55 protein-coding genes, 1 tRNA gene and 1 riboswitch (2 of these 57 running past the window's edge) are annotated in these 56,152 nt (G+C 70.1%); of the genes, 41 read left to right on the top strand and 15 right to left on the bottom strand.

The features are described 5' to 3' along the window. The 7 genes from ACWEOW_RS09410 to ACWEOW_RS09380 all read left to right on the top strand — a co-directional run. A protein-coding gene (locus ACWEOW_RS09410) for an ATP-dependent Clp protease proteolytic subunit (protein ID WP_452268922.1) crosses the window boundary here: on the top strand, positions 1–566 show its 3' portion. The gene continues 70 nt to the left of window position 1, outside the view; only the last 566 of its 636 coding nucleotides appear in the window; the start codon falls outside the window, past its left edge; the stop codon is at positions 564–566. Positions 567–602: 36 nt separating this feature from the next. Beyond that, positions 603–1,256: an ATP-dependent Clp protease proteolytic subunit gene (locus tag ACWEOW_RS09405; protein ID WP_452268921.1), complete on the top strand. Its 654-nt coding sequence runs from the start codon at positions 603–605 to the stop codon at positions 1,254–1,256. An 81-nt stretch (positions 1,257–1,337) separates the two neighbouring features. After that, positions 1,338–1,592 carry an acyl-CoA-binding protein gene (locus ACWEOW_RS09400; RefSeq protein WP_452268920.1) on the top strand — a complete coding sequence of 85 codons (255 nt, stop codon included), beginning with the start codon at positions 1,338–1,340 and terminating at the stop codon, positions 1,590–1,592. A gap of 145 nt (positions 1,593–1,737) precedes the next feature. Then, on the top strand, positions 1,738–2,694 hold the full coding sequence (locus tag ACWEOW_RS09395) for a hypothetical protein (protein ID WP_452268919.1): 957 nt from the start codon (positions 1,738–1,740) through the stop codon (positions 2,692–2,694). 106 nt (positions 2,695–2,800) lie between these two features. Beyond that, entirely contained in the window at positions 2,801–2,980 is a 180-nt protein-coding gene (locus tag ACWEOW_RS09390) for a hypothetical protein (RefSeq protein ID WP_452268918.1), read from the top strand. 176 nt (positions 2,981–3,156) lie between these two features. After that, positions 3,157–4,434, top strand: coding sequence for an ATP-dependent Clp protease ATP-binding subunit ClpX (gene clpX, locus ACWEOW_RS09385; RefSeq protein ID WP_452268917.1), 1,278 nt, complete (start codon positions 3,157–3,159; stop codon positions 4,432–4,434). A 34-nt stretch (positions 4,435–4,468) separates the two neighbouring features. Next, positions 4,469–5,107, top strand: a complete 639-nt coding sequence (locus ACWEOW_RS09380) for a hypothetical protein (RefSeq protein ID WP_452268916.1) — start codon at positions 4,469–4,471, stop codon at positions 5,105–5,107. Positions 5,108–5,184: 77 nt separating this feature from the next. Here ACWEOW_RS09380 and ACWEOW_RS09375 read toward each other — a convergent pair whose 3' ends face one another. The 6 genes from ACWEOW_RS09375 to valS all read right to left on the bottom strand — a co-directional run bounded on the left by ACWEOW_RS09375 (position 5,185) and on the right by valS (position 12,104). Then, a complete protein-coding gene (locus tag ACWEOW_RS09375) occupies positions 5,185–5,751 on the bottom strand; it encodes a hypothetical protein (RefSeq protein ID WP_452268915.1) in 567 nt (188 codons plus the stop codon). A gap of 4 nt (positions 5,752–5,755) precedes the next feature. Beyond that, complete coding sequence (locus tag ACWEOW_RS09370) at positions 5,756–7,066, bottom strand: DUF58 domain-containing protein (protein WP_452268914.1); 1,311 nt, start codon at positions 7,064–7,066, stop codon at positions 5,756–5,758. A 6-nt stretch (positions 7,067–7,072) separates the two neighbouring features. Beyond that, positions 7,073–8,050: an AAA family ATPase gene (locus ACWEOW_RS09365; protein WP_452268913.1), complete on the bottom strand. Its 978-nt coding sequence runs from the start codon at positions 8,048–8,050 to the stop codon at positions 7,073–7,075. A 5-nt stretch (positions 8,051–8,055) separates the two neighbouring features. Beyond that, positions 8,056–8,586, bottom strand: a complete 531-nt coding sequence (locus tag ACWEOW_RS09360) for a hypothetical protein (protein ID WP_452268912.1) — start codon at positions 8,584–8,586, stop codon at positions 8,056–8,058. After that, on the bottom strand, positions 8,583–9,326 hold the full coding sequence (locus tag ACWEOW_RS09355) for a DUF4129 domain-containing protein (RefSeq protein WP_452268911.1): 744 nt from the start codon (positions 9,324–9,326) through the stop codon (positions 8,583–8,585). Before ACWEOW_RS09355 ends, ACWEOW_RS09360 begins: the two co-directional genes overlap by 4 nt. Positions 9,327–9,437: 111 nt before the next feature. Continuing rightward, complete coding sequence (gene valS / locus ACWEOW_RS09350; protein ID WP_452268910.1) at positions 9,438–12,104, bottom strand: valine--tRNA ligase; 2,667 nt, start codon at positions 12,102–12,104, stop codon at positions 9,438–9,440. A gap of 79 nt (positions 12,105–12,183) precedes the next feature. Here valS and ACWEOW_RS09345 point away from each other — a divergent pair, with 79 nt between their 5' ends. The 14 genes from ACWEOW_RS09345 to ACWEOW_RS09280 all read left to right on the top strand — a co-directional run bounded on the left by ACWEOW_RS09345 (position 12,184) and on the right by ACWEOW_RS09280 (position 28,383). After that, positions 12,184–12,957, top strand: coding sequence for a lysophospholipid acyltransferase family protein (locus tag ACWEOW_RS09345; protein WP_452268909.1), 774 nt, complete (start codon positions 12,184–12,186; stop codon positions 12,955–12,957). Between the two features lie 114 nt (positions 12,958–13,071). Beyond that, on the top strand, positions 13,072–13,845 hold the full coding sequence (locus ACWEOW_RS09340) for a TIGR03936 family radical SAM-associated protein (RefSeq protein WP_452268908.1): 774 nt from the start codon (positions 13,072–13,074) through the stop codon (positions 13,843–13,845). A gap of 209 nt (positions 13,846–14,054) precedes the next feature. Further along, on the top strand, positions 14,055–17,303 hold the full coding sequence (locus ACWEOW_RS09335; protein ID WP_452268907.1) for an Rne/Rng family ribonuclease: 3,249 nt from the start codon (positions 14,055–14,057) through the stop codon (positions 17,301–17,303). 123 nt (positions 17,304–17,426) lie between these two features. Then, positions 17,427–17,735 carry a 50S ribosomal protein L21 gene (gene rplU / locus ACWEOW_RS09330; protein ID WP_452268944.1) on the top strand — a complete coding sequence of 103 codons (309 nt, stop codon included), beginning with the start codon at positions 17,427–17,429 and terminating at the stop codon, positions 17,733–17,735. A gap of 48 nt (positions 17,736–17,783) precedes the next feature. Further along, on the top strand, positions 17,784–18,053 hold the full coding sequence (gene rpmA / locus ACWEOW_RS09325) for a 50S ribosomal protein L27 (protein ID WP_452268906.1): 270 nt from the start codon (positions 17,784–17,786) through the stop codon (positions 18,051–18,053). Between the two features lie 128 nt (positions 18,054–18,181). Beyond that, entirely contained in the window at positions 18,182–19,705 is a 1,524-nt protein-coding gene (gene obgE / locus ACWEOW_RS09320; RefSeq protein ID WP_452268905.1) for a GTPase ObgE, read from the top strand. Positions 19,706–19,807: 102 nt separating this feature from the next. After that, positions 19,808–21,298, top strand: coding sequence for a peptide ligase PGM1-related protein (locus tag ACWEOW_RS09315; RefSeq protein ID WP_452268904.1), 1,491 nt, complete (start codon positions 19,808–19,810; stop codon positions 21,296–21,298). Positions 21,299–22,073: 775 nt separating this feature from the next. Then, the gene (locus ACWEOW_RS09310; RefSeq protein WP_452268903.1) at positions 22,074–23,198 is read left to right on the top strand and encodes a sensor histidine kinase; all 1,125 of its coding nucleotides are present in this window, start codon (positions 22,074–22,076) and stop codon (positions 23,196–23,198) included. After that, on the top strand, positions 23,195–23,959 hold the full coding sequence (locus ACWEOW_RS09305; protein WP_452268902.1) for a LytR/AlgR family response regulator transcription factor: 765 nt from the start codon (positions 23,195–23,197) through the stop codon (positions 23,957–23,959). Before ACWEOW_RS09310 ends, ACWEOW_RS09305 begins: the two co-directional genes overlap by 4 nt. After that, on the top strand, positions 23,956–24,360 hold the full coding sequence (locus ACWEOW_RS09300) for a hypothetical protein (RefSeq protein ID WP_452268901.1): 405 nt from the start codon (positions 23,956–23,958) through the stop codon (positions 24,358–24,360). The genes ACWEOW_RS09305 and ACWEOW_RS09300 overlap by 4 nt, the downstream gene beginning before the upstream one ends. Before the next feature lie 38 nt (positions 24,361–24,398). Further along, positions 24,399–25,985 (top strand): sodium/solute symporter, encoded by a 1,587-nt coding sequence (locus ACWEOW_RS09295; protein ID WP_452268900.1) that lies wholly within the window; start codon positions 24,399–24,401, stop codon positions 25,983–25,985. Between the two features lie 241 nt (positions 25,986–26,226). Further along, on the top strand, positions 26,227–26,517 hold the full coding sequence (locus ACWEOW_RS09290; protein ID WP_452268943.1) for a DUF485 domain-containing protein: 291 nt from the start codon (positions 26,227–26,229) through the stop codon (positions 26,515–26,517). Further along, positions 26,514–28,160, top strand: coding sequence for a solute symporter family protein (locus tag ACWEOW_RS09285; protein WP_452268899.1), 1,647 nt, complete (start codon positions 26,514–26,516; stop codon positions 28,158–28,160). Before ACWEOW_RS09290 ends, ACWEOW_RS09285 begins: the two co-directional genes overlap by 4 nt. Before the next feature lie 28 nt (positions 28,161–28,188). Beyond that, positions 28,189–28,383, top strand: a complete 195-nt coding sequence (locus tag ACWEOW_RS09280; protein ID WP_452268898.1) for a hypothetical protein — start codon at positions 28,189–28,191, stop codon at positions 28,381–28,383. On the opposite strand, the gene proB is transcribed toward ACWEOW_RS09280, so the two are convergent. Beyond that, on the bottom strand, positions 28,373–29,485 hold the full coding sequence (gene proB / locus ACWEOW_RS09275; RefSeq protein WP_452268897.1) for a glutamate 5-kinase: 1,113 nt from the start codon (positions 29,483–29,485) through the stop codon (positions 28,373–28,375). The genes ACWEOW_RS09280 and proB overlap by 11 nt on opposite strands. Positions 29,486–29,712: 227 nt before the next feature. Here proB and ACWEOW_RS09270 point away from each other — a divergent pair, with 227 nt between their 5' ends. The 4 genes from ACWEOW_RS09270 (at position 29,713) to ACWEOW_RS09255 (ending at position 33,644) form a co-directional block, all read left to right on the top strand. Next, positions 29,713–30,396, top strand: a complete 684-nt coding sequence (locus ACWEOW_RS09270) for a GntR family transcriptional regulator (RefSeq protein ID WP_452268896.1) — start codon at positions 29,713–29,715, stop codon at positions 30,394–30,396. Positions 30,397–30,468: 72 nt separating this feature from the next. Continuing rightward, complete coding sequence (locus ACWEOW_RS09265) at positions 30,469–31,488, top strand: 1-aminocyclopropane-1-carboxylate deaminase (protein ID WP_452268895.1); 1,020 nt, start codon at positions 30,469–30,471, stop codon at positions 31,486–31,488. Between the two features lie 130 nt (positions 31,489–31,618). Continuing rightward, the gene (locus ACWEOW_RS09260) at positions 31,619–32,902 is read left to right on the top strand and encodes a glutamate-5-semialdehyde dehydrogenase (protein WP_452268894.1); all 1,284 of its coding nucleotides are present in this window, start codon (positions 31,619–31,621) and stop codon (positions 32,900–32,902) included. A gap of 46 nt (positions 32,903–32,948) precedes the next feature. After that, on the top strand, positions 32,949–33,644 hold the full coding sequence (locus tag ACWEOW_RS09255; protein ID WP_452268893.1) for a class I SAM-dependent methyltransferase: 696 nt from the start codon (positions 32,949–32,951) through the stop codon (positions 33,642–33,644). 98 nt (positions 33,645–33,742) lie between these two features. Here the strand turns inward: ACWEOW_RS09255 and ACWEOW_RS09250 are convergent, their stop codons facing one another. After that, a complete protein-coding gene (locus tag ACWEOW_RS09250; protein ID WP_452268892.1) occupies positions 33,743–34,945 on the bottom strand; it encodes a glycosyltransferase family 2 protein in 1,203 nt (400 codons plus the stop codon). A 76-nt stretch (positions 34,946–35,021) separates the two neighbouring features. Here ACWEOW_RS09250 and ACWEOW_RS09245 point away from each other — a divergent pair, with 76 nt between their 5' ends. The 7 genes from ACWEOW_RS09245 (at position 35,022) to ACWEOW_RS09215 (ending at position 38,349) form a co-directional block, all read left to right on the top strand. Then, positions 35,022–35,708, top strand: coding sequence for a DUF402 domain-containing protein (locus ACWEOW_RS09245; RefSeq protein ID WP_452268891.1), 687 nt, complete (start codon positions 35,022–35,024; stop codon positions 35,706–35,708). 9 nt (positions 35,709–35,717) lie between these two features. After that, positions 35,718–35,927, top strand: coding sequence for a hypothetical protein (locus ACWEOW_RS09240; protein ID WP_452268890.1), 210 nt, complete (start codon positions 35,718–35,720; stop codon positions 35,925–35,927). A 2-nt stretch (positions 35,928–35,929) separates the two neighbouring features. Next, positions 35,930–36,607: a nicotinate-nucleotide adenylyltransferase gene (gene nadD, locus ACWEOW_RS09235; protein WP_452268889.1), complete on the top strand. Its 678-nt coding sequence runs from the start codon at positions 35,930–35,932 to the stop codon at positions 36,605–36,607. Then, positions 36,604–37,011, top strand: coding sequence for a ribosome silencing factor (gene rsfS, locus ACWEOW_RS09230; RefSeq protein WP_452268888.1), 408 nt, complete (start codon positions 36,604–36,606; stop codon positions 37,009–37,011). Before nadD ends, rsfS begins: the two co-directional genes overlap by 4 nt. After that, positions 37,008–37,667, top strand: a complete 660-nt coding sequence (locus ACWEOW_RS09225; RefSeq protein ID WP_452268887.1) for a histidine phosphatase family protein — start codon at positions 37,008–37,010, stop codon at positions 37,665–37,667. Before rsfS ends, ACWEOW_RS09225 begins: the two co-directional genes overlap by 4 nt. 116 nt (positions 37,668–37,783) lie before the next feature. Next, a tRNA-Ala gene (locus tag ACWEOW_RS09220) sits at positions 37,784–37,859 on the top strand. Positions 37,860–38,025: 166 nt separating this feature from the next. Continuing rightward, positions 38,026–38,349, top strand: a complete 324-nt coding sequence (locus tag ACWEOW_RS09215) for a 2TM domain-containing protein (protein WP_452268886.1) — start codon at positions 38,026–38,028, stop codon at positions 38,347–38,349. 110 nt (positions 38,350–38,459) lie between these two features. Here ACWEOW_RS09215 and ACWEOW_RS09210 read toward each other — a convergent pair whose 3' ends face one another. The 3 genes from ACWEOW_RS09210 to ACWEOW_RS09200 all read right to left on the bottom strand — a co-directional run bounded on the left by ACWEOW_RS09210 (position 38,460) and on the right by ACWEOW_RS09200 (position 43,663). After that, positions 38,460–39,035 (bottom strand): HdeD family acid-resistance protein, encoded by a 576-nt coding sequence (locus tag ACWEOW_RS09210; RefSeq protein WP_452268885.1) that lies wholly within the window; start codon positions 39,033–39,035, stop codon positions 38,460–38,462. Between the two features lie 139 nt (positions 39,036–39,174). After that, positions 39,175–41,301, bottom strand: coding sequence for a caspase family protein (locus ACWEOW_RS09205; RefSeq protein ID WP_452268884.1), 2,127 nt, complete (start codon positions 41,299–41,301; stop codon positions 39,175–39,177). A 1-nt stretch (position 41,302) separates the two neighbouring features. Next, a complete protein-coding gene (locus ACWEOW_RS09200) occupies positions 41,303–43,663 on the bottom strand; it encodes a CHAT domain-containing protein (protein WP_452268883.1) in 2,361 nt (786 codons plus the stop codon). A 105-nt stretch (positions 43,664–43,768) separates the two neighbouring features. Further along, positions 43,769–43,832, top strand: a riboswitch (guanidine-III (ykkC-III) riboswitch). A gap of 10 nt (positions 43,833–43,842) precedes the next feature. Between ACWEOW_RS09200 and ACWEOW_RS09195 the strand changes: the two genes are divergently transcribed. From ACWEOW_RS09195 to ACWEOW_RS09175, 5 genes are all read left to right on the top strand, one after another. Further along, positions 43,843–44,157 carry a DMT family transporter gene (locus ACWEOW_RS09195; protein ID WP_452268882.1) on the top strand — a complete coding sequence of 105 codons (315 nt, stop codon included), beginning with the start codon at positions 43,843–43,845 and terminating at the stop codon, positions 44,155–44,157. Then, the gene (locus tag ACWEOW_RS09190; protein WP_452268942.1) at positions 44,157–44,510 is read left to right on the top strand and encodes a DMT family transporter; all 354 of its coding nucleotides are present in this window, start codon (positions 44,157–44,159) and stop codon (positions 44,508–44,510) included. Before ACWEOW_RS09195 ends, ACWEOW_RS09190 begins: the two co-directional genes overlap by 1 nt. A 61-nt stretch (positions 44,511–44,571) precedes the next feature. Further along, a complete protein-coding gene (locus ACWEOW_RS09185) occupies positions 44,572–44,955 on the top strand; it encodes an ArsR/SmtB family transcription factor (protein ID WP_452268941.1) in 384 nt (127 codons plus the stop codon). Further along, a complete protein-coding gene (locus tag ACWEOW_RS09180) occupies positions 44,952–45,461 on the top strand; it encodes an SRPBCC family protein (protein WP_452268881.1) in 510 nt (169 codons plus the stop codon). The genes ACWEOW_RS09185 and ACWEOW_RS09180 overlap by 4 nt, the downstream gene beginning before the upstream one ends. 129 nt (positions 45,462–45,590) lie before the next feature. Then, complete coding sequence (locus ACWEOW_RS09175; protein ID WP_452268880.1) at positions 45,591–46,202, top strand: hypothetical protein; 612 nt, start codon at positions 45,591–45,593, stop codon at positions 46,200–46,202. Between the two features lie 84 nt (positions 46,203–46,286). Here ACWEOW_RS09175 and ACWEOW_RS09170 read toward each other — a convergent pair whose 3' ends face one another. Next, the gene (locus ACWEOW_RS09170) at positions 46,287–46,661 is read right to left on the bottom strand and encodes a thioesterase family protein (RefSeq protein ID WP_452268879.1); all 375 of its coding nucleotides are present in this window, start codon (positions 46,659–46,661) and stop codon (positions 46,287–46,289) included. A gap of 136 nt (positions 46,662–46,797) precedes the next feature. Here ACWEOW_RS09170 and ACWEOW_RS09165 point away from each other — a divergent pair, with 136 nt between their 5' ends. Continuing rightward, positions 46,798–47,445, top strand: coding sequence for a lysoplasmalogenase (locus ACWEOW_RS09165; protein WP_452268878.1), 648 nt, complete (start codon positions 46,798–46,800; stop codon positions 47,443–47,445). A 216-nt stretch (positions 47,446–47,661) separates the two neighbouring features. On the opposite strand, the gene ACWEOW_RS09160 is transcribed toward ACWEOW_RS09165, so the two are convergent. Further along, positions 47,662–48,624: a hypothetical protein gene (locus ACWEOW_RS09160; RefSeq protein WP_452268877.1), complete on the bottom strand. Its 963-nt coding sequence runs from the start codon at positions 48,622–48,624 to the stop codon at positions 47,662–47,664. A gap of 453 nt (positions 48,625–49,077) precedes the next feature. On the opposite strand from ACWEOW_RS09160, the gene ACWEOW_RS09155 reads away from it, so the two are divergent. The 3 genes from ACWEOW_RS09155 to plsY all read left to right on the top strand — a co-directional run bounded on the left by ACWEOW_RS09155 (position 49,078) and on the right by plsY (position 53,654). Then, positions 49,078–52,044, top strand: coding sequence for a leucine--tRNA ligase (locus tag ACWEOW_RS09155; RefSeq protein WP_452268876.1), 2,967 nt, complete (start codon positions 49,078–49,080; stop codon positions 52,042–52,044). A 117-nt stretch (positions 52,045–52,161) separates the two neighbouring features. Next, positions 52,162–53,049 carry a DegV family protein gene (locus ACWEOW_RS09150; RefSeq protein WP_452268875.1) on the top strand — a complete coding sequence of 296 codons (888 nt, stop codon included), beginning with the start codon at positions 52,162–52,164 and terminating at the stop codon, positions 53,047–53,049. Then, the gene (plsY, locus tag ACWEOW_RS09145) at positions 53,046–53,654 is read left to right on the top strand and encodes a glycerol-3-phosphate 1-O-acyltransferase PlsY (protein WP_452268874.1); all 609 of its coding nucleotides are present in this window, start codon (positions 53,046–53,048) and stop codon (positions 53,652–53,654) included. Before ACWEOW_RS09150 ends, plsY begins: the two co-directional genes overlap by 4 nt. Positions 53,655–53,672: 18 nt before the next feature. Here the strand turns inward: plsY and ACWEOW_RS09140 are convergent, their stop codons facing one another. Beyond that, positions 53,673–55,739: an HlyD family efflux transporter periplasmic adaptor subunit gene (locus ACWEOW_RS09140; RefSeq protein ID WP_452268873.1), complete on the bottom strand. Its 2,067-nt coding sequence runs from the start codon at positions 55,737–55,739 to the stop codon at positions 53,673–53,675. After that, positions 55,732–56,152 carry the 3' end of a DUF5666 domain-containing protein gene (locus ACWEOW_RS09135; RefSeq protein WP_452268872.1) on the bottom strand. The gene runs 569 nt beyond the window's last position, so 421 of the gene's 990 nt are visible here — the last part of the coding sequence; its start codon lies off the right edge, out of view; it ends in the stop codon at positions 55,732–55,734. The genes ACWEOW_RS09140 and ACWEOW_RS09135 overlap by 8 nt, the downstream gene beginning before the upstream one ends.

The raw sequence follows: 56,152 nt of genomic DNA, 5'->3' as shown, positions 1-56,152 counted from the left end.
TGCTCAAGGAACGGATCATCTTCCTCGGCTCCGACGTGCGTGACGACAACGCGAACGCCATCTGCGCTCAGCTGCTTCTGCTGTCCGCCGAGGACCCGGAGAAGGACATCTGGCTCTACATCAACAGCCCTGGTGGCTCGATCTCGGCCGGAATGGCGATCTACGACACCATGAACTGGATCCCCAACGATGTCGCCACGGTCGCGATGGGCATGGCTGCCTCGATGGGCCAGTTCCTCCTGTCGGCGGGCACCCAGGGCAAGCGCTACGCGACGCCTCATGCGCGCGTCATGATGCACCAGCCGTCCGGCGGCATCGGCGGCACCGCGACCGACATCAAGATCCAGGCCGAGCAGATGCTCTACGTCAAGAACCAGATGGCAGAGCTGATCGCCGAGCACACCGGCCAGTCGATCGAGCAGATCACCAAGGACTCCGACCGCGACCGCTGGTTCAGCGCCGAGGAGGCCAAGGTGTACGGCTTCGTCGACCACGTCTTCACGCGCTCCGACCAGGCGGTCGAGGGCACTGGTGTCGGCAGTGCCGACGCCAAGGGCGACAAGTGACCACGGCGGCCTGACCAGGAGTTTGGAGACCCACCCATGATGATCGAACCCACCAGCCGGCTCGCTGTCCCGCAGCCCTCGAGCCGCTACATCCTGCCTCAGTTCGAGGAGCGCACCTCCTACGGCATGAAGCGCTCGGACCCGTACAACAAGCTGTTCGAGGACCGCATCATCTTCCTCGGCGTACAGGTCGACGACGCGTCCGCCGACGACATCATCGCCCAGCTGCTCGTGCTCGAGTCGCTGGACCCCGACCGCGACATCCTCATGTACATCAACAGCCCCGGCGGCTCGTTCACGGCGATGACGGCGATCTACGACACGATGCAGTTCGTGCGCCCCGACATCCAGACGTTCTGCATCGGCCAGGCGGCGTCAGCCGCTGCCGTGCTGCTCGGTGCCGGCGCACCCGGCAAGCGCTTCGCGCTGCCGAACTCCCGCATCCTCATCCACCAGCCGGCCCTCTCCGGCGGTGACTACGGCCAGGCCTCCGACATCGAGATCCAGGCCAACGAGGTGCTGCGCATGCGCACCTGGCTCGAGGAGACCATCGCGAGCCACACCGGCCGCACGGCCGACCAGGTCCGTGAGGACATCGAGCGCGACAAGATCCTCTCGGCCGAGGACTCCAGGGAGTACGGCCTCATCGACGAGGTGCTCGCCTCGCGCAAGGCCTCGCTCGAGGTCTGAGCCACCGCAGCAGTTGCTTCGATGGAGGGTCGGGTTCCGCGGGGACCCGGCCCTCCGGCATACCGCCGCTAGGGTGTGGGCATGGCCAGCGCACAGTTCGAATCGGCGGTCGAGGCGGTCAAGGGCCTCACCGATGACCCGGGCAACGACGTCAAGCTCCGCCTGTACGCGCTCTACAAGCAGGCGACCGAGGGTGACGTCGCCGGATCGCGGCCGGGAATGATGAACCCCGTTGGGCGCGCCAAGTACGACGCCTGGGCGAAGCTGTCGGGCACGTCGACTGATGCGGCCGAGGAACAGTACGTCGCGATCGTGTCGGACCTCACCGCCGGCTGAGGTTCGCAACGACTGACTAGTTGGCCGGCTGTGGTGGCCCCCGAGCGATGCGGGCCACAACAAGGCGACAGGTGGTCGTATGTGGTGACGGCAGGGCTGTGGATAGCGACGGCGGCAACACTCTGGTGTCGGCCAGCATCGCGCCATGGTTGTTTTCAGTCCCCGCCCATTCCGCGTACAGGTCCGCGTCGACTCCACCGGACGGCGCGAGCTCGTGCCGCCCGAAGGCCTGACGCCGTGGGACCTGCGATCGAGTCGCTTCCGCCGCCTCTTCCGCGGGGTCTACATCAGCGCCGCGGCCGCAGTAACACCATTGATCAAGGCCGAAGCCGCCCTGCTCGTCGCCGGGGCGGACGCCCTCGCCTCACACCAGTCCGCGGCGCGTATCTGGGGCGGGATTGTCCCGGACGACGGGCTGGCCCATGTCACATGCGACCGGCGGATCAGGATCCAGGGCCTCAAGTCGCACCGGAGAAGGTCGGCGCAGCTCGGCACCACCCTGCGGGGTGTGAGGGTCACGACGCCGGCATCGACCTTCGTGGACCTGAGCGACGAGCTTGGTCTCGTCGACCTCGTCGTCCTCGGTGACTCGCTGGTCAAGGCCAGGCACATCACGCCCGGGCAGCTCGTGGACGCGGCTGCGGCATTCGATGGACGGTCGCGGCGCCTGGCGCGGCGAGCGGCCGATCTCGTCCGGGCCGATGTCGACTCACCGATGGAGACGCGCCTGCGCCTGCTCATGGTGCTCGCCGGGCTGCCAGAGCCATCGGTGAACCATCTGGTCAGGTGGCCGGACGGGCGGGTCCGCTACCGGTTCGACCTCTGCTTTCCCGACTGCCGGCTCGCTGTCGAGTACGACGGGCGCCAGCATGCGGAGTCGAACGTCCAGTGGGGAGTCGACATCGACCGACGTGAGTGGATGGACACCAACCGGTGGCGCCTGGTGGTCGTGCGCTCCAAGGACATCTTCCGGACGCCGGCCCGTACGCTGAGCCGCGTCACCGGAGCGATGCGCGACCAGGGCATGCGTGTCCCACGGCTGTCGGACGAGTGGCGACTGCACTTTCCGAGCCTGCCCGACGACATCGCCGTGCCGCGGTGACGCGGCCCCACCACAATCGGCCACTTGGTCGAGTGTCGTGGTGTGAGCTGGCTCAGGGCCACGACAGTTGACCGAGTGGTCGGAAGTTGCGGCTTAGGGTGGGTTTATGGATGCGGCGGTCGGCTTCGGGCCGCAGGTGTGGTCACCCGCGTGGATCGTGCTCGTCATGCTCGTCGCGCTCGTCGTGCTGGTTGTCGGAGGCCTCGCGCTGGCAGTCCTTCTGGGCCTCTGGTCCGGCCGCTCCGGCGCGCGGGACGAGCGCCAGAAGGCCCCTGACCAGCAGTGATTCGCTGGAACACGGTTCAAGTGACACCCGCGTCGTTTGTCAGCCATGAGCGGACAAACCGGCGTTGCGCGAGCGGTGGCGGGGCCGTCCGTCGTCTAATAGGAAGCGGCCCCCAGGTTGGGGCTCGAGCCGAACGCACCCCAGCGCTCGCTCGACGACGGACCAGGAGCTGATCGGTGGCACGCATCGGAGAAGGCGGAGACCTCCTCAAGTGCTCGTTCTGCGGAAAGAGCCAGAAGCAGGTCAAGAAGCTCATCGCCGGTCCGGGCGTCTACATCTGCGACGAGTGCATCGACCTGTGCAACGAGATCATCGAGGAGGAGCTCGCCGAGAGCAGCGAGCTGGGCCTTGACCACCTGCCGAAGCCGCGGGAGATCTTCGAGTTCCTCGAGAACTACGTCGTCGGGCAGGACACGGCGAAGAAGTCCCTCGCCGTCGCCGTCTACAACCACTACAAGCGCATCCAGGCGGGCGAGGGCCCCAAGCGCGACGACGAGCACGTCGACATCGCGAAGTCCAACATCCTGCTCATCGGCCCGACCGGCTCGGGCAAGACCTACCTGGCCCAGACCCTGGCGAAGATGCTCAACGTCCCGTTCGCGATCGCCGATGCGACGGCGTTGACCGAGGCAGGCTATGTCGGCGAGGACGTCGAGAACATCCTGCTGAAGCTCATCCAGGCTGCCGACTACGACGTCAAGAAGGCCGAGACCGGGATCATCTACATCGACGAGGTCGACAAGATCGCCCGCAAGAGCGAGAACCCGTCGATCACGCGTGACGTCTCCGGCGAGGGCGTGCAGCAGGCGCTGTTGAAGATCCTCGAGGGCACCACTGCGTCGGTGCCGCCACAGGGTGGGCGCAAGCACCCGCACCAGGAGTTCATCCAGATCGACACGACGAACGTCTTGTTCATCGTCGGTGGGGCGTTCGCCGGGCTCGAGAAGATCATCGAGTCACGCTCCGGGCGCAAAGGCCTCGGCTTCGGTGCCGCGCTGCACAGTCCCAAGGACCTCGCCGACACCTTCGCCGACGTCATGCCCGAGGACCTGCTGAAGTTCGGTCTGATCCCCGAGTTCATCGGCCGGCTCCCGGTCATCACGACGCTCGCCCCGCTGGACCAGCAGGCCCTGGTCAACATCCTCACGACGCCGCGCAACGCGCTCGTGAAGCAGTACCAGAAGATGTTCCAGATCGACGGCGTCGAGCTCGAGTTCACCGACGACGCCCTCGAGTCGGTGGCCGACCAGGCCCTGCTGCGTGGCACCGGTGCTCGCGGTCTGCGGGCGATCATGGAGGAGGTCCTGCTCCCCGTGATGTTCGATGTGCCGAGCGACGACGAGATCGCCCGGGTCGTGGTCACCCGCGAGGTCGTCCTCGACAACGTCAACCCCACCATCGTGCGCCGCGAGGCCGAGCCTCGTCCCAAGCGGCAGCGCAAGGAATCCGCCTGATCCAGCCAGATCCCGCCTGACGAGAGGCTGAGCCGTGGTCGCGCCCTTCGTTCTCCGGGCCGGTGACGCCGCCCCGACCCAGCAGTCCCGCACCACGTGCGGCTCAGCGTCCCTGACGATCGCCCGGATGCTCGTCAATGCGCAGTTCGCCGAGTGGATCCGTGACGGTGTGGACAAGGACGCCCGCGACGGCGACGTCCCCGATGCCGGCACCGAGACCCAGCGGTTCGCGGCATACGAGCAGGTCGTCGCTCGTCGCACCAACGGCGTCGTCGGCGCCGGCGGTCGACTCCAGCTGCCGTGGCCCCGCGCCCTCGGGACGCCCCCGTGGGGAGCCCTGCACGAGCTCGAGTTCGGCGCCGCGGACCCATCGGCCGACTACGACGTGGCGTGGTTCCGGTTCGGCTCCAGCGGCGCACTCGACGCGACGTATGCCGCCCTCCGCACCCGGGTGCGCGCCGGCCGTCCCGCACTCCTCTACATCGGCAACGCCTGGAGCCCGCGTCACGTCGTGCTGGTCATGCCCGCGACGGGTGCCCAGGAGCTGGACGTCTACGAGCCGTCGATCGGCCGCGTGGTCGACCTGCCGCACGACGCCTTCGTCGGTCGGCGCCTCCAGATGGCCGGCTGGGACGTGCCGTGGGCCGCGGTCTGGGACGGCTCTGCGGGCTGAGCCGACTGGCGGTGTGCCGCCAGGCGTTGCCGGCAGCACCGGCGCGGCCGGCCACTCGCGTGCGCTCGGCGGCCGCGCTAGTCGCCCGTCGCCGGCGGGTTCGACCTGACGAGCCACAGGCCGAGCGCCAGACCGAGCAGCCCGATGACGAAGGCGACCGGGCCGATCGCGAGGTCGCGGTCTCGCACCGCCCCGACCAGCAGCGCGACCGGTATCGCCGCGGCATACGCGATGCCCGTATGCCGTGCCCACCGCAGGAGCGCCTCGCGCGCGACCTGCCCCTCGGGCGGGGTCGTCGCGGACAGCGCGCTGGCCGCATGGCCGAGGGCGACACCGGTCGCACCGAGCAGTGACCACCACGAGAAGGCGCCGGTGGGGGACAGGTAGAACCAGATCGTCACGAGCAGACCCCAGAGCACCAGGGGCACCGCGGACCCCGCCCAGGACATCGTCAGCAGGGGGACGGCGGCGAGGGCCCAGATGATGCCGTCGAAGCCTCCCGTGGCCTGGCCCATCGCGATGAGAAACAGCACGACAGCGAGAATCTGCGCGCTGGTGAGGGCGAGCTGGCTCAGGGACCACTCGGGTCCCGCGCCGAAGTGGAAGGTCCATACGCGCCTCGGTCGGGTCGGGGTGTCACTCATCGGCTCACCGCCTCGACATTCGTGGCGCGGAGGCACGGCGCGCGATGTCACGCAGCACCTGGTCGAGCGATCCCGGGCCGCGCCACGGGACGACCGGCACTCCGCGCAGCCGCAAGCTGTTGACCTGGGCATCCCGGGACAGCAGCCGGATCCGCCAGGCGAGCGACTCGTAGAGGTTGGTCGCCGAATCCGTCAGGTGCTCAGGGAAGGTGTCCACGACGACGACGGTCATGCCGCGCGCCGCGAGTGTGTGCGCGAGCGAGACGAGTGTGGGCTCCACGAGCGGGGACAGCACGAGGCACAGGGCCATCGGGTCGACGCCGCGGATGGCGTTCTCACCCGTGTCGCGCCGCTCGGTGGCAGGCGTGATGCTCGCCAGCGTCTCGAGGACCCGTCGAAGGTGGTTCGTGCCGGAGCCCATCCCGAGTGTGGGGACGTTCGCCGCGCCGACCGTGCGCAGGGTCAGCCGGTCGTTGCTGCGCAGGAAGTGCTCGCTGATCGCACCGGCGGCCCGCACGGTCACGTCCAGGCTCGTCGGTCGCCCGTCGACGCCCTCCCGAGGGCCGAGGTCGCTGAACGCATCGACCAGCAGGAAGACGTGGGCGTCCTCGTCGGTGAACGTCGAGGTGACGTGGAGCTCGCCCGTCCGGGTCGAGACCGGCCAGTGGATCCGACGCAGCCGGTCGCCGGGGTGGAAGCGCCGGATGGTGTTGAACTCGCTGCCCGTACCCGGACGGTTGGACCGGTTGAGCCCTACGATGCCGCGCGGGTGCGGGGTCGGGGCCTTGGCGTCGAAGTAGGAAGGGACGGGCAACGTCCCGCAATCCAGGTCGGGAAGGTCTGTCGGGCCGACACGGAACGCTCCCCAGGAGCTGGTCAGCGCCACACTGATGGTGCCGATCCGACGCCGACCCCAGCGAGTGCTGCGCAGGCCGATCCCGGCCCGCCCGTCGTCGAGGCTCACGATGCCGCTCGCGGGCTTGCGCTCGATCCACGGCACGCGGGCGAGCGTCACCACCCCGTGGACCTCGTGAAGCACCGGCTCGGTGCGAACGACGACGCCCGTCGCCTCACCTTCGCGCAGGGTCGGCGTGAGCAGCTCGGCCGTCGCGCTCACGTCGGCCTTCGGTCGGCCTATGTGGCCCCACACGGCGGCAACGACGAGCGGCGCGGTGAGGACCAGCAGGTCGGGCCGGCGGCCGAGCACGGCCGCCAGTGCCGCGGCAGCGGGGAGCAGGATTGCGCGCTGGTGTGCGGCGGTGGGCTCCCAGCCGCCGAGTCGGCGGGAGCTCGTCCGGAGCGGGCCCTGAGACACGGACGCTCAGCGATCCGTGGCCTGAGGCAGGTGCTCGCGTGCCGAGGGAGTGGCCACGGTGCGCAGCAGGCTGGCCACGACGGCGGCACCGCTGATGTTGCTCATCCACAGCTCCGGCTTGACCGTGATCCGGTGCGCGAGAACGGCCTTGGCCACGGCCTTGACGTCCTCGGGGACCACGTAGTCACGGCCGTCGATGACGGCATACGCCCGGGAGCACAGCAACAGCCCGAGCGCACCCCGGGGCGACGCCCCCATGAGCACGTCTCCGTGCGTGCGGGTAGCAGCAGTCAGGGCGACGCAGTAGCGCCCGATCGACTCGTCGACCACGGTTGCCTCGATCGCCGCCTGCATCTCGAGGAGCCGCTCGGCGGTGACGATCGGGCGCAGCTGCTGCTCCTCGCGCTGCCGCGCCATCCGGTTCGACAGGATCTCCCACTCCTCGTCGAGCGTCGGGTACCCGAAGGACACCCGCATGAGGAACCGGTCGAGCTGTGCCTCCGGGAGGGGGTACGTGCCCTCGTACTCGACCGGGTTCGCGGTCGCGAGCACATGGAAGGGTCGTGGCAGCTGGAACGTGTGTCCCTCGACGGTGACCTGCTTCTCCTGCATGGCCTCGAGCAGGGCTGCCTGCGTCTTCGGCGGCGTGCGGTTGATCTCGTCGGCGAGCAGCAGGCCGGCGAACAGCGGGCCGGCGCGGAACTCGAACTCGTGGCTGCGCTGGTCGTAGACGAAGGACCCTGTGATGTCGCCGGGCAGCAGGTCGGGCGTGAACTGGGCCCGCTTGAAGTCCAGGCCGAGCGTCTGCGCGAAGCTGCGTGCGGCGAGAGTCTTGCCGAGCCCGGGAAAGTCCTCGAGCAGGACGTGGCCGCCGGCCAGGATGCCGGCGAGGACCAGCGTCAGCGCGTCCCTCTTGCCGACCACGGCGTGGTCGACCTCGTCGAGGACGGCCTGGCTGAGGTCGCTCACCTGGCGGATTTCCATATGCGTCACCACTGCTCGATTCGTCGGAGGATCGCGTCAAGTCGGTCCGGCCGGTAGAGGTCCGGAGGCGGCAGGGTCACGAGGAACTCCCAGAGCTCGGGAGGCATGGCGCGCTGCGCCCACGTCGGCTCCTCCTCGGCGAGGATGCCGTGCTTGGCGAAGAGTCGCTCGCGAATGATGACCTGCAGCTGCACCTGCAGGTCGTGCACGAGCGGCTCGCGGCCCTCGGCCCGCGTGTTGGCTGCGTCGAGCCGCACGGCCAGGTTGGCCACCCGGAAGTCGTTGCCGCGGCCACTGCGGCCGAGCTCGCCGTCGACCAGTGGCCACGTCGTGACCTGCTGCGACGCGGTGTGGTCCATGGCGTGCCAGATGAGCACGGCGCCGGCGATCAGGATCGCGAGAAGCGCCGGCACGTCGGGAGCCAGGCCCAGGGCGAAGGTCGCCCCGACCGCCGCGAGCCAGACGATGAGCAGCCATCCGAGGCGGCGGCGCCAGGGTCGCAGGGACGCCCGGAGACTGGTGGTCGGGCCGGTCATCTCGGCTGCTCCTGGTCACGCAGCGGGTCGCGGACGTGGTCGGTCGGGCCCGCGGACTGGCCGGCGGCCACCCGGTCGAGATCGGCGTGCAGGACGTGCAGGTCGGCGATCGCGCGACGTCGGTGGTCCTCGCCGAGCGGATGGAGCGAGAAGCGAGCCTCGCGATAGAGGCCGGCGAGGTCGTCGATGCGCACCCGGTCGATGTCCCACGTCGCGAGGACCCGCTCCGTGTACTCGGTCGAGGTCTCGGCGGGGTGACGGGGGAGCCCGGTGGCCGCTGCGGACGTCTCGAGGTTGAGCCAGGCGGCCACGATCGCGTTGCGGGGGTCGCCCGTCTCGAGCAGCCGAATCCGCTCCTGCGCCGAGGCGAGCAGCTCCTCGGGCACCGGCGGCACGGCGAACCCGGGCTCGTCATGATGCGAGATCTTGGGCTTGCGAACGAGAGCCAGCAGCAGCTGAGCGATCACCAGGACCACGACCACGAAGATCAGCACGAGGACGACCTGCATGAGCAGGATGATGACCGGCGAGATCTCGGCGGGGCCGCCCGTGGCGCCCGTGGTCGTGGTCGTCGTCGGCGCGCTGGTCGGCGGCAGCGTGAAGGTGGGCAGGGCCGAGAACGTCTCCTGCGACCGGGGGCGTGTCAGGATCGCGATCGGTCGTCCGGATGCGGCGACGACCAAGGCCGCCATCACGACGGCACTAGCGGCGGTGACCGCGTAGAGCCCCCGTCTCGACATGCGGCAAACCCTATGTCAGCGGTGGGCTCCGTACCCGGCGGGGGCCGCGATCGTTGCCGTCCCGATAAGAACCTCCGGACGAACCCGACAACGACCGCGGCAACCGGGAGATCAGGTCTGCGCGGGCGGCTTCTCGGCGGGCACGAGCTCGGCTTCGCGGACCTCGATGCCGTCGCCCTCTGCATAGGTCAGCTCACCGATCCGACCGCTCGCCCTGAGGTCGGCCTCGGCTGCCCGGACGTGCTCGAGCTGGCGTGCCGGACCCACGAGCGTCATGGTGCGCACCTCCGCGCGCATCCCCAGCTTGGCCTCCGACTTGACCTTGCGCACCCCGGCCAGCGCCTCGGCGACCGACGCGAGCAGCGCCGGGTCGCCGCCGGCGGGCAGGCTGTCACGTCCGGGCCACGTCTGGCGGTGGACCGAGCCGTCCCCGAACCACGACCAGACCTCCTCGGTGACGTACGGCACGAAGGGCGCCAGGAGCCGAAGCAGGGTGTCGAGGGCCAGCCGCAGGGCGGCTCGGGCGCTCGCCGCCTCGGCCTCGCCCTGGCCGCCGTAGGCACGGTCCTTGACCAGCTCGAGATAGTCGTCGCAGAAGGTCCAGAAGAAGGTCTCCGTGACCTCGAGCGAACGGGTGTAGTCCCAGGCCTCGAAGCCGTGGGTCGCCTTGTCGACGATGTCGCCGAGCGCCGAAAGCATCGACAGGTCAAGAGGATTGGTCACTGCTGCGCCAAGGTCGCCGGTCACCTCGCCGAAACCGAGTGCGAACTTCGAGGCGTTGAGGATCTTGATCGCGAGGCGGCGGCCGACCTTCATCTGTCCGGTGTCGTATGCCGCGTCCGTGCCCAGGCGACCAGACGCCGCCCAGTAGCGCACCGCGTCCGCACCGTGGCTCTTGACGACGTCCTCGGGCGTCTCCGCGTTGCCCTTGGACTTGCTCATCTTCTTGCGGTCCGGGTCGAGGATCCAGCCGCTGATGGCCGCGTGCCGCCAGGGCACGGTGCCGTGCTCGAAGTGAGCCCGGGTCACCGTCGCGAAGAGCCAGGTGCGGATGATGTCGTGGGCCTGCGGGCGCATGTCCATCGGGAAGATCGCCTCGAAGAGCTTGGCGTCGGATGCGTGCCCGGACCCGTCGGCCACCGGCCAGCCGGCAGCGATCTGGGGGGTGAGCGATGACGTCGCCCAGGTGTCCATGATGTCCGGGTCGGCCACGAAGCCGCCCGCCCGCCCGCGCTGCGACTCGTCGTAACCCTCGGGCACGTCGATCTGGGGGTCGACCGGCAGCGCCGACTCCGGGGCGAAGACCGGATGGTCGTAGTCGGTCTCGCCCTCAGCCGTGACCGGGTACCAGACCGGGAAGGGCACCCCGAAGAACCGCTGGCGGGAGATGAGCCAGTCGCCGTTGAGGCCCTCGACCCAGTTCTTGTAGCGCGAGCGCATGAAGGTCGGGTGGAAGTCGACCTCGTCGCCGCGGGCCACGAGGGCTGCGCGCAGGTCCGGCTCTCGGCCGCCGTTGCGGATGTACCACTGGCGCGACGTGACGATCTCGAGCGGCTTGTCGCCCTTCTCGTAGAAGTTCGCCTTGCGCTGGGTCTTCTGCGGCTCGCCGTCGAGGTCGCCGGACTCGCGCAGCGCGGCGACCACAGCCTCACGAGCACTGAACGTCGTCTTGGTGGCGAGCTCGCCGGCATACAGCTGCTCGCCGGGGCCACCCGCGATCCACTCGGGGGTCTCGGCCTGCAGGCGACCCGTGCGGGTGATCAGCGAGCGGATGGGCAGCCGGAGCTCACGCCACCACATGACGTCGGTCAGGTCGCCGAAGGTGCAGCACATCGCGATGCCCGCGCCCTTGTCCATCTCGGCCGCCGCATGGGCCAGCACGGGGATCTCGACATCGAACAGCGGAGAGCGCACGGTCGTGCCGAACAGCGGCTGGTAGCGCTCGTCGTCCGGGTGGGCGATCAGCGCGACCACGGACGGGATCAGCTCCGGGCGGGTCGTCTCGATGTAGACCGGCGCCGTGGTGCCCTCACCCGTCGCCCGGTGGAAGGCCACGCGATGGTAGGCGCCGGGGTAGTCACGTGCCTCGAGCTCGGCCTGGGCGACCGCCGTCTGGAACGTGACGTCCCAGAGGCCCGGCGCCTCGGACTGGTACGCCTCGCCGCGGGCGCAGTTGCGCAGGAAGGCCTGCTGCGCGACGGCGCGGGACCGCTCGTCGATGGTGCGGTAGGAGATGTCCCAGTCGAGCGAGAAGCCGAGGCGGCGGAAGAGCGACTCGAACGTCACCTCGTCCTTGACCGTGAGCACGTCACAGAGCTCGATGAAGTTCTTGCGGCTGACCGGCTGCTGGTCGGCCGGCTTGATCGCCTTGCCGTTGGCGTCGACGCCCTCGGTGAACGGGGGCACGTAACCTTCGACGTAGGGCAGCGTCGCGTCACCCCGCACGCCGTAGTAGTTCTGCACCCGGCGTTCGGTGGGGAGCCCGTTGTCGTCCCATCCGATCGGGTAGAAGACCTCGAACCCCTGCATCCGCTTGTACCGTGCCATGCAGTCGGTGTGCGTGTAGGAGAAGACGTGCCCGACGTGCAGGCTGCCGGATGCCGTGGGCGGCGGCGTGTCGATCGCGAAGACCCGCTCGCGCGGCAGGGACAGTGCCCGCTCGCGGTCGAACGCGTACGTGGTCGCGTCCTTCCATACCTGCATCCACTTCTCCTCGATACCGTCGAGCGTCGGGCGCTCGGGGATCCGAGAGTTCGCGGGTGCAGGTGCATCAGTCATGCGCCCAATCCTTCCAGACACACGCCGGTGCCCTCGACCGGCTTTCGGGCAGGAGCCACCGCAGGGCAGAGTGTCCCCCATGGAGCCCGTCTACTCGTCGGTCATCGGCTTCGCGCGGGGCGTATTCGCCATGCAGGGCCTGCGGTTCACCATCCTCGGCGACGAGAACGTCCCCCGCACAGGCGGGGCGGTCATGACGGTCAACCACACCGGCTACTTCGACTTCGCGTATGCCGGCCTGGCCGCCCAGCGATCGCAACGGCTCGTGCGCTTCATGGCCAAGGACGGCGTGTTCACCCACCCGGTCAGCGGGCCACTCATGCGGGGGATGCGGCATATCCCCGTCGACCGCACGGCGGGCGCGGCGTCGTATGCCGCCGCGGTCGAGGCGCTCAGGGCCGGCGAGATCGTCGGCGTCTTCCCGGAGGCGACGATCTCGCGGTCGTTCGAGCTCAAGGAGTTCAAGACCGGCGCCGCGCGGATGGCTGCCGAGGCCGGCGTGCCCATCCTGCCCGTCGTCATCTGGGGCTCGCAGCGGGTCTGGACCAAGGGTCTTCCCCGACGGCTCGGACGCACGAACGTGCCGATCATCCTCAACGTGGGCGAGCCGATCCCCGTCGCGCCCGACGCCGACCCCGAAGCAGTGACCGAGCACTACAAGGAGGTCATGGCGGACCTGCTCCAGGTGGCCCGAGCGGCATACGAGCCCTTGACGGGAGCGGACCTCAAGTACCTCCCGGCGAGCCTCGGAGGCACCGCACCCACCCTCGCCGAGGCCACCCGCCTGGACGACGCGGAGGCGGCTGACCGCCAGCGACGGGCTGACGAGCGCCGCGTCGGCGACGCGCGCTGACCTCAGGCGGTTCCGAGCAGGAGCTCGCGAGCCCGGCGCATCCGGACGGCGGTGGGGTCTCGGAGTCGGGTCACGCGGTCGGGTCACGGCGGGCTCGACGGTAGCCTTCCGCGCATGGCTCGACAGGCACGACAGCGCGTCCCAGAGGGACCGGCGCCGGACCCAGCGGTCCAGAAGCTGCGCATCCGTTACGCGAAGCGCGGTCGCCTCAGGTTCACCTCGAGCCGTGACTTCCAGCGGGCCCTCGAGCGTGCGCTGCGCCGCGCAGACGTGCCCATGGCGTTCTCGGCCGGCTTCCACCCGCACCCCAAGATCAGCTATGCGAACGCGGCGGCCACCGGGACTGCCAGCGAGGCCGAGTACGTCGAGATCTCTGTCACACAGCGGGTGGACCCCGAGTCTGTGCGCGTTGCTCTCGACGAGGCGCTGCCGTCCGGGATCGACGTCGTCCAGGTGGTCGAGGCCGCGCCGGGGGCGCTCGCCGACAAGCTGGAGGCCAGCGACTGGCTGCTGGAGTTCACAGGCGTCGAGCAGGAGAGGCTGGCGCACGCGGTCGAGACGGTGCTCGCCCTGGAGTCGGCCGAGGTGACTCGCATGACGAAGTCGGGTCCACGCACCTTCGACGTGCGCGGAGCCATCGTGCGCGCAGTGGTCCAGCGACCCTCCGAATTGCCTGTAGACCTCGTGTCGGCTCACGTCATCGGGCCCGACTGTGCGATACTTCGCATGGTCGTACGGCACACCACACCTGCCGTGCGCCCCGACGACATTCTGACCGCGCTGCGTGAGATTGCCGACCTGCAGCCTCCGCGTCCTCCCCTGGTGACGCGTCTGGCGCAGGGACCGCTCGACACCGCAACCGCGAGGGTGGCCGATCCGCTGGCATGACCAACCCGGCATGACAACGAAATGGCTGCCGACAAGAACGCCGACGGCATTCGATCACGGGGCCGCGCCCAGCGCGAACCGTTTTCGGGTGTAGCTCAAACGACTTCCGTCCCGCCGCACACACGGCGCGACGAATGCAACCGCACTCGTGCGGTGTTGACGGCCTCGGTCGGTGTGGGTCTGCACCGCACCTGACGGGAGGCTGCCTGATGGCAACCAACGACGAGACCGCTGCGAACAACCAGGGCGAGCAGACCCTGTTCGAGCCGGCGGACCAGCCCACCTCACCGGCGCCCGACGCCCGGGCGGACGCCACCGCGGATACCACCGCGGACGCCACCGCGGCTGCCGGCGCTGCCGGCGACGAGACCCCGGCACCGCGCAAGCGCGCCAGCAGGCGGACCGCCAAGAAGGCGGCCCCGCGGGCGGCAGCATCCGCCGACGCGACGGCAGACCCTGAGCTCGAGGCTTCGGAGCGACCCGTCCGCAAGCGGGCCACCCGCAAGAAGGCGGCCGACGCGCCGCCCGCCGCGACGGCGAGCAAGCGGGCGCGAGCTCGCAAGGCGACCTCCGCAGACGATGCGGAGCGGGCCGCAGCTGCCGTCGAGGAGCTCGTTGCCGAGGTCCAGGCTGCCGGGCCTGCCGAGCCGAGAAGGGCCAGCGAGGCCAGCGAGACGCCCGAGGTCCTCGAGGCCCCCGAGGCCGCTGAGATCACTGATGACGTCAGTGTCGGCGCAGCCGTCGTCGACGACGACGCCGAGGTCGACGAGACCGATGAGGTCATCGGGGCTCAGGAGACCGAAGAGACGGATGAGTCGGAAGAGGCGCAGGAGGCCGACGAGGATGCACCCGTTGCGGTCGTCCCGAGCTTCAGCCTGCTCTTTCAGGCCCCAGACGCGAGCCATGTCGCACCGCGGCGCCGCCGAGCCGCCGCCACGGCTCCCGTAGAGGAGCCCGAGCCCGAGGAGCAGCACGAGGAGGACACCGGCGGCGAGCCGACGGACGAGGAGGCGGCACCGCGGCGTGCGCGCCGCCGCCGCGGAGGCAAGGGACGCCGCGGCCGAGCGTCCGCCGACGACGGCGCGGAGCCGGAGAGCGGCGAGGCGGCGGAGGACGAGGAGCCGGTCGCGGAGCCGGCAGAGGCCGAGGACGCCGAGGCCGATCAGGAGACGGACGAGGAGGCCGGCACGACCCGCCGGCGTCGCCGCCGTCGGCGTGCGGGATCGGCAGCGGACACTTCGGACGACGGCCCGAACGTGTCCACCCGGGTGCGCCAGCCGCGCAGCGACGAGCCGGTTGCGGTCAAGGGCTCGACCCGCCTCGAGGCGAAGAAGCAGCGCCGCCGCGAGGGGCGCGAGGCGGGCCGCCGCCGCACGATCATCACCGAGGCCGAGTTCCTCGCCCGCCGCGAGTCCGTTGACCGGGTCATGGTCGTCCGCAACAAGGACGGTCGCACCCAGATGGGTGTGCTCGAGGACGGTGTGCTCGTCGAGCACTACATCGACCAGGCCACGAACGTGTCGATGGCAGGCAACATCTACCTCGGCCGGGTCCAGAACGTCCTGCCCTCGATGGAGGCGGCATTCGTCGACATCGGCAAGGGACGCAACGCCGTGCTCTACGCCGGCGAGGTGAACTGGGACGCCGCAGGCCTGGAGGCCAACCAGCCCAAGCGCATCGAGAACGCCTTGACCTCAGGCCAGACGGTCCTCGTCCAGGTGACCAAGGACCCCATCGGCCACAAGGGGGCGCGCCTGACGTCGCAGATCTCACTGCCGGGCCGCTACCTGGTCTACGTGCCGAACTCCTCGATGACCGGCATCAGCCGCAAGCTGCCCGACACCGAGCGCGCCCGGCTCAAGAAGATCCTGCGCGACGTCGTGCCCGACACGGCTGGCGTCATCGTCCGCACCGCGGCTGAGGGCGCCAGCGAGGAGGAGCTGCGCGCGGACGTCGAGCGCCTGACCCGCACCTGGGAGGACATCCAGGCCAAGGCCGAGGCCGGGTCGACCCCGCGAGCGGGCAAGAGCAAGGGCCGCAAGAAGAACGGCGGCACAGGCTCGGCCCCGACAGGCTCGGCGCCTCTGCTGCTGCACGGCGAGCCGGACCTGACGGTCCGCGTGATTCGCGACGTGTTCAACGAGGACTTCAAGCAGCTCGTCGTCTCCGGGGAGCAGGCCTGGCAGGAGATCCACCCGTACATCTCGTCCGTCGCCCCGGACCTTGCAGACCGGGTGACCAAGTGGACCTCGAACGAGGACCTGTTCACGCACCACCGCGTCGACGAGCAGCTGGCGAAGGCCATGGACCGCAAGGTCTGGCTCCCCAGTGGTGGATCGCTGGTCATCGACCGCACCGAGGCGATGACCGTCGTCGACGTCAACACAGGCAAGTTCGTCGGCTCAGGCGGCAACCTCGAGGAGACGGTCACCAAGAACAACATCGAGGCGGCCGAGGAGATCGTTCGCCAGCTGAGGCTGCGTGACATCGGCGGCATCATCGTCATCGACTTCATCGACATGGTGCTCGAGAGCAACCGCGACCTCGTCGTGCGGCGCCTGCTCGAGTGTCTCGGTCGCGACCGCACCAAGCACCAGGTCGCCGAGGTCACCTCGCTCGGGCTCGTGCAGATGACCCGCAAGCGGGTCGGGTCCGGTCTCATCGAGGTCTTCTCCGAGACGTGCGACCGGTGCAACGGACGCGGCTTCATCATCCACACGGACCCCGTCGACCGCGGCGCCCACCAGCACGAGACCCCGAGCGGCGGCGACTCCCGACGCCGTGCGGGTCGCGCCTCGGGTGGCTCGGGTGGTCAGGGTTCGGCCGCTTCCGCCACCGGCGGCAACGGCGCGGGCCATGGCTCGGGAAGCCATGCCGCAGGCAGCTCGGCTCACGCAGGTCAGGCAGGCTCGGCGCAGCCCGAGCACAAGCCGAGCGGTCCGACGGCCGCCCAGATCGCGGCCGCAGCCCACGCCGCGGCGATCAAGGGCAACGGCCCGCACGGCTCTGGGAGCGACGGCCACCCGCACGCTTTCCCCGAGGACGCCGGGCCGTGGGCCGGTGACGACGCCCCGATCGAGGACGAGGATCGCGACGGAGCTGCCGGTCCCGAGCTGGTCGAGCTCGAGTCCGACATCCCCGACGCGGACAGGGTCCAGGTCGAGTCCGCGGTGTCCGACGCGGCAGAGTCCGAGCCCGGCGAGCGCGACGACACACGGTCCGTTGTCGACGCCGATGCCAACGCAGACGCGACCGCGGACACGACCGCGGACGCGACCGCTGACACCCCCGTCGTCACGGGCCTGGCGACCGCCGATCGGGCGCCTTCGCACACGCCCGAGCCGGCTCCACGGGGCCGGCGACGCCGAGGCCGCGTCGTCGCACCCGCCGGACCCCCGCGATCCAGTAGCGGGCCGGCGGAGGGGTCCGAGCCCGCAGGCGAGCACGACGGCGCCTGACCTCGGTTTGGAGCTGGACCGTTCTGGCCGGTAATCTTGTTCATTGGTGCGCCCACCGGGCCCGTGTTGACGGGCCGGTGCTGAAAGTGGCGCTCCATCCCTGATGAGAGAGTGAGTTTCACTGTGTACGCGATTGTTCGCGCTGGCGGTCGCCAGGAGAAGGTGTCGGTGGGCGATGTCCTGCTCGTCGACAAGGTGACGGGTCAGCCCGGCGATGCCATTGAGCTCACGCCGTTGCTTCTCGTGGACGGCACGACCGTCACGTCCGACGCCGACAAGCTGGCGAAGGCCTCGGTCAAGGCTGAGGTCGTCAAGGCCGCCAAGGGCCCGAAGATCACGATTCTCAAGTACAAGAACAAGACGGGCTACCGCAAGCGTCAGGGTCACCGTCAGCCGCTGACCCAGGTCAAGATCACTGAAATCAACGCGTGATCGACGTCCGCGTCGCACGGCACACAGACCTCTGAAGGAGTAACAGACATGGCACACAAGAAGGGTGCGTCCTCGACTCGCAACGGTCGCGACTCGAACGCACAGCGACTCGGCGTGAAGCGCTTCGGCGGCCAGCAGGTCAACGCGGGCGAGATCCTCGTCCGTCAGCGTGGCACGCACTTCCACCCGGGTGAGGGTGTCGGCCGCGGTGGCGACGACACGCTGTTCGCCCTCGTCGCGGGCGCCGTCAAGTTCGGCACCAAGCGCGGCCGCAAGACCGTCAACATCGAGCCGGCCGAGGCCGTCTCTGCGGAGTGACCGACTGGTCACCCACTGAACGTCGCGAAGGGGCGGGCCGCCTGGCCCGCCCCTTCGCACGTCCCGGGCGGACGGCATACCTGCTGGGTATGCCGTCCCGCCCGGCCGATCTGGAAGAGTGAAGTCCCATGGCAGTGAACTTCGTCGACCGCGTGGTGCTGAACCTCGCCGCCGGCAACGGTGGCAACGGTGTCGCCTCGGTGCGCCGGGAGAAGTTCAAGCCGCTCGGTGGGCCCGACGGCGGCAACGGGGGTCACGGCGGCTCGGTCGTGCTGCGGGTGGACCCGCAGTCCACCACGCTGCTCGAGTACCACCGTCATCCGCACCGGCGGGCCGCCAACGGCGCCCCCGGAGCGGGCGACGAGCGCAACGGCGCCGACGGCGACGACCTCGTGCTGCCCGTGCCAGAGGGGACGGTCGTCAAGGACTCGTCCGGCGCGATCGTCATCGACCTCGTCGGCATGGGCACCGAGCACGTGATCGCTCGCGGCGGGCGTGGCGGGCTCGGCAACAAGGCACTCGCGTCGCCGCGCCGCAAGGCACCGGGCTTCGCGCTGCTCGGCGAGCCGGGGGAGGAGGTCGACGTCGTCCTCGAGCTGAAGACGCTCGCCGACGTCGCCCTGATCGGGTTCCCCAGCGCGGGCAAGTCCTCGCTCGTGTCGGTGCTGTCCGCGGCCCGACCCAAGATCGCGGACTACCCCTTCACAACGCTCGTGCCGAACCTCGGCGTCGTCACCGCGGGCAGCAGCCGGTTCACCGTGGCCGACGTGCCGGGCCTCATCCCCGGCGCCCACGAGGGCAAGGGCCTCGGGCTCGAGTTCCTTCGGCATGTGGAGCGATGCTCGGTCCTCGTGCACGTCATCGACTGCGCCACTCTGGAGCAGGGACGCGACCCGATGACCGACCTCGACGTCATCGAGAACGAGCTGTCCCTGTACGTGCCCGACGCCGACCTCGGCGGCCGTCCGCTGGCTGATCGCACGCGGATCGTCGTGCTCAACAAGGCCGATGTGCCCGAGGCCCGCGAGCTGGCCGAGCTGGTCAAGCCGGATCTCGAGGCGCGTGGCCTCGAGGTCTTCATCGTCAGTGCTGTTGCCCACCAGGGGCTGCGTGAGCTGACGTACGCGATGGCCCGCCACGTCGACGCGGCGCGCCTGGAGGTCGAGCAGGTGGTCCCCAAACGGGTCGTGCTGCGGCCCAGGTCGGTCGACGACACGGGTTTCGTCGTGACCAAGGAGGCCGGCCCGGACGGGCCGTTCTACCGGGTCACCGGCGAGCGGCCGGTGCGATGGGTGCGCCAGACCGACTTCAGCAACGACGAGGCCGTCGGCTACCTAGCCGACCGGCTCGCGCGTCTCGGCGTCGAGGACCAGCTCTACAAGGTCGGGGCGCTCGCCGGCGACACCGTGGTGATCGGCGCGACCGACGACGCCGTCGTGTTCGACTGGGAGCCGACGCTCCAGTCGGGTGCCGAGCTGCTGGGCGCCCGAGGCACCGACCTGCGGCTCGACGAGTCGTCGCGCCCGACCCGCGACCAGAAACGCGAGTCGATGCGCGACCGGTACTCTGCCCGCGCCGCGACGCAGGACGAGCTGGAGGCCGAGCGCCGCTCGGGTCTGTGGCATCTGCGCGACGAGGACGACGAGGACTGACGGGCTCGCTCTCGGGTCGAAGTTCCCGCTTTGCCGGGGTCGTCCCCCCGAGTCAGGCACGATCGGGCAGCCTCGCGGCTGACGCGTTCCTAGGCTGGTGGCGTGGATGAGTTCGACGAGCTCCAGTCCCACCTCGTCGACGTCTGGCCTGCGCTGACGTTGCGCACCACCGCGCCCCAGCTGCGCACGGTGATCATGCTGCACAGCGTCCCGACCGACATCGTGCCCGGTCACCTCGCACCGGTCTTTCCCGCCTATGAGGAGCGTTTCCTCGCGGTCGTGCTCAGCCTGCTGCGGGCACCGGGGTCGCGGGTCATCTACCTGACGTCCCAGCCGATCTCGCCGCGAGTGGTCGACTATTGGTTCGGCCTGGTGCCCGGGGTCGACGCCGAAGAGGCGCGCAGCCGGCTCTACCTGATCACACCCTGCGACGGCTCGCCCCGGTCCCTGACCGACAAGCTCCTCGACCGTCCCCGCCTGCTGGACCGGATCCGCCGCCTCGTCATCGACCCACGTTTGGCGGTGGTCGTTCCCTTCGTATGCCGTGAGGCCGAGGCCCGCTTCGCGCTCGAGCTCGGCGTCCCTGTCTACGGATCCAACCCGCGGCTGTGGGAGCTCGGGGGCAAGTCTCGCTCGCGCCGCATCTTCACCCAGGCCGGCGTGCCCATCGCGGCCGGGGTCGAGGATGTGCGTTCCCGCGCTGATCTCCTCGCGGCTTTGTGCGAGCTCCGAGAGCGGGTCCCCGGGGTGCGACGCGTCATGGTCAAGCTCGACCAGGGCGTGAGCGGCTACGGCAACGCCGTCATCGACCTGACCGACGTGGGTGCTGCTCCCGACGACCTGTGGGCCGCGGTCGACCGGCTCGAGGTCGAGGACGAGGAGACGAGCGCCGGGGAGCTGCTCGACCGGCTCGCCGAGGGAGCGTGCGTCGAGGTTCTGCTCACCGGGGACGAGGTGCGCAGCCCGAGCGTGCAGCTTCGCAACAGCCCGACAGGTGAGGTCGAGGTGCTCTCGACCCACGACCAGATCCTCGGTGGTCCCAACGGCCTGAGCTTCCTCGGGTCCCGGTTCCCGTGCGACGCCGAGTACGGCCCGCTCGTCGCCGGCCTCGCGATGCGCGTTGGTCGCCGCCTCGCCGATGAGGGGGTGCTGGGGCGGTATTCGCTCGACTTCGTCGTCGTGCGTGACCTCGGGGGTCCGTGGCGCGCGTATGCCATCGAGATCAACCTCAGGTGCGGTGGCACGACGCACCCCTTCATGGCGCTGCAGACGCTGACCGACGGCGAGTTCGACGTGGGGACAGGCATCTTCACCGACCCGAGGGGCCGACCCAAGTTCTATGCCGCGAGCGACCACCTCGAGGACCCGTCCTACGCCCGGCTGACACCAGACGACCTGTTCGACATCCTCTCCGAGCGGCATATCGGCTGGGACGAGCGGACGATGACCGGCGTCGCGGTCCACATGGCCAGCGCGCTCGCGGTCTCGGGCAGGGCCGGGGCTACGGCCATCGCGGGCACACCCGGGCATGCCGACGCGCTTCTCGCGGCGGTGCGCCACGCCCTCGACGTCGAGGCCGCCCGCGGCACCTGACCCTCTCCACCCGGTCGAGTGCGCGCGTGGTCCCGCTCTCAACCTGGTCGAGTGGGCGCTTGGTCCCACCGGCCAGAGGCCACTGTGTGACGGGTGGGACGCAGCGCCCACTCGACGTGAAGGTCCGCGCTGGTGGCGCGCCGTTGCGCGCCGCGCGGCGGCAGGTGGCCTCGCTCTCAACCGGGTCGAGTGGGCGCTTGGTCCCACCGGCCACAGGCCACTGTGTGATGCCACTGTGTGACGGGTGGGACGCAGCGCCCACTCGACGTGAGGGTCCGCGCTGGTGGCGCGCCGTTGCGCGCCGCGCGGCGGCAGGTGGCTTCGCTCTCAACCTGGTCGAGTGGGCGTTTGGTCCCACCAGCCACAGGCCACTGTGTGACGGGTGGGACGCAGCGCCCACTCGACGTGAGGGTCCGCGCTGGTGGCGTGCCGTTGCGCGCCGCGCGGCGGCAGGTGGCCTCGCTCTCAACCTGGTCGAGTGGGCGCTTGGTCCCACCGGCCACAGGCCACTGTGTGACGGGTGGGACGCAGCGCCCACTCGACGTGAGGGTCCGCGCTGGTGGCGCGCCGTTGCGCGCTGCGCGGCGGCAGGTGGCTTCGCTCTCAACCTGGTCGAGTGGGCGCTTGGTCCCACCGGCCACAGGCCACTGTGTGATGCCACTGTGTGACGGGTGGGACGCAGCGCCCACTCGACGTGGGGCGGGGTGCGGTGCGGAACGGGGGGGTGAACGGCATACGGCCGTCTGGGGTCGGGGCCGCGCATAGGGTGTCCCTCATGAGTTCGTGGGGCGCGCTGTTGCGCCGGGGCCACCTGGGCACCCAGGCGGACCGGGCGACGTACCGCACGCTGCACACCGCGCTGCTGGCCTCGCCACCGCTGCGGATGGGGCTCACGGCGGCATCGGCCGAACGGTCGCTCAAGCACCTGCGCACCCTGCTGGGCGCTCCCGCGGCAGCGATGACCGACACGACGACCCTGCTCGCCTGGGAGGGCGGCCGGGCTCACCACTCCGGGCAGCCGGCAACGATCGCCGCGGGCACGCTCACCCACGGGCGCACCACGGTCGTCGACGGGGCCGACATCGCCTGCGGGGAGCCGTCGTGCATCGTCCGGCAGGCGATCGTGGCCCCGCTCGACGTCGACGAGAAGGTCGTCGGAACGCTGCAGGTGTTCACCGACCGAGCATCGGCCGGTCTCGTGCGGGCGACCGACGAGGTCGCCCGCTGGGTCTCTGGGCAGCTCGAGCTCGCGGAGCTCGACGCGTCCCGGACGCGCCTCATGGAGGCCGAGGTGCGCGCGCTGAGGGCACAGATCAGCCCCCACTTCATCTACAACTCGCTGACCGCCATCGCCTCCTTCACCCGCACCGACGCCGAACGGGCCCGCGAGCTGCTGCTCGACCTCGCCGAGTTCACGCGCTACTCCTTCCGCCGGCACGGTGAGTACACGACCCTCGCAGAGGAGCTGCGGTCGATCGAGGCCTACCTCGTCATCGAGAAGGCCCGGTTCGGCGACCGGCTCACGGTGACCCTTCGGGTGGCGCCGGAGGTGCTGCCCGTCGTCGTGCCGTTCCTCTGTCTCCAGCCGATCGTCGAGAACGCGGTCCGGCATGGCCTCGAGCGCAAACCGGGCGCCGGAGAGATCAGCATCCTGGCCCAGGACGCCGACCACGAGTGCGTGGTGACCATCGAGGACAACGGCGTCGGGGAGGACCCCGAGCGGGTTCGGCGAGTGCTCGCGGGCGAGCCGGGCTCCGACTCCGTTGGCCTCGCGAACGTCGACGAGCGACTGCGGGCAGCTTTCGGCGACGACTACGGCCTCGTCGTCGAGACGGCACAAGGCGCGGGGACCAAGGTCATCGTGCGGCTGCCGAAGTTCCGACCCGGGGTGCACGTATGACCGGGGTGATCGACGAGCAGCGGCTCTTGCGGGTCCTCGCCGTCGATGACGAGGCCCCCGCACTCGACGAGCTGGTCTGGATGCTCGAGCGGCACGAGTGCGTGCGCCAGGTCATCCCGGCCGGGTCCGGCGAGGACGCGCTCCGGGTGCTGCACGAGCAGCAGGTCGACGCGATCTTCATGGACGTCCAGATGCCGGGGCTGAGCGGCCTCGACCTCGCGCGGGTGCTCTCGCGGTTCTCGACCCAGCCGCCCGTCGTCTTCGTCACCGCTCATGAGCGCCACGCCGTCGACGCCTTCGAGCTCAACGTCGTCGACTACGTTCTCAAGCCCGTCCGTGACGAACGACTCGGGCAGGCGGTCCGCCGCGTCCTGCGCCAAGTGCATGGACGCGAGGCCGTCACGGGCCCGGAGGACGACACCATCCTGGTCGAGCTCGCCGGGGTGAGTCGGCTCGTCCCGCGGTCCGACGTGCTCTTCGTCGAGGCCCAGGGTGACTACGCGCGTCTGCACACGGCGACCGAGAGCCATCTGGTCCGGGTGCCACTGACCACCCTCGCCGACCAGTGGCGCGACTCCGGCTTCGTCCGCATCCATCGTTCGACCCTGGTCGCGATCGGCCACATCAGCGAGTGGCGCACGGAAGGCGGCCGGACCACAGTGATCGTGGGCGGCCACGAGCTCGTCGTGAGCCGGCGGCATACCCGGGCTCTGCGTGACCTGCTCGCGCGGCGGGCCCAACCGCGCCGGGGAATCCCGTGAGCACCAACCCTTTCCGCCCCGACGAGGGCCCCGCACGCACGGGGCAGCGGGTGCGCGTGACGAGCCCGAGGACCTCGGCGTCTCGCACCAGGGCCGTCTCCATCGCGTCGGAGATCGACGAGCAGACCAGGCTTGGGGAGGTCTACATCACCTCCCTCATGCGGAGCCAACTGCGGTTGGCGATCGGCGTGCTCGGGGTGGTCGCCCTGACTCTCGGGGCACTTCCGCTGCTCTTCTGGCTCGTGCCGGCGATCGGGACCCTCGACCTTATCGGCATACCGGTGCCGTGGATGCTGCTCACGGTCGTCGCGTTCGCAGAGGTCATCGTGCTCGGCCGGCTGTACGTCCGGCAGGCCGAGCGCAACGAGGACAACTTCAGCGACCTGCTGGACGAGCGATGAGCACCGAGCGATGAGCACCCAGCGATGAGCACCGTGCCATGAACAACACCGCCAGCATCGTCGCGGTCGTCCTCGTGTCCATCACCTCACTGGCGGTGGGCGCTTTCGGGCTACGGCTGTCGCGGACGATGAGCGACTTCTATGTGGCCTCGCGCGGGGTGAGCCCGGTGCTCAACGCGTCGGCGATCAGTGGCGAATACCTCTCGGCCGCATCGTTCCTGGGCGTCGCCGGGCTCATCCTTGCCCGCGGGGTGGACATGCTCTGGCTGCCCGTGGGGTGGACGGCCGGGTACTTGCTCCTGCTCGTCTTCGTCGCTGCGCCGCTGCGCCGGTCGGGGGCGTACACGCTGCCCGACTTCGCCCAGCTGCGGCTCGAGTCGCTCACCGCGCGGCGTGCCTCAAGCCTGCTTGTCGTGGCGATCGGCCTGCTCTACCTCATCCCGCAGTTCCAGGGGGCCGGCCTGACGCTGCGCACCTTGACCGGCGCGCCATCCTGGGTGGGCCAGGCCGTGGTCGCGGTCGTGGTGTGTCTGAGCGTGCTGCCCGGTGGCATGCGGAGCGTCACCCTCGTGCAGGCGTTCCACTACTGGCTGAAGCTCTTCGCGCTGCTCCTGCCCGCCTTCTTCTTCCTCGGCGTCCTCGCGTCACACACGAACCAGCCCGCCGTCGGGGCGGTCGACGTCACCGACTGGGTCCGCCCCCTCCAAGGCCCCAACGCCCTCTACCTGACGTACTCCCTCGTCCTTGCGACCTTCTTCGGCACGATGGGCCTGCCTCATGTGGTCGTCCGGTTCTACACCAACCCCGATGGCCGCGCGGCCCGCCGGACGACCCTTGTGGTCCTGGTCCTGCTGTCCGGGTTCTACCTGCTGCCGGTCCTCTACGGCGTCCTCGGGCGGTTCTTCGCCTCGGACCTTGTCGCCGCGGGGCGGGCGGACTCCGTCGTGCTCGAGCTGCCGAGTCGGGTCTTCGACGGCCCCCTCGCGCAGGGCCTCACCGCGGTGCTGGCGGCGGGTGCTTTCGCCGCGTTCCTGTCGACCTCGACCGGCCTCGTCGTCTCGGTGGCCGGGGTGCTCAGCCAGGACATCGTCCGGTGGGGGAGCGGCAGGCGGCAGGGCATCCGTGGCTTCCGCCTGTCCACGGTGATCGCCGTGGCGCTGGCCGTCGTGCTCACCTTCGCCTCCGCGGGGGTGCCGGTCGCGCACGCTGTCGAGCTCGCTTTCGCGGTGGCTGCGTCGACCTTCTGCCCGATGCTGCTCCTTGGCATCTGGTGGCGTGGGCTCACGGCGGCTGGAGCGATCTGCGGGCTCGTCGCCGGCGGTGGGCTGTCCATGTCCGCGGTCGTGTCGACGACCTTCGGGGTCCAGATGCCGGGCTGGCTCGGAGTGGTCATGACCCAGCCCGCCGCGATCAGCGTGCCGGTCGCCTTCGCAACCATGGTGACTGTCTCGGTCGCGACGCGGTCACGCGCGCCGGAGCACGTCGCGCAGACCATGGTGCGCCTGCACGCGCCCGAGCACATCGACCTCAACCGGGGGACGTTCCACCCCGAGCGGTGGGAGTCGTCCGAGCCCGCCGGACGGCATACCGCTCATCGTGCGCGGGTGACCGCTCGTCGCAGCTGACGCTGCGCACACCGACCAGTCGACGCCGCTGGGCGATGGGCCGTGGCGGTTACCTGCCGTGCGCGTCCCTCGGTCCCTACGGTGGCACGCAGCCGACCGCGTGGTCGGTGGCGCGGAGCGACAGGGGACGCCGGATCGCGCCGACCAAACCAGGAGATCACGCACCACGAAACCGCCCCCGGAGGTGGCCCTAGTGAGCAAAGAAGCTCTAGAGCGCGTGGACGACGATGCCAACGTCGCCATGCAGAACTCGCCCGAGTTCGCCGAGCTGAGAAACAAGTTCAGGCGATTCGTGTTCCCGCTGACCGCGCTGTTCCTGGCGTGGTACTTCCTCTACGTGTTCCTGTCGGTGTGGGCCAAGGACTTCATGGGCACCCGCGTCTTCGGGAACATCACGTGGGGCCTGATCCTCGGGCTCCTGCAGTTCGTCTCGACATTCGCCATCACGATGTACTACGCGCGGTGGGCCGACCGGGAGTTCGACCCGCGTGCCGAGGCCCTCGCCCAGAAGATGGGAGGGCACCACCAGTGAGCGCCGTCATCTCCGCAGCGCCGTCGTTCGCACCCGCTGCCACCAGCGTCGGCAACCCGGCCATCAATATCGCGATCTTCGCCCTCTTCGTCGTCGTCACCCTGGCGATCGTCATCCGGGCCTCGCGCAACAACCGCACGGCCGCGGAGTACTACGCCGGCGGACGCGCCTTCACCGGCCGCCAGAACGGCATCGCCATCGCCGGCGACTACCTGTCGGCGGCCTCGTTCCTCGGCATCGCCGGGGCGATCGCCATCAACGGCTACGACGGGTTCCTCTACTCGATCGGCTTCCTCGTCGCGTGGCTCGTCGCGTTGCTCCTCGTCGCCGAGCTGCTCCGTAACGTCGGCAAGTACACGATGGCCGACGTGCTCAGCTTCCGGCTGCGTCAGCGGCCGGTCCGCATCGCAGCGGCGATCTCGACGCTCGTCGTGTCCTTCTTCTACCTGCTCGCACAGATGTCGGGAGCCGGCGGCCTGGTCGCCCTGCTGCTCGGCGTCGAGGGCCAGGTCGGGCAGCGCGTGGTCATCGCGATCGTCGGCGTGCTCATGATCTTCTACGTCATCTACGGCGGCATGAAGGGCACGACCTGGGTCCAGATCATCAAGGCGGTGCTGCTCATCATCGGGGCTGGGCTCATGACCATCTGGGTCCTGGCCAAGTTCGGCCTCAACCTCTCGAGCCTGCTCGGCGACGCATCGACGGCGTCGCAGGAGGCCGGCGGCAAGGACCTGCTCCAGCCGGGCCTGCAGTACAAGAACCCGATCGACTTCATCTCGCTGTCGATGGCGCTGGTCCTCGGCACCGCCGGTCTGCCGCACGTGCTCATGCGCTTCTACACGGTGCCGACCTCGCGCGAGGCCCGCCGCTCCGTGGTCTGGGCGATCTGGCTCATCGGCATCTTCTACCTGTTCACGCTGGTCCTCGGCTTCGGTGCGGCCGAGCTCGTCGGTGCCAAGGAGATCAAGGGCGCACCGGGTGGAGTCAACTCGGCTGCGCCGCTGCTCGCCTTCCACCTGGGCGGTGAGATCCTCCTCGGGATCATCTCCGCGGTCGCGTTCGCAACGATCCTCGCGGTCGTCGCCGGCCTCACCATCACGGCGAGCGCCTCGCTGTCGCACGACATCTACAACACGGTCGTGCGGGGTGGGAACGCCACGCCGGAGGAGGAGGTCAAGGTCGCTCGGATCGCCGCGCTCGTCCTCGGCGCGTTCGCGATCGTCGGCGGCATCTACGCCCTCGGCCAGAACATCGCATTCCTCGTGGCACTCGCGTTCGCGATCGCGGCGAGCGCGAACCTGCCAACGATCCTCTACTCGCTCTTCTGGAAGCGGTTCAACACCAGGGGTGCACTCTGGAGCATCTACGGCGGCCTCATCAGTGCGATCACGCTGATCATCTTCAGCCCGGTCGTGTCGGGAAAGCCGGTGGACCCGGTGACGGGCAAGAGCCCGTCGATGCTCCAGGGCCTCGACTTCCACTGGTTCCCTCTCGACAACCCGGGCATCATCTCGATCCCGCTCGGCTTCATCCTCGGCTACATCGGGACCGTGACGAGCAAGGAGTTCAACGCGGCCAAGTACGCCGAGATGGAGGTCCGCTCGCTCACCGGCCACGGCGCGGAGGTGGCGACCCACCACTGACGTCGCACCAGCCCTACCCCCCCATCGAGTGGCCACGCACCCTGCCCCGGGTGCGTGGCCACTCGCCTGCCAGGGACCTGGCAGCCCGGGTGGCTGCCGCATCGCCGGGTATGCCGCGGGGACGGCCCCGACGCTCACGCCCGGGTATGCCGCGTGGCTGGGCCGGACGGCATACCGCCCGGGTGGGGGCTGGGACTCGGGGTCGATGCGGGTCAGAGGATGACGAGGTCGTCGCGGTGGATGACCTCGCGCTCGTACTCGGGGCCGAGGTCGCGGGCGAGCTCACGGGTCGACCGGCCGAGCAGCGCCGGCAGCTCCGACGACGAGTAGTTGACCAGGCCACGGGCGACGGGGATGCCTGCGGGTGAGCACACGTCGACCGGATCGCCCTCGTGGAAGGTGCCCTCGACGGCGGTGATGCCCGCAGGCAGGAGTGACTTCTTGCGGTGGACGAGCGCGGTGACCGCGCCCTCGTCGATGACGAGCCGACCGCGGGCTGTGGTGGCGTGCTCGAGCCAGAGGCGGCGGGACCGGCCTCGCACGCCGATCGGCAGGAACACCGTGCCGACGTCCTTTCCGGCGAGCACGTCCGCGACACGGTCGGCGGCGGTGACCGAGGTGAGTACACCTGCAGCCGTGGCGATCCGGGCGGCCTCGATCTTCGTGGTCATGCCTCCAGTCCCGACCTTGGAGCCGCTCCCGCGGATCTCGACGTCGACGAGGTCCTGCGGCCCGCGGACGACGGGGATGCGCGTCGTGCCCGGCCGGCTCGGTGGCCCGTCGTAGAGCGCGTCCACGTCGGACAGGAGGACGAGCGCCTCGGCGTCTACGAGATGCGCCACGAGGGCCGCCAACCGGTCGTTGTCGCCGAACCGGATCTCGGTCGTCGCGACCGTGTCGTTCTCGTTGACGATGGGCATCGCTCCGAGGTCGAGCAGACGCTCGAGGGTGCGGCGGGCGTTCGCGTAGTGCGTGCGACGTGTCATGTCGTCGGCCGTCAGCAGGACCTGGCCGACGACGATGTTGTGTGCCGCGAAGGCCTGGGTGTACGCCGCCAGCAGGGCGCCCTGCCCGACCGACGCCGCGGCCTGCTGGCTCGCGAGGTCGCGCGGGCGCGACGCGAGCCCGAGGGGACGGAAGCCCGCGGCGATGGCGCCCGAGCTGACCAGGACGATCTGCGTGCCGGCCAGGTGCTGGTGTGCGAGCGCGTTGGCGAGCGCGACCAGGCGGGCGTGGTCGATGCCGCCGTCGGTGCCGGTCAGGGAGCTGGAACCGACCTTGACGACCAGGCGCCTGGCGCCGCTGATGACCGAACCCGGTGACACACCTCGACTCTAGTGAGCAGCGACGTGCCGCTGCGCAGACGTCCACGCCCGGCTCGTCGGTCGGCGTGCCGACGGACATACGAAGGTCGCTCCTGCGGTGGCCGGGCCTGCGTGGACGCCTCGCGAGCGCGGGTTTGATGTGTCCGTGGGGACAGAGGACGCGCCGGCCGAGCCTGCGAGACGACCAGGGCTTGACCGCGCCGAGCCGGTGATGTGCAATATATTGCATGCCGATCCCGCAGACCGACGCGCCGCCACGACGGGCACTACTTCGCGACGACGTCTACACCCGCCTGCGCGACGCGATCGTGGACGGGACCCTGACGCCGGGGGAGCAGCTGCGCGACCAGGAGGTCGCTGCGTGGCTGGGGGTGAGCCGGACGCCGGTGCGTGAGGCGCTGCTCCGGCTCGGCCAGGCTGGGCTGGTCAATGCCGCGCCGGGCCGGTCGACGACCGTCGCCACGCTGGACGCGCGCGCCATCCGCGATGCCCAGGCTGTCGTCGCGTCGATGCACCAGCTCGCCGTGGAGCTCGCCGTCCCCCAGCTCGGCGCGAGTGACATCGCCTCGATGCGGGAGGCGAACGACCGCTTTGCGACGGCCCTGCGGCGCGGCGACGCCGAGGCGGCGGTCGCCGCTGACGACGACTTCCATGCTGTCGCCGTCCGGGCTGCCGCGAACCACGCGATCGAGACGGTCCTCGAGCAGTTCACGCCCGTCCTGCGCCGGCTCGAGCGGCTCCGATTCACGTCCCTGTCCGGCCGCGCGTCCGTGGCCCTGCACGACCGGCTCACCGACTTCTGCGAGGCGGGCGACACCGCTGCAGCGGCCGAGGTGGCCCATGAGACCTGGGAGACCCTGCGCCCGCTCATCGCGGCACTCGAGGACGCCGACCAGGACCGACCCACCTGAACGGCATACCCGATCAGCATCGGGATGCCGGAACCCAGCACGCCGACCACGCACGCCCCGAAGGAGACCCGCATGTCCATCTACGACTTCGAGCGCTACCCGCTCACTTTCGGCCCCAGCCCCGTGCACCCGCTCGACCGGCTGAGCGCGCACCTCGGCGGCGCCCAGGTCTGGGCCAAACGGGAGGACGTCAGCTCCGGACTCGCCTTCGGCGGCAACAAGACCCGCAAGCTCGAGTACATCGTGCCCGACGTGCTCGCCCAAGGGGCCGACACCCTGGTGTCGATCGGCGGGTACCAGAGCAACCACACCCGGCAGGTCGCCGCGGTGGCCGCGAAGCTCGGCCTCAAGTGCCGCCTGGTCCAGGAGAAATGGGTCGACTGGGACGACCCCGTGAACGACAGGGTCGGCAACATTCTCCTGTCGCGGATCATGGGCGCCGACGTGAGGCTCGACCCGGCCGGTTTCGACATCGGCATCCGAAGGTCGTGGGAGGACGCCCTTGCCGAGGTCGAGGCGTCCGGGGGCAGGCCTTACGCCATCCCGGCGGGCGCGTCCGAGCACCCGCTCGGCGGGCTCGGCTTTGTGGGCTGGGCGTACGAAGTGGCCGCACAGGAGCAGGAGCTCGGCGTCTTCTTCGACACCATCGTCGTGTGCACCGTCACCGGGTCGACGCACGCCGGCATGATCGCCGGGTTCGCCGCGCTCGAGGACGCCGGCGGGCGCCCGCGACGGGTGCTGGGCATCGACGCCTCGGCCACGCTGGACAAGACCCGCGACCAGGTCGGCCGGATCGCCCGCAGCACCGCCCGCCTCATCGGGCTCGAGCGTGACGTGCGGGACGAAGAGGTCACGGTGCTCGACGGCTGGGCGGGCGACCTCTACGGCATCCCGGTCGAGTCGACCATCGAGGCGATCCGCCTGTCCGGGCGTCTCGAAGGCATGATCATCGACCCCGTCTACGAGGGAAAGTCGATGGCCGGGCTCGTCGACCTCGTCACGTCCGGCGAGATCGCCAGGGACTCCACCGTCCTCTTCGCCCACCTCGGCGGCCAGCCCGCCCTCAACGCCTACAGCGGGATCTTCGACTGACGCCTCCCATGCTCTAGGGGTCGTTTCCATGAGCACAGACTGCTTCGCCACGGGTCGTATGCTGGCCCGCGCGGTCCCAGCCCACGGAAAGGATGCGTGACCCGCGGCCACGCAGACCTACGCTGGTCGCATGACGCAAGCGATCGACCCCGCCGTCGTCGACTACGTGACCGGTCTCGCCGGGCAGGCGCGGGTCGCCTCGCGACGGCTCGCCCTGATGTCACGCGCCGAAAAGGACGCCGCGCTGCTCCACCTCGCCGACGCCGTCGAGGCCGCTGCACCCGCCGTCGTCGCGGCCAACGCGCAGGACATCGAGCGTGGCCGGGCCAACGGCATGACCGAGAGCCTGCAGGACCGGCTGCGTCTCGACGAGTCGCGCGTGCGCGCGGTGGCCCAGGCGCTGCGCGACGTGGCCGCCTTGCCGGACCCCGTCGGCGAGGTCGTCCGGGGGTCCACGCTCGCCAACGGCCTGCAGATCCGTCAGGTCCGGGTGCCGATGGGCGTCATCGGCATGATCTACGAGGCACGTCCCAACGTCACCGTCGACGCCGCGGGGCTAGCCCTCAAGTCCGGCAACGCGGTCATCCTCCGCGGCGGGTCGGCGGCAGCGAGCACCAACCACGCGCTCGTCACCGCCATGCGCGACTCCCTTGCCGCACAAGGTCTTCCGGTCGATGCTGTCGCCCTCCTCGAGGAAGGAGGCCGCGACGCTGCCCGCGCCCTCATGACCGCTCGCGGCTACGTCGACCTCGTCATCCCACGTGGCGGAGCGGACCTCATCCAGACCGTCGTCCAGGAGTCGACCGTGCCGGTCATCGAGACCGGCATCGGCGTGTGCCACGTCTACGTCGACCGGCGGGCAGACCTCGACAAGGCGCAGGCCATCACGTTCAACGCAAAGACCCACCGCCCGAGCGTCTGCAACGCGGCGGAGTCGCTTCTCGTGCATCGCGACGTCGCGGCCGACTTCCTTCCCAAGGCTCTGACGGACCTTGCCGGGGCCGGGGTGAGACTGCACGTGGCACCCGAGGTCACCGAGTACGCCGAGGCTGCGGGAGCGGCATACGACCTCGCGAGCGAGGCCGACTTCGGCACCGAGTGGCACGGCCTCGAGATGAGCGTCGCCGTCGTCGACGACCTCGACGAGGCCATGGAGCGGATCCGCCGGTACGGCACGGGCCACACCGAGGCCATCGTCACCGAGGACCGCGCGGCCGCACGACGCTTCACGGCGGAGGTCGACGCGGCGGCTGTCATGGTCAACGCGAGCACGCGGTTCACCGATGGTGGCGAGTTCGGCTTCGGAGCCGAGATCGGTATCTCGACCCAGAAGCTGCACGCCCGCGGCCCGATGGCGCTGCCTGAGCTGACCACGACCAAGTGGGTGGTCGAGGGCGACGGACACGTGCGCTGACGGGCGCCCCGGGGGCACTCCGGACCTGATGGCATGATGTCCCACCATGGAAGGCACCGAGGTCCGCAAGCTCGCTGAGCTGGAGGACACCCACTGGTGGTACCGCGAGCGTCGTCACCTCCTTGCCAAGGCGATCGCCGGAATGACCCCCGGCCGCGCCATCGACATCGGAGCGGCCGGAGGTGGCAACACCCGGGTGCTGCGTGAGCACGGCTGGGAGGCCGTCGCCCTGGAGTACGGCGCCGACGGCGCGGAGGTGGCGCACACGCGTGGCCTGGCCACGCTGCGCGGCGACGCCACGAGCCTGCCGCTCGCGGACGACTCCCTCGACCTGGTCATCGAGTTCGACCTGCTCGAACACCTGCACGACGACGACGCCGCCGTGGCAGAGGTGCACCGGGTGCTCAAGCCCAATGGCACGTACCTCGTCGCCGTTCCGGCCGACCCGCGGCTCTGGTCCAGCCACGACGAGGCGGTGGACCACGTTCGGCGGTACACGCGCGAGGGCCTGCTCGACCTGCTCGACCGTGGACGGTTCGAGGTGACGGACGTGCGCTCCTGGAACGTGCTACTGAGGCCGGTGGTCGCGATGCACCGCCGGACGAGCAGCGGATCGGACCTCGAGGACCTCAACCCGGTCGTGAACTTCGGGCTGCGCACCATCATCACCGCGGAGCGCTACCTGCCCGTCAAGTCCCTGCCGGGCGTCAGCCTGCTCGTGCGCGCACAGCCGCGCGGCTGACCGCGACGCCCGCACGCTGGGCTGACCGCGCGGCCGCGTGCAGGCTGACCGCCGGGCCCACCCCGTGGCACTGGGGCCGGACCCGACGCAGTCGGGAATCAGCCGAGCAGCTGAGTGTGCTCCGGCGTGCCGGCCGGTGCGGTGTTCGGCGTCGTGGCCTGCACGGTGTCCTGGGTGGTGTCCTGCGTGGTGTCCGGCGTCCGCTCGCGCGACGTGCCGCCCGGGTGCCCGTTGGCGCTGAGGCTGCCGGGGGAGCCGGCGGCGACGAGCGGTCCGACCGGTCGCGCGACCGGCTCGCCGGCCACGTGGATCGGGGCGGCGGTGGGCTGCGCCGGAAGCGGTGTGTCGGTGGGTCCGTGCTCTCGGACCTCGGTGGTCATCGAGTCGTAGGCGATGAAGTACGTCGGGCGCCCCTGCATATGGGCGTACATGCGACCGATGTACTCCCCGAGGATCCCCACGCAGACGAGCTGGACGGCCCCGACGCCCGCGACGATCGCCACCGTCGAGGTCCAGCCGGCGACGGTGTGCCCCTGCGAGCGGGCGACCAGGGTGTAGATGAGCAGGAGCAGCGCGAGCACCGCGCCGCCGAGGCCGGCGAATGTGGCCATCCGCAGCGGGGCCGTGGAGAAGCCCGTCAGCGAGTCGAGCGAGAGCTTGACCATCTTCATCAGCGGGTACTTCGAGGAGCCCGCCGCGCGCTCCTCGCGCTTGTACTCGACGGTGTCGGACGGGAAGTTCAGCGCGGGGACGATGAAGCGGAGCACGCGGTTGTGCTCGGGGAGGCTGTTGACCGCGTCGACCGTGGCCCGCGACATGAGGCGGTAGTCACCCGCGTCCGCGTGCGCCTTCGTCGGCGACATGAGGCCGATGAGCCGATAGAACATCTGCGCGGAGAACCGCTTGAACCACGTGTCGGTGGACCGGTCGCTGCGCACGCCGTAGACGACGTCGACGCCGTCGTCCTTCGCTGCGGCGAGCATCTGGGGGATGATCTCCGGCGGGTCCTGCAGGTCGGCGTCAAGCGTCACGACGTAGTCGCCGAGCGCGCACACGAGCCCTGCGGAGATGGCGGCCTGGTGGCCGGCATTGGCGCGCAGCCGGACGACCCGCAGCTGGGGCCACTCGCGGTGGTAGCGCTGCAGCAGCGCCGCCGTGAGGTCCTTGCTCCCGTCGTCGACCGCGACGACCTCGTAGGTGCCGCCCATCCCGTCGAGCAGGGGGCGCAGCCGGTCGACGAGCAGAGGGAGCACCTCCTCCTCGTTGAACATGGGGATGACGACGGAAAGCTCGGGAACCATGACATCTAGCCTACGGCCGCAGGTGGGCTCGCCCTGTCACCGTGCTGGGAGCCCGCTGTGCCGTAGCGTTCGGACGGTGACGTCGCCGAGACCAGAGCGCCGCGGGGACCGGACGCCGCCGGCGGGCTTGCCGTCCGTCGGAGGTATGCCGCCCGGAGGCCTCGCCGTCGGCACACCTGTCGCAGGGCGCTTCACGAAGTGGGGCGGAGGGCCGCACTGGGAGTGGGCCGGTCGCTACCTCGGGGCGGACGTCCACGGCCACTGGTGGTACGCCCCGCCCGGCACTCGATGCGTCCGCCCGGGGATGGACTTCGAGGAGGCGGTCGGCTGGGTCTCGATGGTGCCGCACATCGGGGCGTATGCCGCGGGCTTCTACCCGGACCCCAAGGAGATCAGCGTCTACGTCGACATGACAACCGAGCCCCGCTGGCAGCGCCGGACCCCCGGCTCCCAGCTGGGGGACGGTCGGGACGCCCCGCTGTGGGAGGTGGCCATGGTCGACCTCGACCTGGACATCGTGCTGACGCGCGAGGGCGACCTGTACGTCGACGACGAGGACGAGTTCGAGCAGCACCGCGTCGAGCTCGACTACCCCGCCGAGGTCGTCGCACTTGCGCGCCACTGGCGCGATGTGGTCCTCGACGCCGTCGCGGCAGGGGACGAGCCGTTCGGGTCGGTGGGGCCGGGGTGGCTCCGCCGGGCCGAGTCTGGAGCGCTCGGCGGTCTCCCGGCCCGCCGGACGGCATACGGGGGCTGGCGCTAGGCTGACGGCATGTCTGATCGTGTCTTCGCGCTCGTTGCCGAGGGGGAAGCCGCTCGCGAGCTCCCCATGCCCGTGATCGCCTACTTCTTCATCGTCTTCGCGATCTTCCTGGTCCTTCTCGGGATCACCTGGACGTTCCGCAACACCGCGTACAAGGTGCGGCGTCCCGCCGCCCAGGACCCGCGCCACCCGAGCGGACCTGACGGGTCCCACCACTGAGCATGCGCCTCGGCGTCATGGGTGGGACGTTCGACCCGATCCACCATGGCCACCTCGTCGCCGCCAGTGAGGTCCAGTCGCTCTTCGGCCTGGACGAAGTCGTATTCGTCCCGACCGGCCAGCCCTGGCAGAAGGCCGAGCGCCGCGTCTCACCCGCCGAGGACCGCTACCTGATGACCGTCATCGCGACGGCCTCCAACCCGCGCTTCACCGTCAGCCGCGTCGACATCGACCGGCCGGGACTGACCTACACGATCGACACACTGCGCGACATCAAGGCCGACCGCCCCGACGACGAGCTGTTCTTCATCACCGGCGCCGACGCGCTCGCCGAGATCCTGTCGTGGAAGGACGTCGAGCGGCTGTTCGAGCTCGCGCACTTCATCGGCGTCACCCGCCCGGGTCATGTCCTGTCCGACAAGGGACTGCCCGAGGACCGCGTCACCCTCCAGGAGGTGCCGGCGATGGCGATCAGCTCGACTGACTGCCGCGCGCGGGTCGCCGACGGCGAGCCGGTCTGGTATCTCGTGCCCGACGGCGTCGTCCAGTACATCAACAAGTACCGCCTGTATGCCGCCGAGCCGGCCGAGGCGGGCAGCGTCCTGCACGACCCGTCGACCCATCCGACGAGGACCACGCGGGCCGCGCTCGAGAACCATCTGTCCCAAGGAGACTCGTGACCGCTCCAGAACGTTCCCTCCAGCTGGCCAAGGCGGCCGCCGTCGCCGCCGACGAGAAGCTCGCCGAGAGGGTGATGGCCATCGATGTCAGCGACCAGATGCCGCTGACCGACGTGTTCGTCATCGCGTCGGCGCCGTCGGAGCGCCAGGTCGGGGCCATCGTCGACGAGGTCGAGGACCGCCTTCGCGAGCTCGGCAGCAAGCCGGTGCGGCGCGAAGGGGAGCGGGACGGCCGGTGGGTGCTGATGGACTTCGGCGACATCATCGTGCACGTGCAGCACGAGGAGGAGCGGCAGTACTACGCCCTGGAGCGCCTCTGGAAGGACTGCCCCGAGATCGACCTGTCGACGATCGAGACGCCCGAGCGCCCCAGGTCGGAGGAGACCGAGGACGCCGAGGCGTGACCACCAGGCCCCAGGCGCCGGGTCCGCGGCGGATCGTCATCATGCGGCACGCCGAGACGGTCGACAACGCGGCGCGCGTCTGGCAGGGGCACAAGGACACCGACCTGTCAGAGCGCGGGCGTGAACAAGTGCGCGAGGCCGCACCGCACCTTGCGGCATACGGCCCGGTGCTGCTGTTCTCGAGCGACCTGCGGCGCGCGGCCTCGACCGCTGACGCCATCGCCGAGCTGACCGGGCTTGACGTGCGCCTCGACGCGCGCCTTCGGGAGGTGCACGTGGGGCAGTGGCAGGGGATGCACGCCGACCAGGTCAAGGAGCAGTACCCCGATCTCATCGCGGCGCTCGACCGGGGGGAGGACGTCCCCAAGGGAGTCACGGGGGAGACCCGCGCCGATGTGGCCGCACGGGTCGGCGCGGTGATGCGGGAGGTCGAGCGGGAGCTCCTGCCCGGCGAGACGGCGGTCGTCGTGGCCCATGGCGTCTCGGGCCGAGTGGCGGCGGCGGAGCTCGTCGGGCTGTCGCAGGAGCTGTCCGACCGGGTGCTCCGAGGCCTGGACAACTGCCACTGGGTGGAGCTCGTCGAGGCCGGGAAGAGCTTCTCCAACGAGAAGCGGTGGCGGATCGCCGGCTGGAACCTCGGCCCCTGGCGGAGCTGACCTGACGCCGGCGCGAGCACCTCCGGGGCGCCTGTGCCGGCGCCCGATCCGATTTGGGATCGAGCCGGACGACCCGCTATTGTTACGCAGTCGCTTCACCGAGGTGACACCCGTACGGGGCTGTGGCGCAGCTGGTAGCGCACCTCCATGGCATGGAGGGGGTCAGGGGTTCGAGTCCCCTCAGCTCCACCAGATGGCAAAGGGCCGGACACGCTTTTTCGTCCGGCCCTTCTTGCATCTCAAGACGTTTATAGGCAGGCCAGTGCGCGACGGGGTCGCGGGACGTTCTGTCGCGGGACGTTCGCCTCTGGCGCCGCGATCGCTGCTCCGCGATGGTCGGACCAGGAGGTGCACAAGGATGGACAAGGAGACGAACGTCGAGAGCGTCGACGCGACGGTCGATCGCACGGGAGCACAGGGCGAGGATGGTTTGCGGGCACAGGCCATCGAGACGCTGAAGAAGAAGGCGGACTTCCGCGTGCACCTGCTGGTGTATGCGCTCGTCAACGGCATGATCGTCGCGATCTGGATGATGACCGGGAGCGGCTTCTTCTGGCCGATCTTCCCGATCGCCGGCTGGGGCGTCGGACTGGTGATGCATGCCTGGGACGTCTTCATGACGAGGCCCCCGACCGAGATCGAGGTCACTCGCGAGATGGACCGGCTGCGCGACCGCACCTGACGACGGCGGAAGCCGGGTGGACGACGATGGGCCGGACGAGTCACGTCCGGCCCATCGTTCGGTTCGCCACGGGTGTGCGCCGTGAGGCGGCCACGCTCCGGCGGTCAGCTTCAGGCGGTCGCTGCGGGCGGGGGAGTTGTTGCCGGGGCCGCCAGGTCAGCGGTCTCCGCGTGGTAGCGGCCCATGATGAGCAGCGTCACGCCCTCGATGAGTGCCTCGATGCCGACGAGGATGCCGAGCAGCGTCAGCGTCGCGGCCCAGATGTTGAACAGGACGATGAGGCCAAGGATGGTCGAGACGACGCCGCCGATGATGAGCACGACGCGGTCCTCCTTGTCCGATGCGGACACGACGAGGCGGACGATGCCCGAGACGAGGAAGAGCGCACCGGCCATGAGAGTCAGGGACAGCGCCGCGACCGACGGGTTGCGCACCATGAACAGGCCGAGCACGAACATCAGCGCACCGGAGAGGGCGATGAGCCAGAAATGGCCGCCCTCACGGTGGAAGAACGAGGCGACGAACGCCACGAGCCCCGACAGCAGCAGCATCCACCCGATGAACAGCACCGAGACGGCGGTCGCGATCACGGAGTGCGCGAGCACGATGACGCCGGCGAGCAGAAGGAGGATGCCAAGCACGATGTCCCACCCGGTGCGCTTGCGGGTGAGGAACACTTCAGACATGAGTTGTCCTTTCGACGTCGACCACTGGTCGACCACGGACGCCCGTGGCATCTCCATCGTCGTCACACCCGTCACTTTTGGGATCATCCGATTCAGGTGAGACCGACGCAGCCGGCCCGCGTATGCCGCCCGGCACGGCTCAGCGCGGACGTGACGTGACGACGAACACCGAGTCGGTGCGCCAGTCCGCGACGGCCGCCGACGCCGTGCTGGGACCGAGCCGACGGGTCCGCGTGCCATCGAGGGCACGGTCGAGGTTGGACGCCTCGTCCACGGACCGGACCCCGTGACCGCCTGCTGAAAGGGCATCGCCGCCGCGGGTCGTCGTCGTCGGGGTGGTCGCCGGTGATGGGACGACGGTCACGTCGAGCTCGTCCTGCTCGAGGGACCTGGGGTCGAACTCGATCGTGCCGGTCACCACCATGAGCTGGTCGCGCAGTGACACCGTCCCGGCCTGCCAGAGCTCGTCCGACACCTGGCCGACGAGGTCGACGCTGGTGGCTTCGCCGGGCCCGAGGGCGACCGACCCAGCCGGGAACGCGTCAGTGAAGATCCCGTAGGTCTCCGTGAGGTCGAGCAGTGCCGCCCAGAGAGGCTCGGGGGTCGTGTTGACGAGACCCACAGTGAACTGCGGAGCGGTGTCACCGGCATAGGCGATGTTGACGGTGCCGCCTGCCCCGACCGGGCCCGAGGGTGTATCGATGGTCAGCTGCACGGCCCCGGCGGGCAGCTGCGTGCCCGGGTTCGACAGTCCGGAGAGCCGAAGCCAGCGGGCCACGTGTTCGAGCGCTGCGATGGTCCGCTGCTCACGGCCCTCGCCCGCCACGACGGGCACGAGCGGTCGAGTGACTCCGGGCCGCGTGATGACGAAGCCGCTGGGGGTCGCCTCGACGACAAGGTCGGCGACCTCGGTGCTGGTGCCCGAGGCCAGGTCGACGAGGGTCTCGTCGGCGTTGTCGGCCGCGGCGCGCAGAGCGGCGGTGCCCGCGTCGTCGCCGACGACGCACACCGTCATCGGTCGCAGCGGGATCGAGGTGACCACGGCGCGGTACACGAAACCGGGGTCGAGGTCCGGAGCGAGGGCCACGAGGCTGCGGTCGGGCAGGACCGTGGTCACCCGGGCGGTGGCGAGTGGAGACCCCGAGGTCGCCCCGGTCAGCGGGTACACGGCGAGCTCGGTCGTGTCGTCGCCGATCGGCTCAGGGACGCCGTGGACGGCGCCCGAGTCGATGGACCAGCCGTCCGGCATACGGCTCAGGGTCAGTGGCCGCGGTGTCGCGGGGATCGCGCCGCCGAGGAAGGGACGGTCGAGCTCGGTGGCGTCGGCCGACTCGAGCTGCGGGTGCTGGTCGGAGACGCGGCCCAGGACATCGGAGGTCACCATCCGCAGGACATCCCGGTACGACGGCCGCCCGTCGCCGCCGAGCAGCGCTGTCTCGAGCGCCGCCGAGAGCGCGCCCCGCTGGCGCCCGAGCACGGTCACCTCCTTGGCCCGCTCCGAGGACCGGCACGCCGCCAGCAGCACGTGACGCGCGATGGGCAGCGACCAGCGCGGGGCAGCATCCCAACGCGCGGTCGAGGCCGCTCCTGCCGTCGGACCTGTGGGCGCCATGGGAGGTATGAATGCCGTTGGTCCTGTGGGTGCCGTCGCTGCCGTAGACGCCACCGCTGCCACCGTTGCCGTCGGTGCGGTCGGTGCCGTCGGTGCCGTCGATGCCATGGCCGCGAGCCCGGCCACGCCGTCGAGGAACGTCGTCACGGGACGGGGCCTCGGGTCGACCGGAGCGAGCCGTACGACCTCGTCGGCGTCGCGCGTCCCCCCGCCGGAGTGGCAGCAGTCGAGCACGACGAGCACGTGGCAGCCGGAGGCCGCCACCCCGCCGACGAGGACGGCGAGCTCCTTGTCGGCAAGATCCCAGCAGCCCGGCTGGCGGCTGTCGAAGCACACGATCGTCTCGTTGCGGTGGTCGGGCTCCATCGGCCACAGCTCCTCGGGCGTGGCCTGCTGGGAGCCGTGCCCGCTGTAGTAGAACAGCGCGACGTCCTCGGCGCTCGCGCGGCCGAGGTGCTGGGTGAAGTGCCGGGTGACCGCGACCCGGGTGGCCCCGGCGTCGGTCAGAGTGAGCAGGTCGAGGTCGTCCGCGCCGACCCGCTGCCGCAGCACGTCGGCGAAGACCACGACGTCGTTGACGCATCCCTGCAGCTGCGGCACGGGTGACGGGTAGGCGTCGATGCCGACGAGGAGGGCGTAAAGGCGACCAGGCATGTCACGAGGCATCCGACAGCATGGCGGTCTGCCAGGTGCCGGGATGGTTCTGGTTGTCGGAGGACCGGTCGGGGTTGCTGCTGAGCATGGACCGAAGCGCCCAGGAGTGGGGGAGCGGGAACGCGTCGCTGATGTTGAAGTTGAGCCCGAGGACGGTACCCCGCGAGGGTGCCAGGTCTCGTCCGATGGAGCTCCACGGCACCTTTGCCTCGAGCTCGTACCCGTCGGAGGTGTTTCGCCGCGCGACGGTGATCTCGGGATGGGCCTTGCCCTTGACGAAGACGAGCACGCCGCCCCGACCCGTGCCCACGGGGTTGATCGCGGCCGCGGCGCCACGGTCGTCGTTCTCCAGCAGACCGATGATGACGTGGAAGTCGCGGCCCGGACGCAGGGGTGCGCTGCTCTTGAGCTTGCTGGGGTCGGGACCGATCTCGAACGACACCCCGTCTCCCTGGAACCAGGCCGACGCCGGGGCCTGGACCGGCCGAATGTCGTCGTCGGTGACGATGACGTGCACGTAGAGGCCGTCGGCATCCCAGAGGGCCTGCCACTGGCCGCGCAGGCCGGGCTGGCGGTCAGGCGACGGTGTGATGGTCGCGGTGATGTCGTGGAACGGGATGGAGCGCCAGTCGTCGAAGGACCCGTCGATCGTCGGAGCGACTGGGGCGCAGCCGATGGTGAAGTCCGAGCCGGCCGTGTTGCCGAGCTGCTCCGACGAGCCGCACGCGACGGAGACGAGGGGGCTCTTCTGCAGCAGGCTGGGCAGGAACCGCCAGGCGACCAGGGCGGCGACGATGACGGCGAGGAGCAGGAGCGGCCGCACCAGCTTGCTGAAGCGGAAGCCATGATGCGCCGACTCCTCTGCCGAAGGCGGGGGCTCGTGTCTCGGGGGCGGACCCTCCTGGTGCGGCGGTTCCCCGCCCGTGAGCGGCAGGGCTATGGTCGGCGGCGCTCCGCCGCTGCCTGCGGCCTGGGGTTCCCCGCCCGGGACCCCGGTCGCTCCGACGTCATGGGCCCCGGATGGCCCGCCGCCGGTGCCCGGGGGCAGGTCCGGGGCCGGCGCCCGATCTGGACCGCCATCGACGCTCGGCCGGACCCGCTCGATGAGCTCGGTGACGTCCTGGTAGTCGGGTTGCTCGGCCGCGATCTGCTCGAGCATCGGCAAGGCCGTGCCAGGCGCCTGCGCCGCCAGGGCGCCCTGTGCGGCGTCGTAGAGCGACTCGAGTCGAGACTCCGTGCGGCGGGTCGATGCGACCGGCTGCGCCGTGACGGTGAACGGCTGGTCGGTGCCGGACCTGAGCAGGACGGCGGTGCCCCATTCGGACGCCTCGTCGGACACGGCCATGGCCTTGCGGACCTCGCAGATGGCGGCATCGATGCCGAGCCCACGGGACAGGAAGTAGTAGAACTCGTGGCTGAAGACGAGAGCGGCCCGGTCGGAGATCTCGGTCTGCATGGCCACGACCGCGGGCAGGCCCTGGCGTACGAGCGCCTGTCCGACGCCCGAGAAGGCATCGCGACCCGATGTGCGAGCTCCCTCGCAGGCGTTGAGGACGGCGAGCTGGAGGCCGCGCGCGTCGTGCAGCAGGGTGCCGAGGCGCACGCCGCTGACCCGGTGGGCGGTGCCGTCCTCGCGCTCGAGGACGAGCACCCCTTCCTGGGCCTGCTGGTCGAACCCGCCGTGCCCGATGAAGTGAAAGACGTGGTAGTCGTCGAGCAGGGCTCGTTGCAGGGAGGTTAGGGTCGCGTCCTCCAGAACGACGATCTCGAGCTGCCCGGCCTTGACCAGGTCACCGGTCGTGGCGCGCAGCAGCTGCTCCTCCCGTTCGACCGCGAGCTCGGGCATGTCGCTCGGGCTCGAGATCATCACCAGGACACGCATCGGTGGCTCGACCTCGACGGCCGGAGGCCGGTCGGCCGAGTCGATGAGCCGCACGACCGGCGTTTCCTGCGACAGGGCGAGGAAGCGGTCGAGGCGCGTGTCGTAGAGGTACTCCCAGGGCACCGGGTCGAGGTCGGGCACCGCGTCGAGGCGAAGGCGCAGTCGCAGGTCCTTGCCCTGGCTCGTCGCTGTCGTCAGGCTCTCCCGGAAGGCCCGGGCCACCTCGCCGGCGAGCAGCGCGTCACCGAGCCGGCGGCCATAGTCCTTGACGTCGACCACTCTCGCCTCGGCAGGCACGAGCCGGCGCGAGGAGACCCTCGGCGGCCCGACGGCATTCATGAACTGCGCGAGCTCGACGAGCGAGAAGGGGAGCGTGAAGGGCGCGGAGACCTGGCCGGCGGGCGACGCGACGACGCGTGCGGCATACCCCTGGCCCTCGCGGGTGACGGCGAGGTCGAAGTCGAGATAGTCACGGCTCATGGCAATCCTCGGTCTGCAGGAACCGCACCTGCACTCGACAGTACGCTCGGCCACATCGGGTGATACACGATTTCTGCCGGACACGCCCGATTGGTAGAATTTCGGTGAGCACGCAGCAGTGCGTGCGCGGACGAGGGAGCCGTACCCGCCCAGCGACAAGACGGCCAGAACGGTTTGCCATGTTCTGGCTTGTCCTGGTCATCTCGGGAGCGCTGGAGGCCGTGTGGGCCACCGCGCTCGCCGCGTCTGACGGCTTCCGCCGTCCTCGAGCGACGGCCTTGTTCGCCGTCTCGCTGCTGCTCAGCATGGTCGGCCTCGCCTGGGCGATGACCGGGCTGCCCGGCGGGACGGCATACGCCGTCTGGGTGGGCATCGGTGCCGTCGGCACCGTCCTGCTCGCGGTGGCCCGCGGCCAGGAGCGGCTCAGCGCCGCCCGCGCCGTGCTGCTCGTGCTGCTCGTGGCGTGCGTCGCCGGACTCAAGGCGGTGGCATGATGCCGTGGCTCGTCCTGCTTGCTAGTGCCGTTCTCGAGGCTGTGTGGGCGTCCGCGCTCGCGGCCTCCGACGGGCTGTCCGTGCTCGTGCCGAGCCTGGTGTTCTTCGTCGCCGGGACCCTGAGCATGGTGGGCCTGGCCCGCGCGACGCGCTCGATCCCTATCGGCACCGCGTATGCCGTGTGGACAGGTGTCGGGGCAGCGCTCACCGTCGGCTGGGCGATGGCCTTCGGCGGTGAGGCGTTCTCCTGGGCGAAGGCGCTGCTGCTCGCCGGGATCGTCGGAGCGGTCATCGGCCTCAAGGTCGTGGGGCACGGGCCGCGGCCCGACGATCTTCCTCAACCAAACGGTTGACAAAGGCAGAAGGCGAGCTCTAGAGTAGTTATCAACCAATTGGTTGATAACGAAGGAGCGCATCGTGACCGACGACCGGCTGTCGCGAGTCTTCGCCGCACTCGCCGACCCGACCCGCCGCGACATGGTCGCGCGCCTGACCGACGGCGACGCGACCGTCGGGCAGCTCGCCGACCCGTACGGGATGACGGTCCAGGCGGTCTCGAAGCACCTCAAGGTGCTCGAGGAGGCCGGCCTGGTCACCCGCACCCGCGAGGCGCAACGCCGACCCGTCCATCTGGAAGCGGAGGTGTTCGACCTCATGACCAAGTGGATCGAGCGCTACCGCCGGCAGGCCCAGGAGCGGTTCACCCGCCTCGACGCCGTCCTCGCCGAGCTGCAGGAGTCGGACGCGGAACGCGCACAGGGCACCCCACACCGCACATCACAAGGAGAAGCATCATGACCATCCAGACCTACCCGCAGGGCACCCACGAGACGACCATCGAGGCCGACCCGAACGTGCCGACCGTCAAGATCGTCCGCGACTTCGACGCCAGTCCGGACACCGTGTTCACCGCCCTGACCGATCCCGACCTCGTCGCTCGCTGGCTGGGGCCCAAGGACACCCTGATGAACCTCAAGCAGTGGGAGGCGACCACCGGTGGCAGGTACCGGTACGACGCCGTTCGTGGCGGCGAGGTCATCGCGAGCTTCTACGGCTCGTTCCACGAGGTCCGGCGTCCGCAGCGGATCGTCCAGACCTTCACCTGGGAGGGCATGCCGGACGGCGTGAGTCTCGACTGCACGACCCTCGAGGACCTCGGCGACGGCCGCACCCGCGTCGTCGTGCTGTCGGTCGTCGACTCGTTCGAGATCCGCGACGCCATCCTCGCGAGCGGGATGGAGTCAGGGGTGCTCGCCGGATACGAGGAGCTCGACGCGATCTTCTCGGAGCAGGCCCAGGGCTGAGCCACTGCTGCGCCGGCGAGGGGTCCGGCGACCGCACCGGTCGCCGGACCCTCGACGGTTTCGGGCTCCGCGCTCGGGACCCTCGACGTTCGCCGGGTCGAACCCATCGGCCCTCACTAGGCTCCCGGCATGGGTTCCTGGTGGCTCGAGGCGCTCGGCTGGGTCGGGTCCGCGGTGCTGGTCTGGTCGCTGCTGCAGACGCAGCTGCGGCGGCTGCGCGTGATCAACCTCGTCGGCTGCGTCATCCTCATCGTCTACAACGGCATCAACCACGTCTGGCCGATGGTCGGGCTCAACATCGTGCTCGGCGCGATCAACATCTGGTTCCTGGCACAGATGTCCCGCGAGCGCCACGACGCAGCGAAGTTCACGGTGCTCGAGGTCGAGGGTGACGACACCTACCTGCGCCACGTGCTGCGCCGACACGAGGCGGACATCCGCGAGACGCACCCCGAGTTCGTGCACGACCCGTTCACGGGCGACCCGGCGTTCCTCGTCCTGAAGGGCGACGAGACGGTCGGCGTCGTCGTCATGCGCGACGCAGGCGCCGCCACCGCACAGCTGCTCGTCGACTGGGTGACCCCGCGCCACCGTGACCTCACGCCAGGGGAGTTCGTCTTCGGTCCCGACGGGCCGTTCCGGCGACGCGGCTACCATCGCGTCGTCATGCCGCCGGGGATGGTGGAGCCGTACTACGAGGGGCTGGGGTTCCGCCGCGAGGGTGACGCCTACGTGCTCTGATGTCGCCTGAGAGAGGTGGGGCCGCGGCGTGCCGGTGGTGTGGTGGTGCTGCCGGGCGTGCGGCTGTGGTGTGGCGCCGTGGGCTCAGACGAGCCGCTGGCACCTGGCCATGAAGCGGTCGGGGTCGACGACCGCCCGGTGCACCTCGCCGCGGGCGACCTCCTCGCCGTCAACGTCCTTGACGGTGACGTGACAGACCAGGCGACGGCCGTCGTTGATCGGCTCGGCACAGAGCACCACGACCTCGGAGCCGACCGCGCTGCCGCGGATGTGCTCCATCTTGACCATGGTCCCGACCGTTGTGTGGTCCGCGTCGATGCTCTGCTTGCACACCTGGAACGCAGCGTTCTCGCACCACGTGATGAGGCGGGGGGTGGCCAGAACCTCGAGGTCACCGCTTCCGATCGAGGCTGACGTGTCGTCGGCGGTGACGGTGTGGTGGAACTTGCGCATCGGCATTGGACGAGTCTGACAGAGAACTCTGTAAGTGCCGATCTCGTCTCCACTGGCGAGTCAGCGCGAGCCACGGACCCGGCTGGGAATCGGTCTGCGTGTCCCGCTGTGCGCGGCCGCGCACTGCTGCAAGTCTGGCCAGGTGACCACGCACCTGTGGGTCCTCGGCGTCGCGCTCGGCGTGACCGCCGTGATCAACTGGGGCTCGGTGCTGCGGGGCGACTACATCGTCGAGCGGATCACCAAGCCGTTGTTCGTGCTGCTCCTCATGGGCGTGGCGTGGTCGCTCTACTGGGAAGGGCGGGTTCCCGGGTCGCCGACCCTTCTGCCCGTCATCGTGGCCCTCGCGTTCAGCCTCGTCGGAGACGTCGCACTGCTCAACGCCACGGAGGTCCGGTTCCTCGTCGGGGTCGGAGCGTTCCTGCTCACCCATGTCGCGTACGCCTGGGCCATCCTCGAGACGCCGAGGGCGACCGGATTCCCGTGGTGGTTCCTCGGAGCCGTGCCCGCCGTGCTGGTCGCCCACCAGCTCGTCGGCCGGGACATCGTCCGCCACGCCGGGCACAACCGGGGTCCGGTCTTCATCTACCAGCTGGTCCTCACGGCGCTGGTGCTCGTCGCCGCATGGAAAGGCGATCCGGTCGTGGTCATCGGCTGCGCGCTGTTCATGCTCTCCGACTCGATCCTCGGGCATGACCGGTTCGTGCACGAGCGCCGCTGGGCGCCGCTCGCCGTCATCCTCACGTACCACCTGGCCCAGGTGCTCATCGTCGTCGGGCTCTTCCGCTGACCGCCCCCTGCCGCCCCACCCCCTCGAGTGGCCGCGTCGTCACGTCACCCAAGCCGGGGTATGCCGTCGAGTGGCCGCGTCGTCACGTCACCCGGGCCGGGGTATGCCGTCGAGTGGCCGCGTCGTCACGTCACCCAAGCCGGGGTATGCCGTCGAGTGGCCGCGTCGTCACGTCACCCAAGCCGGGGTATGCCGTCGAGTGGCCGCGTCGTCACGTCACCCAAGCCGGAGAGCTCTTGAGCGCCCTTGCATCTGGCGCTGGATCGCCAGATCCATGGCGTGGCTTGAGAAGAACCGAGGCTCAACCCTCGCGAGGTTGAGGTCGCCGATGTCGACATGGAGCAACTTCGCGAACCGGATCAGCGTCGTGCGCCGAGCGCCCGCACCGTTCAGATCGTCATTCCAGATCTCTTCCACCTTCCAGCCGTCGTCCCGCAGCCCGGTCGCTCGCCGCTTGTCGCGCCGCCGGCGCGCGATTCCAGAATGGAAGAGTCGTCCCTGGTACTCCCCGACGACCTTGACCGGCTGCCCATTAGGGTCTACCAGCTCCCAGACCAGGTCACCCACACCAAGGAGTAGGTCGGGGTCCCACGAGGCGAAGATGGGTTCATTCAGCTTGGGCTCAGGCAACCCGCCCCGCGAGAGGACAAGGCGTGCGACGGACTCACGGGCAGAGGCAGATCCAACTCGGATCTCGCCGTAAGCCTCGAGCAGGGTTCGCTTGCCGCGGGGGCGGACTCGCGAAAGAACACTTGTCAGGAGTGGTTGCCGGCTGCCGAGCCTGGTAGCACAGGCGTCCCCGAGGACGACCAGGTCGTCCAGTCCCACGGGCTTGCCTCTGCCTACGAGCTCTCCTAGGTCCGTCCAGGTATCGGCCAGGCCGACCACGGGTAGCCCGCCCACCATGACAACAGCTCGTGGATGGAGGGCGCGGTGCCCGACAAATCCGGAGATGCGAACTCGGTTCTTGGTGATCGGCCGAAGGACATGAAGCCGATCGTCGTCCGCCATCGCATACGAGATCGGGAGATCCAAGAGGCGCGCAGCCGTGACGTGAGAGAACGCGCTTCCGTCAGGCACAACCGATAGCGCCGCATGACAGGCGACGTGAAGGTCGTGTCGTGCCGCCGCTGCGAGGTGATCGATGACCCAGTGATCCGTGGACTGTGTTGAGTGCATGAGATGACCGTGGCCCCGCTGGATGTTCGGGGGTGATGCGGCGAGAGTTCTGTGGATAACGCCTGGGCGACTGCCGGGGATGTTGAGCCGCGGCCGGGACCGCGGGGCCACTCGACGGGGATTGGGGCTGCCGGGCGGTGTGGCTGGCGGGCCACTCGACGGGGATTGGGGCTGCCGGGGGTGTGGCTGGCGGGCCACTCGACGGCATACCCCGGCTTGGTGTCGCGACCATGGGGCCACTCGACGGGGGTGGGGTGTGGCTGCGGGGCCACTCGTCGGGATTGATCCGGGAGCCCTGCGCTAACCTTGGGCACATGGCTGGTCTGCTGCTCCTTCCGCAGCCGCGTTGACCAAAGCCGGGTTCCCGGCATCAACGCGGCTCCCCCTCCTGCGCGAGGGGTTTTCTTTTGCCCGAAGCACGCGATCACCCACGATGCGACGAAAGAGATCGACATGAGCGAGCAGACCCAGAGCGAGCAGACGCGAGGAAGCCGGGACGAGACCCCGTTCCGCTACACCGCGCAGCTGGCGCAGACCATCGAGAACGACTGGCAGGACCGCTGGGAGGAGGAGGGGACGTTCAACGCGCCCAACCCCGCCGGTCCGTGGGCCGAGCCCGAGAAGGTCGCGAGCCTCGGCGAGAAGCTGATCGTCCTCGACATGTTCCCGTACCCCTCAGGTGCCGGACTGCACGTGGGGCACCCGCTCGGGTACATCGCCACGGACGTCTACAGCCGCTACCACCGAATGCTGGGCAAGAACGTCCTGCACGCCCTGGGGTACGACGCGTTCGGCCTGCCGGCGGAGCAGTATGCCGTCCAGACGGGCCAGCACCCTCGTAAGACGACCGAGGAGAACATGACCGTCATGAAGCGCCAGCTGCGGCGTCTCGGCCTCGGCTTCGACAACAGGCGCAGCTTCGCGACGATCGACGAGGACTACTACCGCTGGACGCAGTGGATCTTCCTGCAGATCTGGGATGCCTGGTACGACACCGAAGCGGTCCGTGCCGACGGCGGTCGCGGCAAGGCGCGCCCGGTCTCGGAGCTGGTCGAGGAGTTCGAGTCGGGCCGGCGGACCGTGCTGAGCCAGGACGGCCGGGGGTGGGGTGAGCTCGGCTCGACCGAGCAGGCCAAGGTGCTGGACGGCTTCCGCCTGGCCTACCAGTCCGAGGCGCCGGTGAACTGGTGCCCGGGCCTTGGCACCGTGCTGTCCAACGAGGAGGTCACCAACGAGGGCCGCTCCGAGCGCGGCAACTTCCCGGTGTTCCGGCGCAACCTCTCGCAGTGGATGATGCGGATCACCGCGTATGCCGACCGGCTGGCCGACGACCTCGACGGGGTCGACTGGCCCGAGAAGGTCAAGCTGATGCAGCGCAACTGGATCGGCCGGTCCCAAGGTGCCCGGGTGACGTTCCCGGTCGTGACCGCCAGCGGGGAGACCGCGGGCATCGACGTCTTCACGACCCGCCCCGACACGATCTTCGGCGCGACGTTCATGGTCGTCGCGCCCGAGCACCCGATCGTGGACTCCCTGGTCCCGCAGGGCGACTGGCCCGACGGCTCGAAGGACTCCTGGAAGGGCGTCGACGGGGACGCGGGCGCGACCCCGAAGGCGGCTGTGGCGGCATACCAGCTGGCTGCATCGCGCAAGGGGGACGTCGAGCGGCAGACGGAGGGGCGCGACAAGACCGGCGTCTTCACCGGCTCGTGGGCGACGAACCCCGTTACGGGAGAGCGGATCCCGGTCTTCGTGGCCGACTATGTCCTGATGGGCTACGGCACCGGAGCGATCATGGCCGTGCCCGGGCAGGACGTCCGCGACTGGGAGTTCGCCGAGAAGTTCGATATCCCGATCGTCCGCACGGTCCAGCCGGATGAGGGCCACCCGGACGACGAGCCCTTCCTGGGCGACGGGGTCGCGATCAACTCCAGCAACGACCGGGTCTCCCTCGACGGGCTCCATGTCGCGGACGCCAAGGCGCGCATCATCGCGTATCTCGAGGACGCCGGCATCGGCCATGGCACGGTGAACTACCGCATCCGGGACTGGCTGTTCAGCCGTCAGCGCTACTGGGGCGAGCCCTTCCCGGTGATGTTCGACGACGACGGGGTCGCGTATGCCGTGCCGGACGACCAGCTGCCGCTGGCCCTGCCGGACGTGCCCGACTATTCCCCGAAGACCTTCGACCCCGACGACGCGACAAGCTCGCCGGAGCCGCCGCTGTCCCGCGTGCCCGAGTGGGTGAACGTTCAGCTCGACCTGGGCGACGGCCGCGGACCGCGCCACTTCCGCCGCGAGACCAACACCATGCCGAACTGGGCCGGCTCGTGCTGGTACTACCTGCGCTACCTCGACCCGGCCAACCACGACGCGTTCGTGGACCCGGAGAACGAGCGGTACTGGCTGGCCCGCCACGGCACGCCCGTCGCCGGGGCGCCCGACGGCACGGTCGACCCCGGAGGTGTGGACCTCTACATCGGCGGCGTCGAGCATGCGGTCCTGCACCTGCTGTACGCCCGCTTCTGGCACAAGGTGCTGTTCGACCTCGGCCACGTCGCTAGCGAGGAGCCGTTCCGGAAGTACTTCTCACAGGGGTACATCCAGGCCTACGCCTTCACCGACAGCCGCGGCCAGTACGTACCGGCCGCGGAGGTGCAGGAGCAGGCGGGCGGCCACGGCGACGAGGCGACGTTCGTCTGGAACGGCCAGCAGGTCAACCGTGAGTACGGCAAGATCGGCAAGTCCCTGAAGAACTCCGTGAGCCCGGACGAGATGTACGACGCCTACGGCGCCGACACCTTCCGCGTCTACGAGATGTCGATGGGGCCGCTGGAGCTGAGCAAGCCGTGGGAGATCCGCGCCGTCGTCGGCAGCCAGCGCTTCCTGCAGCGACTGTGGCGCAACGTCGTCGACGAGGAGACGGGCGCGGTGCGAGTCGCCGACGTCGAGCCGGACCAGGCACTGACCACACAGCTGCACCGCACCATCGCGGGCGTCCGTGAGGACTACGACGGGCTGCGGTTCAACACCGCCATCGCCAAGCTCATCGAGCTGAACAACGCCGTCACGAAGCTGGACATCCCTCCGCGGGAGGTCGTCGAGGCGCTCGTGCTCATGATCGCCCCCATCGCTCCGCACATCGCGGAGGAGATGTGGCGGCGGCTCGGTCACGAGGGGGGCATCACCTATGCCGCCTTCCCGGTCAGCGACGCCGCGAAGATCATCGAAGAGCTCGTCACCTGCGTCGTGCAGATCAAGGGCAAGGTGCGCGACCGGATCGACGTCGCCCCTGACATCTCCGAGGACGAGCTGCGCGAGCTCGTGCTCGCACGCGACAAGGTCCGCGCGGCGACCGAGAACGGCGTGCGCACGGTGATCGTGCGCGCTCCGAAGCTGGTCAACGTCGTCCCGGCCTGAGCGCCGACAGGCCGCGAACCACGCACCACGGCTCATCCCGTGGGAAGGTGCGTTCGTGGCCTGTCGACCTCTGGCGGGTCCTGCATCATCGACGTCCACCGGCGGAAGGAGCGAAAGATGACCATCCGGATCGTCACGGACTCGACGGCATACCTGCCCGATGAGATCGTGCGCAAGCACGGCATCGAGGTCGTGCCGCTGCACGTCATCGTCGGCGGGCGGGACCACATCGAGGGCCGCGACATCTCGGCCGCCGAGGTGGCCGCCGCCCTGCGCGAGTACACCATCGTCACGACGTCACGGCCGACCCCGCAGGTGTTCGCAGAGACGTACGCGCGGCTCGCGGACGAGGGCGCGACCCAGATCGTGTCGATCCATCTGTCGTCACAGATGTCGGGCACGGTAGAAGCGGCGCGCCTCGCTGCTGCCGAAGGCCGGGTGCCGGTTGAGGTGGTCGACAGCGAAACCATAGGAATGGCAATGGGATTCGCGGTCGTGACCGCAGCCGAGTCCGCGAGTGGCGGTGCAGACGTCAAGGCGGTCGTCGACTCCGCGTGGGCCCGCCTCTCGCCCTCCGGGGTGTTGTTCTACGTCGACACACTCGAGCACCTGCGTCGCGGCGGCCGGATCGGAGCGGCGTCGGCGCTGCTCGGTTCGGCACTCGCCATCAAGCCGATCCTCGCGGTGCGAGGCGGGCGAATCGTGCCCGTCGAGAAGGTACGCACGGCCGCCCGGGCGGTCGCGCGGATCGAGGCGATGGTCGTGGACCACGTCAAGGCCGGCGGAAAGGTCGTCGACATCGCCGTCCACCATCTCGACGCCGCGGAGCGGGCCGACCAGATCGCAGCCGACCTGCGCACCATGGTGCCGGGATCGCCCAAGGTGTTCGTCGTCGAGCTCGGCGCCGTCGTCGGAGCGCACGTCGGCCCGGGTACGGTCGCCATCGCCGTCGCTCCCCATCCGTGCGAGCCCCTGCCCGGTCCATCGGAGGTCACCGGGTCGTGACGACGGGCACACTGCTCGGCTGGGTCGCTGCGGTTGTTGTCGCCTTCCTCATCGGCTCGGTCAACCCTGCCACGATGATCGCCAAGGTCCTCGGAAAGGACCTCGCGGCGTCCGGATCAGGCAACCCCGGAGCGACCAACGCGGGGCGGGTGCTGGGGCGCAAGTGGGGTGTGCTCGTCGGCGTTCTCGACGTGCTCAAGGGCTTCGTGCCGACCTTCGCTGCCGCGCAGTGGTTCGGCCCACACGTCGCGTATGCCGTGGGCATCGCGGCCGTGCTCGGGCACATCTGGTCCCCCTTCCTTCGCGGACGCGGTGGAAAGGGCGTCGCGACGACGCTGGGCGCGATCCTCGGCGCGGCCCCGTGGGTGGCGCTCGTGGTCCTCGTCGTGTTCGCCGTCAGCGTGGCCCTCACCCGGTGGGTCGCGGCGGGCTCAATCTTCGGTGCCCTGTCGATCATCGTCGTGGCCGTGCTCGTATGGACCGGTCACGCACCGGGCGACGTCTGGACGGGAGTGTGGCTCACGGCGGTCGCGGCGCTGATCATGTGGCGACACAAGAACAACGTCATCGGCTGGTGGCGTCAGCGGCACCTTCCCGACGCCTGACCGGACGCCGGGGGTGGGCTATCCGTTGCGGACGGGGCCTGCGCCGCCCGCCCCGTTGCGGACGGTCCCCGCGCCGCCCGCCCCGTTACGGACGAAGCCGCCGCCACCGAGTCCACGCAAACCGGCGTTGTTCGTCGGGATGGCCGCCGAGACGTCGGCGATGACGACCACGTCACCCTGACTCAGGCCCGAGAGCACCTGGGCATAGCCTCCACCGACGGCGCCGAGGACGACGTTGCGGGTCTCCGGCGTGCCGTTGACGATGACGCTGACGGTCCCCGAGCCACCCGTTCGGCCACCCACCGCTGACACTGGGACGCGCAGCGTGTTCGCGCTGCCCCCGACGTCGACGGAGACCGTTGCCGACGAGCCCGACGCGAGCGCGACCGACGGGTTCGGGACGACGACCTTCGCGGGGTAGGTCGGCGAGGAGCTGGTCGAGCTCGAGGCCGGCAACAGGTCGACGGACGTCACGGAGCCGTCCTCCTGCTTGGTGCCGCCCGCAGGCGTGATCGCGGCCTTGAGCCCTGTGGTCACGAGCTTGACGTCCGCGAGCGGGACGTTGACGGTGACCTGGGCCGCGCCGTCGCCGACGATGACGACGCCCTGCGACGAGGTCGCGGTCTGCCCGGGGACGAACGCGACCGAGGCGACGACGCCGCTGATCGGCGCCTTGAGCGTCGCGCCGTCCAGGTCGGCCTGCGCCTGGTCGACGGAAGCCTGGGCCTCGAGGATCGCCACCCGGTCGGAGGCGATCCGGCTGCTCTGGCTCTGCGTCGAGCCGGCGTTCGACCCACCCGAGCCGCCCGAGCCTGAACCGCCGGAGGGCCCGTTCCCGGTCGGCGAGCCCGATCCTCCGGTGCCGCCGTTACTCCCGCTAGTGCCGCTGCTCCCGCTACCGCCGGTGCCGCCGGCGCCGCTGTTCGAGGACTGTGACGAGGGACCGGAGCCGCCCTGGGCCGCCTGGGAGGCCGCCGCCGCGGCGGCCGCCGCGGCCACCTGCTGAGCCAGGTGGGTGACGCTACCGGCCAGCTGGGTCAGCGCGGCCGTCGCGGCCTGCTGAGCGTTCGCAACGGTACGGAGCGCAGCCGCACAGGTGGCGAGCTCGGCCTCTGACGGGCCTGCCTGCGTCGTGCCGGTCGGTGCCGGCGTGCTCGCTGTCGGGTCGGGGGTGCTCGTCGGCGTCTCGGTCGGTCGCTCGCTGGGCGTCGTGGTTGCCGAGCCGGTCGGCGACGTCGGAGAAGCAGTCGACGAGCTGGTGCCGCTCGGCTCGGGGGTGCCGGTGGTCGTCGGGCCGGCCGAACCGGTCGGCTGGGGAGTGCCGGTCAGCGAGAACGAGGCCGGCCGTGCGTTACCGCGGCTGGGCGGACCCGAGGCGCCTCTGCCCGTACCGGTGTTGACGAGGACAGGTGCGCAGGCGGTCTGCTGGCCGGCCATCGCCGCGTCGACCTTGCGCTGCGCCTGCCGGAGACCGCTCAGGTCGATCGAGGTCCCGGAGCCACCGGCGGATGGGTGGGAGGTGGACCCGTGTGATCCGGACGGGGTGGACGTGGAACTGCCGCCGGGCGTGGAGGAGGCCCTTCCAGAGGACTGCTTGCCCGTCGAGGTCTTTGCATCCGAGCTCGACCCGGTGGGCGAGGAGCCGGAGCCGCCGGACCCCGATGAGGTGGACGCGGACGAGGACGCCGAGGAGGACGTCGAGGTCGAGCTCTCGTCGGCCTCGAGGCTGGCCTCGGCCTGGGCCAGGGTCGCCTCTGCGTCGAGGAGCGTCGCGCGCAGCGCGGTCGGGTCCATGGAGGCCAGGACGTCCCCGGCCTTGACCCGCTGACCCACCTGGACGGACACCGAGCTGACCGTGCCACTGGCGGGGAACGTCGCCGTCAGCTGGTCGAGACGGCTCACGGACCCGGTCAGGGTGAGGACGGAGTCGACCGGTCCGGTCGTGACGCGTGCCGTGCGGTACTGACCGGTCTCGTCCGACGTCTGACCCAGCGCGACGGCATATCCGCTCGCCAGCACCAGCACGGCGGCAGCCGAGCCACCGACCACGAACCAGCGGCGGCGAGGCGTGCGACGGTCAGGCATTGGGAGTTCCCGTCGGAGTGGCACCCGGCCGGCCCCCGCCACCACCGAGCCGGAACCCGGTCGTGCAGGACCCGTCGACCGGCTGGCTCAGCTGGATCATGGTCGCTGTGACGGCCCCCGTGTCGTCAGCCTTCCCGAAAGCGGTGAGGCACACGCCGACCTTCACTGCAGATGCGGTTGCCTTGCCAGCAGTCGTGAATGTCGTCGACGCCGCATAGGTGACGGTGACCGGGGATGTCGCGGCGCTCGTCGTGCCGTTCTGGTCTCGCCGGGCGATCGGCTGCACCGTGAACGAACCACCGTCGATAGCGGTCACCTTGCCCGTCGCGCCGCGGAACTGGGCCCCGAAACCGTTGGGAGCACCACTAGGTGTCCCTGAACCTTGCGGCGGCGCGGTCGGCCGGGGTGTGCCG

Source organism: Monashia sp. NPDC004114 (assembly GCF_053603855.1).
The sequence above is the reverse complement of the archived record's forward strand: the minus strand, read 5'-3'. Positions and strand labels throughout refer to the sequence as shown.

What these genes read in the sequence shown, in the direction of transcription:
- ACWEOW_RS09290 (WP_452268943.1), top strand. Translation starts at nt 26,227, where the DNA reads ATGCAGAACTCGCCCGAGTTCGCCGAGCTGAGAAACAAGTTCAGGCGA.
- ACWEOW_RS09260 (WP_452268894.1), top strand. Translation starts at nt 31,619, where the DNA reads ATGACGCAAGCGATCGACCCCGCCGTCGTCGACTACGTGACCGGTCTC.
- ACWEOW_RS09360 (WP_452268912.1), bottom strand. Translation starts at nt 8,586, where the DNA reads ATGACCGGCCCGACCACCAGTCTCCGGGCGTCCCTGCGACCCTGGCGC.
- ACWEOW_RS09340 (WP_452268908.1), top strand. Translation starts at nt 13,072, where the DNA reads ATGGCTCGACAGGCACGACAGCGCGTCCCAGAGGGACCGGCGCCGGAC.
- ACWEOW_RS09395 (WP_452268919.1), top strand. Translation starts at nt 1,738, where the DNA reads ATGGTTGTTTTCAGTCCCCGCCCATTCCGCGTACAGGTCCGCGTCGAC.
- ACWEOW_RS09365 (WP_452268913.1), bottom strand. Translation starts at nt 8,050, where the DNA reads ATGGAAATCCGCCAGGTGAGCGACCTCAGCCAGGCCGTCCTCGACGAG.
- ACWEOW_RS09310 (WP_452268903.1), top strand. Translation starts at nt 22,074, where the DNA reads ATGAGTTCGTGGGGCGCGCTGTTGCGCCGGGGCCACCTGGGCACCCAG.
- ACWEOW_RS09140 (WP_452268873.1), bottom strand. Translation starts at nt 55,739, where the DNA reads ATGCCTGACCGTCGCACGCCTCGCCGCCGCTGGTTCGTGGTCGGTGGC.
- ACWEOW_RS09405 (WP_452268921.1), top strand. Translation starts at nt 603, where the DNA reads ATGATGATCGAACCCACCAGCCGGCTCGCTGTCCCGCAGCCCTCGAGC.
- ACWEOW_RS09270 (WP_452268896.1), top strand. Translation starts at nt 29,713, where the DNA reads ATGCCGATCCCGCAGACCGACGCGCCGCCACGACGGGCACTACTTCGC.
- rpmA (WP_452268906.1), top strand. Translation starts at nt 17,784, where the DNA reads ATGGCACACAAGAAGGGTGCGTCCTCGACTCGCAACGGTCGCGACTCG.
- ACWEOW_RS09240 (WP_452268890.1), top strand. Translation starts at nt 35,718, where the DNA reads ATGTCTGATCGTGTCTTCGCGCTCGTTGCCGAGGGGGAAGCCGCTCGC.
- ACWEOW_RS09210 (WP_452268885.1), bottom strand. Translation starts at nt 39,035, where the DNA reads ATGTCTGAAGTGTTCCTCACCCGCAAGCGCACCGGGTGGGACATCGTG.
- ACWEOW_RS09255 (WP_452268893.1), top strand. Translation starts at nt 32,949, where the DNA reads ATGGAAGGCACCGAGGTCCGCAAGCTCGCTGAGCTGGAGGACACCCAC.
- valS (WP_452268910.1), bottom strand. Translation starts at nt 12,104, where the DNA reads ATGACTGATGCACCTGCACCCGCGAACTCTCGGATCCCCGAGCGCCCG.
- ACWEOW_RS09160 (WP_452268877.1), bottom strand. Translation starts at nt 48,624, where the DNA reads ATGCACTCAACACAGTCCACGGATCACTGGGTCATCGATCACCTCGCA.
- ACWEOW_RS09200 (WP_452268883.1), bottom strand. Translation starts at nt 43,663, where the DNA reads ATGAGCCGTGACTATCTCGACTTCGACCTCGCCGTCACCCGCGAGGGC.
- ACWEOW_RS09190 (WP_452268942.1), top strand. Translation starts at nt 44,157, where the DNA reads ATGCCGTGGCTCGTCCTGCTTGCTAGTGCCGTTCTCGAGGCTGTGTGG.
- ACWEOW_RS09355 (WP_452268911.1), bottom strand. Translation starts at nt 9,326, where the DNA reads ATGTCGAGACGGGGGCTCTACGCGGTCACCGCCGCTAGTGCCGTCGTG.
- obgE (WP_452268905.1), top strand. Translation starts at nt 18,182, where the DNA reads ATGGCAGTGAACTTCGTCGACCGCGTGGTGCTGAACCTCGCCGCCGGC.
- ACWEOW_RS09170 (WP_452268879.1), bottom strand. Translation starts at nt 46,661, where the DNA reads ATGCCGATGCGCAAGTTCCACCACACCGTCACCGCCGACGACACGTCA.
- ACWEOW_RS09150 (WP_452268875.1), top strand. Translation starts at nt 52,162, where the DNA reads ATGACCATCCGGATCGTCACGGACTCGACGGCATACCTGCCCGATGAG.
- ACWEOW_RS09215 (WP_452268886.1), top strand. Translation starts at nt 38,026, where the DNA reads ATGGACAAGGAGACGAACGTCGAGAGCGTCGACGCGACGGTCGATCGC.
- ACWEOW_RS09175 (WP_452268880.1), top strand. Translation starts at nt 45,591, where the DNA reads ATGGGTTCCTGGTGGCTCGAGGCGCTCGGCTGGGTCGGGTCCGCGGTG.
- nadD (WP_452268889.1), top strand. Translation starts at nt 35,930, where the DNA reads ATGCGCCTCGGCGTCATGGGTGGGACGTTCGACCCGATCCACCATGGC.
- ACWEOW_RS09305 (WP_452268902.1), top strand. Translation starts at nt 23,195, where the DNA reads ATGACCGGGGTGATCGACGAGCAGCGGCTCTTGCGGGTCCTCGCCGTC.
- ACWEOW_RS09375 (WP_452268915.1), bottom strand. Translation starts at nt 5,751, where the DNA reads ATGAGTGACACCCCGACCCGACCGAGGCGCGTATGGACCTTCCACTTC.
- ACWEOW_RS09335 (WP_452268907.1), top strand. Translation starts at nt 14,055, where the DNA reads ATGGCAACCAACGACGAGACCGCTGCGAACAACCAGGGCGAGCAGACC.
- ACWEOW_RS09180 (WP_452268881.1), top strand. Translation starts at nt 44,952, where the DNA reads ATGACCATCCAGACCTACCCGCAGGGCACCCACGAGACGACCATCGAG.
- ACWEOW_RS09400 (WP_452268920.1), top strand. Translation starts at nt 1,338, where the DNA reads ATGGCCAGCGCACAGTTCGAATCGGCGGTCGAGGCGGTCAAGGGCCTC.
- ACWEOW_RS09295 (WP_452268900.1), top strand. Translation starts at nt 24,399, where the DNA reads ATGAACAACACCGCCAGCATCGTCGCGGTCGTCCTCGTGTCCATCACC.
- ACWEOW_RS09250 (WP_452268892.1), bottom strand. Translation starts at nt 34,945, where the DNA reads ATGGTTCCCGAGCTTTCCGTCGTCATCCCCATGTTCAACGAGGAGGAG.
- ACWEOW_RS09195 (WP_452268882.1), top strand. Translation starts at nt 43,843, where the DNA reads ATGTTCTGGCTTGTCCTGGTCATCTCGGGAGCGCTGGAGGCCGTGTGG.
- ACWEOW_RS09390 (WP_452268918.1), top strand. Translation starts at nt 2,801, where the DNA reads ATGGATGCGGCGGTCGGCTTCGGGCCGCAGGTGTGGTCACCCGCGTGG.
- ACWEOW_RS09155 (WP_452268876.1), top strand. Translation starts at nt 49,078, where the DNA reads ATGAGCGAGCAGACCCAGAGCGAGCAGACGCGAGGAAGCCGGGACGAG.
- ACWEOW_RS09205 (WP_452268884.1), bottom strand. Translation starts at nt 41,301, where the DNA reads ATGCCTGGTCGCCTTTACGCCCTCCTCGTCGGCATCGACGCCTACCCG.
- ACWEOW_RS09265 (WP_452268895.1), top strand. Translation starts at nt 30,469, where the DNA reads ATGTCCATCTACGACTTCGAGCGCTACCCGCTCACTTTCGGCCCCAGC.
- ACWEOW_RS09345 (WP_452268909.1), top strand. Translation starts at nt 12,184, where the DNA reads ATGGAGCCCGTCTACTCGTCGGTCATCGGCTTCGCGCGGGGCGTATTC.